The organism is Vreelandella alkaliphila, from assembly GCF_016107625.1.
Taxonomy (GTDB): Bacteria; Pseudomonadota; Gammaproteobacteria; order Pseudomonadales; family Halomonadaceae; genus Vreelandella; species Vreelandella alkaliphila.
In genome coordinates, this window is sequence record NZ_JABASV010000001.1 from 115344 (window position 1) to 173014 (window position 57671).

Annotated in this window: 57 protein-coding genes and 1 pseudogene (2 of these 58 cut by a window edge); 25 read left to right on the top strand and 33 right to left on the bottom strand. The window is 53.1% G+C overall.

Going from position 1 to position 57671, the window contains the following annotated elements:
• The 4 genes from JFC11_RS00485 to JFC11_RS00500 form a co-directional block, all read right to left on the bottom strand.
• On the bottom strand, positions 1–536 hold the 5' portion of the coding sequence (locus JFC11_RS00485) for an efflux RND transporter periplasmic adaptor subunit (protein ID WP_038482361.1). The gene continues 733 nt to the left of window position 1, outside the view; the window shows 536 of its 1269 coding nt (coding positions 1–536); the start codon lies at positions 534–536; its stop codon lies beyond the left edge, outside the window.
• Positions 537–628: 92 nt separating this feature from the next.
• Complete coding sequence (locus JFC11_RS00490) at positions 629–2104, bottom strand: TolC family outer membrane protein (protein WP_198348462.1); 1476 nt, start codon at positions 2102–2104, stop codon at positions 629–631.
• A gap of 381 nt (positions 2105–2485) precedes the next feature.
• A complete protein-coding gene (locus JFC11_RS00495; RefSeq protein WP_038482355.1) occupies positions 2486–3331 on the bottom strand; it encodes a fructosamine kinase family protein in 846 nt (281 codons plus the stop codon).
• Between the two features lie 12 nt (positions 3332–3343).
• Entirely contained in the window at positions 3344–3496 is a 153-nt protein-coding gene (locus JFC11_RS00500) for a hypothetical protein (protein ID WP_176472049.1), read from the bottom strand.
• 96 nt (positions 3497–3592) lie between these two features.
• Between JFC11_RS00500 and JFC11_RS00505 the strand changes: the two genes are divergently transcribed.
• Positions 3593–3904: a YqfO family protein gene (locus JFC11_RS00505; RefSeq protein WP_038482352.1), complete on the top strand. Its 312-nt coding sequence runs from the start codon at positions 3593–3595 to the stop codon at positions 3902–3904.
• A 60-nt stretch (positions 3905–3964) separates the two neighbouring features.
• Here the strand turns inward: JFC11_RS00505 and JFC11_RS00510 are convergent, their stop codons facing one another.
• Positions 3965–4522, bottom strand: coding sequence for an NUDIX hydrolase (locus JFC11_RS00510; protein ID WP_038482349.1), 558 nt, complete (start codon positions 4520–4522; stop codon positions 3965–3967).
• A gap of 94 nt (positions 4523–4616) precedes the next feature.
• Between JFC11_RS00510 and JFC11_RS00515 the strand changes: the two genes are divergently transcribed.
• From JFC11_RS00515 to JFC11_RS00530, 4 genes are read left to right on the top strand one after another with little or no spacing between them, the layout of a single operon-like run.
• Positions 4617–5276, top strand: a complete 660-nt coding sequence (locus JFC11_RS00515; RefSeq protein WP_198348463.1) for a CoA pyrophosphatase — start codon at positions 4617–4619, stop codon at positions 5274–5276.
• A complete protein-coding gene (locus JFC11_RS00520) occupies positions 5273–5962 on the top strand; it encodes a 2OG-Fe(II) oxygenase (RefSeq protein WP_198348464.1) in 690 nt (229 codons plus the stop codon). Before JFC11_RS00515 ends, JFC11_RS00520 begins: the two co-directional genes overlap by 4 nt.
• A gap of 6 nt (positions 5963–5968) precedes the next feature.
• Positions 5969–7501: a PAS domain-containing sensor histidine kinase gene (locus JFC11_RS00525; RefSeq protein ID WP_120385535.1), complete on the top strand. Its 1533-nt coding sequence runs from the start codon at positions 5969–5971 to the stop codon at positions 7499–7501.
• Between the two features lie 32 nt (positions 7502–7533).
• Complete coding sequence (locus JFC11_RS00530) at positions 7534–8202, top strand: response regulator transcription factor (protein ID WP_038482337.1); 669 nt, start codon at positions 7534–7536, stop codon at positions 8200–8202.
• Here JFC11_RS00530 and JFC11_RS00535 read toward each other — a convergent pair.
• Positions 8195–9160, bottom strand: a complete 966-nt coding sequence (locus JFC11_RS00535; RefSeq protein WP_038482333.1) for a L,D-transpeptidase family protein — start codon at positions 9158–9160, stop codon at positions 8195–8197. The genes JFC11_RS00530 and JFC11_RS00535 overlap by 8 nt on opposite strands.
• A 482-nt stretch (positions 9161–9642) precedes the next feature.
• Here JFC11_RS00535 and JFC11_RS00540 point away from each other — a divergent pair, with 482 nt between their 5' ends.
• Entirely contained in the window at positions 9643–10104 is a 462-nt protein-coding gene (locus JFC11_RS00540; RefSeq protein ID WP_095602451.1) for a PRC-barrel domain-containing protein, read from the top strand.
• 212 nt (positions 10105–10316) lie between these two features.
• Here JFC11_RS00540 and JFC11_RS00545 read toward each other — a convergent pair whose 3' ends face one another.
• The 3 genes from JFC11_RS00545 to JFC11_RS00555 form a co-directional block, all read right to left on the bottom strand.
• Positions 10317–10739 carry an OsmC family protein gene (locus tag JFC11_RS00545; RefSeq protein WP_038482328.1) on the bottom strand — a complete coding sequence of 141 codons (423 nt, stop codon included), beginning with the start codon at positions 10737–10739 and terminating at the stop codon, positions 10317–10319.
• Between the two features lie 105 nt (positions 10740–10844).
• A complete protein-coding gene (locus JFC11_RS00550) occupies positions 10845–11732 on the bottom strand; it encodes a flagellar motor protein MotB (protein WP_038482325.1) in 888 nt (295 codons plus the stop codon).
• Positions 11733–11735: 3 nt separating this feature from the next.
• Entirely contained in the window at positions 11736–12524 is a 789-nt protein-coding gene (locus JFC11_RS00555) for a MotA/TolQ/ExbB proton channel family protein (RefSeq protein WP_009722471.1), read from the bottom strand.
• A 247-nt stretch (positions 12525–12771) separates the two neighbouring features.
• Between JFC11_RS00555 and JFC11_RS00560 the strand changes: the two genes are divergently transcribed.
• Positions 12772–13677: a DMT family transporter gene (locus JFC11_RS00560; RefSeq protein WP_038482321.1), complete on the top strand. Its 906-nt coding sequence runs from the start codon at positions 12772–12774 to the stop codon at positions 13675–13677.
• Here JFC11_RS00560 and JFC11_RS00565 read toward each other — a convergent pair.
• The 6 genes from JFC11_RS00565 to JFC11_RS00590 all read right to left on the bottom strand — a co-directional run bounded on the left by JFC11_RS00565 (position 13631) and on the right by JFC11_RS00590 (position 19303).
• Positions 13631–14476: an MOSC domain-containing protein gene (locus JFC11_RS00565; RefSeq protein ID WP_038482318.1), complete on the bottom strand. Its 846-nt coding sequence runs from the start codon at positions 14474–14476 to the stop codon at positions 13631–13633. The two genes, JFC11_RS00560 and JFC11_RS00565, sit on opposite strands and share 47 nt — an antisense overlap.
• 106 nt (positions 14477–14582) lie before the next feature.
• Complete coding sequence (gene gntR, locus JFC11_RS00570; protein WP_038486559.1) at positions 14583–15578, bottom strand: gluconate operon transcriptional repressor GntR; 996 nt, start codon at positions 15576–15578, stop codon at positions 14583–14585.
• A gap of 132 nt (positions 15579–15710) precedes the next feature.
• The gene (locus tag JFC11_RS00575; protein ID WP_084183663.1) at positions 15711–16235 is read right to left on the bottom strand and encodes a gluconokinase; all 525 of its coding nucleotides are present in this window, start codon (positions 16233–16235) and stop codon (positions 15711–15713) included.
• Between the two features lie 12 nt (positions 16236–16247).
• Positions 16248–17528 (bottom strand): TRAP transporter large permease, encoded by a 1281-nt coding sequence (locus JFC11_RS00580; protein ID WP_009722466.1) that lies wholly within the window; start codon positions 17526–17528, stop codon positions 16248–16250.
• 2 nt (positions 17529–17530) lie between these two features.
• Complete coding sequence (locus JFC11_RS00585) at positions 17531–18157, bottom strand: TRAP transporter small permease (protein ID WP_038482315.1); 627 nt, start codon at positions 18155–18157, stop codon at positions 17531–17533.
• Between the two features lie 72 nt (positions 18158–18229).
• The gene (locus JFC11_RS00590) at positions 18230–19303 is read right to left on the bottom strand and encodes a TRAP transporter substrate-binding protein (protein ID WP_038482312.1); all 1074 of its coding nucleotides are present in this window, start codon (positions 19301–19303) and stop codon (positions 18230–18232) included.
• A 249-nt stretch (positions 19304–19552) separates the two neighbouring features.
• Here JFC11_RS00590 and JFC11_RS00595 point away from each other — a divergent pair, with 249 nt between their 5' ends.
• Positions 19553–20002: a MarR family winged helix-turn-helix transcriptional regulator gene (locus JFC11_RS00595; protein ID WP_038482309.1), complete on the top strand. Its 450-nt coding sequence runs from the start codon at positions 19553–19555 to the stop codon at positions 20000–20002.
• Between the two features lie 158 nt (positions 20003–20160).
• Entirely contained in the window at positions 20161–20586 is a 426-nt protein-coding gene (locus tag JFC11_RS00600; RefSeq protein WP_038482306.1) for an organic hydroperoxide resistance protein, read from the top strand.
• On the opposite strand, the gene JFC11_RS00605 is transcribed toward JFC11_RS00600, so the two are convergent.
• A complete protein-coding gene (locus JFC11_RS00605; RefSeq protein WP_038482302.1) occupies positions 20583–21278 on the bottom strand; it encodes an aspartate/glutamate racemase family protein in 696 nt (231 codons plus the stop codon). The two genes, JFC11_RS00600 and JFC11_RS00605, sit on opposite strands and share 4 nt — an antisense overlap.
• Before the next feature lie 154 nt (positions 21279–21432).
• Here JFC11_RS00605 and yghU point away from each other — a divergent pair, with 154 nt between their 5' ends.
• From yghU to JFC11_RS00620, 3 genes are all read left to right on the top strand, one after another.
• Complete coding sequence (yghU, locus tag JFC11_RS00610) at positions 21433–22296, top strand: glutathione-dependent disulfide-bond oxidoreductase (protein WP_038482299.1); 864 nt, start codon at positions 21433–21435, stop codon at positions 22294–22296.
• A 161-nt stretch (positions 22297–22457) separates the two neighbouring features.
• The gene (locus tag JFC11_RS00615) at positions 22458–22688 is read left to right on the top strand and encodes a DUF2798 domain-containing protein (RefSeq protein WP_038482296.1); all 231 of its coding nucleotides are present in this window, start codon (positions 22458–22460) and stop codon (positions 22686–22688) included.
• A 167-nt stretch (positions 22689–22855) separates the two neighbouring features.
• Positions 22856–23920, top strand: coding sequence for a linear amide C-N hydrolase (locus JFC11_RS00620; protein WP_038482292.1), 1065 nt, complete (start codon positions 22856–22858; stop codon positions 23918–23920).
• Between the two features lie 247 nt (positions 23921–24167).
• Here JFC11_RS00620 and JFC11_RS00625 read toward each other — a convergent pair whose 3' ends face one another.
• From JFC11_RS00625 to JFC11_RS00670, 10 genes are all read right to left on the bottom strand, one after another.
• The gene (locus tag JFC11_RS00625; protein WP_038482290.1) at positions 24168–24485 is read right to left on the bottom strand and encodes a DUF6693 family protein; all 318 of its coding nucleotides are present in this window, start codon (positions 24483–24485) and stop codon (positions 24168–24170) included.
• A 152-nt stretch (positions 24486–24637) separates the two neighbouring features.
• On the bottom strand, positions 24638–24958 hold the full coding sequence (locus JFC11_RS00630; RefSeq protein WP_038482287.1) for a hypothetical protein: 321 nt from the start codon (positions 24956–24958) through the stop codon (positions 24638–24640).
• Positions 24959–24984: 26 nt separating this feature from the next.
• Positions 24985–25974 carry a lipid A deacylase LpxR family protein gene (locus tag JFC11_RS00635; RefSeq protein WP_198348465.1) on the bottom strand — a complete coding sequence of 330 codons (990 nt, stop codon included), beginning with the start codon at positions 25972–25974 and terminating at the stop codon, positions 24985–24987.
• A 196-nt stretch (positions 25975–26170) separates the two neighbouring features.
• Positions 26171–26710 carry a YaeQ family protein gene (locus JFC11_RS00640; protein ID WP_038482281.1) on the bottom strand — a complete coding sequence of 180 codons (540 nt, stop codon included), beginning with the start codon at positions 26708–26710 and terminating at the stop codon, positions 26171–26173.
• A gap of 124 nt (positions 26711–26834) precedes the next feature.
• Positions 26835–27452, bottom strand: coding sequence for a LysE family translocator (locus JFC11_RS00645; RefSeq protein ID WP_095602467.1), 618 nt, complete (start codon positions 27450–27452; stop codon positions 26835–26837).
• A 100-nt stretch (positions 27453–27552) separates the two neighbouring features.
• A complete protein-coding gene (locus tag JFC11_RS00650; RefSeq protein WP_038482272.1) occupies positions 27553–28326 on the bottom strand; it encodes an enoyl-CoA hydratase-related protein in 774 nt (257 codons plus the stop codon).
• A 121-nt stretch (positions 28327–28447) separates the two neighbouring features.
• Positions 28448–29296: a 3-hydroxybutyryl-CoA dehydrogenase gene (locus JFC11_RS00655; RefSeq protein WP_038482269.1), complete on the bottom strand. Its 849-nt coding sequence runs from the start codon at positions 29294–29296 to the stop codon at positions 28448–28450.
• Between the two features lie 18 nt (positions 29297–29314).
• A complete protein-coding gene (locus JFC11_RS00660) occupies positions 29315–30946 on the bottom strand; it encodes an acyl-CoA synthetase (RefSeq protein WP_038482262.1) in 1632 nt (543 codons plus the stop codon).
• Positions 30947–31070: 124 nt separating this feature from the next.
• A complete protein-coding gene (locus JFC11_RS00665) occupies positions 31071–32861 on the bottom strand; it encodes an acyl-CoA dehydrogenase (protein ID WP_198348466.1) in 1791 nt (596 codons plus the stop codon).
• Between the two features lie 180 nt (positions 32862–33041).
• Positions 33042–34412, bottom strand: a complete 1371-nt coding sequence (locus tag JFC11_RS00670; protein WP_038482256.1) for an MFS transporter — start codon at positions 34410–34412, stop codon at positions 33042–33044.
• A gap of 348 nt (positions 34413–34760) precedes the next feature.
• Here JFC11_RS00670 and JFC11_RS00675 point away from each other — a divergent pair, with 348 nt between their 5' ends.
• The 4 genes from JFC11_RS00675 to JFC11_RS00690 are packed head-to-tail and all read left to right on the top strand — an operon-like array spanning position 34761 to position 41233.
• Entirely contained in the window at positions 34761–36263 is a 1503-nt protein-coding gene (locus JFC11_RS00675) for an efflux transporter outer membrane subunit (RefSeq protein WP_198348467.1), read from the top strand.
• A 17-nt stretch (positions 36264–36280) separates the two neighbouring features.
• Positions 36281–37351, top strand: coding sequence for an HlyD family secretion protein (locus JFC11_RS00680; RefSeq protein ID WP_038486553.1), 1071 nt, complete (start codon positions 36281–36283; stop codon positions 37349–37351).
• Positions 37348–40107, top strand: a complete 2760-nt coding sequence (rbbA, locus tag JFC11_RS00685; RefSeq protein ID WP_198348469.1) for a ribosome-associated ATPase/putative transporter RbbA — start codon at positions 37348–37350, stop codon at positions 40105–40107. The genes JFC11_RS00680 and rbbA overlap by 4 nt, the downstream gene beginning before the upstream one ends.
• Position 40108: 1 nt before the next feature.
• Positions 40109–41233 (top strand): ABC transporter permease, encoded by a 1125-nt coding sequence (locus tag JFC11_RS00690; RefSeq protein WP_095602474.1) that lies wholly within the window; start codon positions 40109–40111, stop codon positions 41231–41233.
• Positions 41234–41269: 36 nt separating this feature from the next.
• Here JFC11_RS00690 and JFC11_RS00695 read toward each other — a convergent pair whose 3' ends face one another.
• Entirely contained in the window at positions 41270–41905 is a 636-nt protein-coding gene (locus JFC11_RS00695) for a class I SAM-dependent methyltransferase (RefSeq protein WP_038482247.1), read from the bottom strand.
• Positions 41906–41944: 39 nt separating this feature from the next.
• On the opposite strand from JFC11_RS00695, the gene JFC11_RS00700 reads away from it, so the two are divergent.
• The 4 genes from JFC11_RS00700 to JFC11_RS00715 all read left to right on the top strand — a co-directional run bounded on the left by JFC11_RS00700 (position 41945) and on the right by JFC11_RS00715 (position 44113).
• Positions 41945–42328: a VOC family protein gene (locus tag JFC11_RS00700; RefSeq protein ID WP_038482244.1), complete on the top strand. Its 384-nt coding sequence runs from the start codon at positions 41945–41947 to the stop codon at positions 42326–42328.
• Positions 42329–42415: 87 nt separating this feature from the next.
• Entirely contained in the window at positions 42416–42808 is a 393-nt protein-coding gene (locus tag JFC11_RS00705) for a DUF4870 family protein (RefSeq protein WP_038482241.1), read from the top strand.
• 3 nt (positions 42809–42811) lie between these two features.
• The gene (locus JFC11_RS00710; RefSeq protein WP_198348470.1) at positions 42812–43744 is read left to right on the top strand and encodes a lysophospholipid acyltransferase family protein; all 933 of its coding nucleotides are present in this window, start codon (positions 42812–42814) and stop codon (positions 43742–43744) included.
• A gap of 18 nt (positions 43745–43762) precedes the next feature.
• Complete coding sequence (locus JFC11_RS00715) at positions 43763–44113, top strand: DUF4870 family protein (RefSeq protein ID WP_038482235.1); 351 nt, start codon at positions 43763–43765, stop codon at positions 44111–44113.
• Positions 44114–44126: 13 nt separating this feature from the next.
• Here the strand turns inward: JFC11_RS00715 and JFC11_RS00720 are convergent, their stop codons facing one another.
• Both JFC11_RS00720 and JFC11_RS00725 read right to left on the bottom strand, forming a co-directional pair.
• Positions 44127–45536, bottom strand: a complete 1410-nt coding sequence (locus JFC11_RS00720; protein WP_198348471.1) for a mannose-1-phosphate guanylyltransferase/mannose-6-phosphate isomerase — start codon at positions 45534–45536, stop codon at positions 44127–44129.
• Complete coding sequence (locus JFC11_RS00725; RefSeq protein ID WP_198348472.1) at positions 45533–47146, bottom strand: alkaline phosphatase family protein; 1614 nt, start codon at positions 47144–47146, stop codon at positions 45533–45535. The genes JFC11_RS00720 and JFC11_RS00725 overlap by 4 nt, the downstream gene beginning before the upstream one ends.
• Positions 47147–47322: 176 nt before the next feature.
• Between JFC11_RS00725 and JFC11_RS00730 the strand changes: the two genes are divergently transcribed.
• Genes JFC11_RS00730 through JFC11_RS00745 form a run of 4 tightly spaced genes read left to right on the top strand, consistent with a single transcriptional unit; the run spans position 47323 to position 52432 of the window.
• On the top strand, positions 47323–48852 hold the full coding sequence (locus JFC11_RS00730; RefSeq protein ID WP_198348473.1) for an OpgD/OpgG family glucan biosynthesis protein: 1530 nt from the start codon (positions 47323–47325) through the stop codon (positions 48850–48852).
• Entirely contained in the window at positions 48845–50824 is a 1980-nt protein-coding gene (mdoH, locus tag JFC11_RS00735; protein WP_198348474.1) for a glucans biosynthesis glucosyltransferase MdoH, read from the top strand. Before JFC11_RS00730 ends, mdoH begins: the two co-directional genes overlap by 8 nt.
• Positions 50824–51606 carry an FkbM family methyltransferase gene (locus JFC11_RS00740; RefSeq protein WP_198348475.1) on the top strand — a complete coding sequence of 261 codons (783 nt, stop codon included), beginning with the start codon at positions 50824–50826 and terminating at the stop codon, positions 51604–51606. The genes mdoH and JFC11_RS00740 overlap by 1 nt, the downstream gene beginning before the upstream one ends.
• Before the next feature lie 37 nt (positions 51607–51643).
• Positions 51644–52432, top strand: coding sequence for a creatininase family protein (locus JFC11_RS00745; RefSeq protein WP_198348476.1), 789 nt, complete (start codon positions 51644–51646; stop codon positions 52430–52432).
• On the opposite strand, the gene ribA is transcribed toward JFC11_RS00745, so the two are convergent.
• Positions 52429–53532, bottom strand: a complete 1104-nt coding sequence (ribA, locus tag JFC11_RS00750) for a GTP cyclohydrolase II RibA (RefSeq protein ID WP_038482211.1) — start codon at positions 53530–53532, stop codon at positions 52429–52431. The two genes, JFC11_RS00745 and ribA, sit on opposite strands and share 4 nt — an antisense overlap.
• 187 nt (positions 53533–53719) lie before the next feature.
• Here ribA and JFC11_RS18920 point away from each other — a divergent pair, with 187 nt between their 5' ends.
• A complete protein-coding gene (locus tag JFC11_RS18920; protein ID WP_232482737.1) occupies positions 53720–54451 on the top strand; it encodes a RibD family protein in 732 nt (243 codons plus the stop codon).
• A 93-nt stretch (positions 54452–54544) separates the two neighbouring features.
• Here the strand turns inward: JFC11_RS18920 and JFC11_RS18925 are convergent.
• The 3 genes and pseudogenes from JFC11_RS18925 to JFC11_RS00765 form a co-directional block, all read right to left on the bottom strand.
• A pseudogene (locus JFC11_RS18925) lies at positions 54545–55411 on the bottom strand (lysylphosphatidylglycerol synthase transmembrane domain-containing protein); the annotation flags it as partial.
• Between the two features lie 4 nt (positions 55412–55415).
• A complete protein-coding gene (locus tag JFC11_RS00760; RefSeq protein ID WP_198348478.1) occupies positions 55416–57398 on the bottom strand; it encodes a glycosyltransferase in 1983 nt (660 codons plus the stop codon).
• Positions 57395–57671: the 3' portion of a 6-pyruvoyl trahydropterin synthase family protein gene (locus tag JFC11_RS00765; protein WP_198348479.1), read on the bottom strand. It continues 122 nt past the right edge of the window; 277 of the gene's 399 nt are visible here — the last part of the coding sequence; its start codon lies beyond the right edge, outside the window — the gene reads right to left on this strand; the stop codon is at positions 57395–57397. The genes JFC11_RS00760 and JFC11_RS00765 overlap by 4 nt, the downstream gene beginning before the upstream one ends.

Genomic DNA, 57671 nt, shown 5'->3' on the forward strand with positions numbered 1-57671 from the left:
TTTGAGTAGCCTAAATCCAGGTTAGCGCTAGTTAAGGCCGCTTCTGCTTGGGCTACACTGGCTTGGGCAACCCGCTGGTCAGCCAGTGCTTGGTCATACTGCTGACGACTCACCGAGTTTTGGCTTAACAACTGCTCAAAACGCTGCGCATCGCGCTGGGCTCGGGACAGTTCAGCGCGCGCACTTTGCAAGTCAGCCTCACGCTGATTGACCGTTGCTTGGTAGAGATCTGGCTCGATGGTGTAGAGGCGATCGCCCTGCTCTACCAGTTGACCTGGCTCAAAATGGCGCTCTTCAAGAAACCCGTTTACCCTTGCCACAAGCGTAACTTCGCTGTCGCTGCGCAGCAGTGATGGGTAGGATTTATCCAGAGGAATATCCTGGCGGGCTATTTCAGCTACTTCTACCGCATGGGGCGGAGCTTCCTGCTGCCCGGCCTGCTGTTGCTGAGGCTGCTCCTGGCCACATGCGGCTAGCGCCAATGCAGCTATCAGCGTCACTAGACTCGCTCGACCTGAGTGAATCATTTTCTTCATACGTCGGTTTCCCATTAATCTTTTCAACATTGACGGATAGCAGCACAGCGCGTGTTTTGTTTAATATGTTAGAAAACTAACAACTCGCTAGCTTATGCGCCCGGCGTGGGTGGAGCGCCAATATCCATAGCCCGCTGGTAGGCGTCGGGGTCGCCGCTTTCGGGCAGCGTGAAGTTCACCTCATCCCCCGTTAGCCACGCATTGACTTCTTCAATCGCCTCAACGTCTAACAGGCCCGCCTGCTGACGCAGAGAGAGCAAGTTCACCACATAGTCATAACGCGCTTCAGCATAGTTGGCGATAGCGTTATAGAGGTTTTGTTCAGCGTTCAACACGTCCACGATATTACGTGTGCCTACTTCATAACCGGCACGGGTAGCTTCTAAAGCACTGCGGTTAGAGACGATTGCCTGCTGACGAGCCTCAACGGTATCAACGTTGTTGCTGACCTGGGTATAGAGTGAACGCACTTGCTGGATAGTCGTACGGCGTTGGGACTCGAAATCGTATTGGCTACTTTCTAACTGGAAGGTACCTTGGCGGATACGAGCGCTGGTGCTGCCACCGGTATAAATAGGCAAGTTCGCTGAGACACCCACTTGGCTTGATGTGTTGTAGCCACTCACCAAATCACTATCGCTGTCCGAGTACTGGTAGTTAGCAAATGCTTGAACCGTCGGCATACGTCCGGCACGCGCCAGCTCGACGCCCACGCGAGAAAGCTCAATACCCGCCTGCTGCGCTAATACCTGCGGATTACGCTCTATTGCTTGCTCTACCCAATAGTTACGATCCGTGGGGCTCGGCAGGGCGATAGGCATGCTGTCGCCAAGTGCATCGATATTGGCATAACGTTGCCCAGTTAGTTGTTCAAGTACCTCAAATGCCACCTGAAGATTGCTTTCTCCAGCAATGCGGTCAGCGCGGGATTGATCAAAACTCGCCCGCGCTTCCTCTACTTCAGTGATGGCAATGAGGCCAACTTCAAACTGTTCCTGGGCCTGTTCTAACTGGCGGCCAATCGCACGCTCTTGAGCTAAGCGCGCTTCGAGCACTTCGTGGGCACGTAAAATATCAAAATAAGCGGTAGCAACATCAATCAACAATTGCTGTTCAGTAGCGGCCAATAGGTACACTTGTTGATCAATCTGACGCTCAGCCTGATTCACTTCCTCACGCGTGACGGCATTAAATAGTGCCTGGGTCGCTTCAAGCTTTAACGACGCCGTATTATAACGATCATCGCCAACACCCCCACCATCTACATTAGAAGCAGCACCAGCACTCTGCTCCCCTCTTGAGGAGGACTGGCTTTCATACTTCTGGTTATGAATGACATTGCCAGAGGCATTTACCTGAGGCAACAGAGCACCACTTGCCACATCGCTTGCCGCTTCAACACTTGAAAACTCAGCGCGTGCTGAGGCCAAGGCAGCGTTATTGTTAAGCGCATCGCGGGTGATATTGACTAAATCTGCCGCTTGAGCAGGCAGGATGAAAGAAGATGTCAGCACTGCTAATAGCAGGGGACGAAAAGGGGCATTGACTGCCCAGTGTGCCAGTCGCATGGGATTGCCTCTAGGTGTCAACGTAGGGTGGCGATAATGATAGCCATTCTGAAAGGTGGCATTATAGTTACATTCATGTATGTATGCTAGGCTTGAACTTAGCCTAAATATATGAACAGCGTCACGTATAGATAACCGCACAACACAAGACTCTTTATTACCTTAGTCCAAAGCCCCATGAGCTTGCAGCTTTTTAGCACTCCTTTTGCTCACTCGAATATTAAGTGAACTGTGTTACAGCTAATGTAAATAACACGCTAACTCAAGTGAGCGTTTGAGTCTCTCAACAACATGCGAGAGTAATTGGCAATCCAAACAGATAGCTAATAAAGCGAGAAAAACAGCACCATCACCACTATTGCTCCGTCAAACGCTGACCCATTAACTCTCAACAGCTTCCAACACTGCTACACAGCGTTCAACGGCACTGCGATACTCTGAACCAAATAACAGTAGATGGTTAAGCAATGGATAAAGCTGAAACAGCGCTTCGCGTCTTGGCCAGTCGGTTGGCTTATCGCCGTTCCAGTAAGCATCAAAAAAAGGTGCACCAGGCGACCCAAACAGGGTCAGCATGGCCAAATCAACGTCGGGATAATGGCGATAAACAGCAGGATCAATCAGTGCTGGCCCTCTAGTGGTCGTCAGCACATTACCCGACCATAGGTCACCGTGAATAAGGCTGGCAGGCGAATCTGGCAGCCATGTTTCTAGTTGCTCTGCTTGGTGTTCAACACGGCGGCACAACGCGCCATTCAGTAGGCCCTGCTGATAACAAGCTTGAGTAAGAGGCAGTAGACGCCGTTCGCGCTGAAACGCACGACCATCTGCCAGTGGGGAGTTGGGTTGGGGCGTACGCCCACACGCATTGTCCTGATGCCAGCCATGGGCATCACCTATCACACCATGCAACTCACGCAGCCCTTCGCCTAAAGCGACGCTACTTTGGGTATTTGCGGGTTGGGTATCGAGTGACTCTATCACCAGCCACCCCATCGTCTCTCCCAGCACCTCAGGTATCACTAATGAAGTGCCCGCCCCCTTGAGCGCGCGGAGCCCTTCTGCTTCACCAAGCAATCGCGCGGAATCGTCGTGTTTGATAACGACTTGCCCTTGGCGGGTAGTTAAGGCGTAAACAGCGGCTATGTCACCACCACTGAGTGGCTGAAGCTTATCAGTGGGGATTAATCCCAGCGTATCTAGTAAATCGCGCAAAGTGGCATCCATGACTCTCTCCGCTCAAGGTGCATGTACTCTTGCTCCTCTCATTGAGGCCAAGTCCACATCGAAATCTAGCAGCGCTTGGTTATAGATCAAATAGGCTAGATTAATGGTCGCAAGTCCCCAGCGGTATGCTGGCCCAACCATTCGCATCACCGCAAGTTTATCCATCGACACACTCACTTGCCCTATAATTTGAAATATTGCCTTACAACGCCTCCACTAGGGCTCTTACGCAATCGTTTATTAATTAGGATACTGGTGACTATGTACAAGCTTGCTTTTTTTGTTCCCGTTGAAGATGCCGAGAGTGTTAAAGAAGCGGTCTTTGAGACAGGAGCTGGCCGACTTGGTGATTATGAGGCCTGCTGTTTTCAAACCCACGGTACCGGCCAGTTCCGCCCGCTAGAGGGCGCACACCCCCATATTGGACACGTAGGGTCACTTGAAACTGTCGAAGAAGTGAAGGTTGAACTTGTTTGCCGCGATGAGTATATACGGGCAGCGATTGCGGCATTGAAGTTAGCCCACCCCTATGAAGAGGTGGCCTATGATGTTTGGCAATTGGCCGAGCTGTAATTCAGTAATACAAGGCTTTAATAGATGATGTTGCTAGCAACGCCTAAACAGCAATAAAGCTTAGGCACTGCCAAAATATCGCTCCCTATCTTCAGGGGTAATCGAGCTGATGTGCAGCGGGTAGTGCGCATTTTTACGGTCTTCATAGAAGTGCTTTAACGTGCGCTCAATCGTTGGAAAAGCAAGCTCATCCCAAGGAATTTCATGCTCTTCGAACAGCGCTACTTCCAAGCTTTCAGGGCCTGCGCTAAAGCCACCGAGAAGCTCTGCACGGAAAATCATATACACTTGATTGATATGAGGCAGATCAATGAGCGTGTATAACCCCTCCAGTTTGACCTCTGCAACGGCCTCCTCCCAGGTCTCGCGTGCGGCGGCCTGCTGAGTGGTTTCGGCGTTTTCCATATAGCCCGCGGGGAGTGTCCAATACCCTTTACGCGGAGAAATCGCCCGTTTACACAGCAATATTTTATCGTCAATCACCGGCAGCGTACCCGCCACAATACGCGGATTCTGGTAATGAATAGTGCCACAGGCATCGCATAAATAGCGCGAACGGTCATCGCCTTCAGGAACAGCAAAACGGACTTTTTCACCACACTGACTACAAAAATTCATCGCGTTTTCTCTACGGCTGATGGGGCAAGGCTTTAACGTACTTGACGTCAATAACCGCTGCTGGGTAAAAGAGAACAAAGTAAATGGAAGCCCTATGTTAGAGAAACTGCGCAAACAACTGCAACAGCACTCCCCCCAACGGCTAGACCACGTTGTAATGCCCGAGGCTGCCGTGCTAATGCCTATTGTTGAGCGTCCATCGCCCACGCTGCTGTTTACACGGCGAGCGAGCCATCTCAGCACTCACAGTGGCCAAGTGGCATTTCCCGGCGGCAAACGCGAGGCCTGCGATGCCGATCTCTATGCGACGGCTCTTCGCGAGGCACAAGAAGAGATTGCGCTAGCGCCTTCCTTTGTACAACCCTTGGGAAGGTTATCAGACGTTATTTCACTACATGGCATCCGAGTTACGCCCTGGGTCGGCATTATTCCGCCAGATTTACCATTGGTAGCAGATCCCTCAGAACTAGACACCATTTTTGAAGTGCCACTCAGCCATTTTCTAGACGACAGGCGCACCCACACCGATGTAATAACGGTAGATGGCGTTGCTCACTACGTACCTAGCTACCATGTCGACGGCCACGTGATTTGGGGGCTTTCTGCCATGATGCTGGTAGAACTACTGGCGGAAGGGTTTGGCATGCCAATTGACCTTTACCAGCGCCCACCAGGGGCGTTACATCACTACCCTGAGAGAAGCAGTCGCCTACCAAAAGCAGCTCGCATGCCGACTAAGAGAACCATGAAATGATTGCCTCTTCAGCGCCAAACTCTTTACCCAATGGCAATAGCCCCCCAGCGATCAACCCTATCGCCCATATTGCACTGGTCGATGCGCTCGTTGAGCAAGGCTGGTACGTGGGTAACAACGTGATAGACCTTGATCTTTGCCAAACGCTGCACCGAGAGCTGAACCATATGGCCGAACACGATGTGCTTGATGAGGCTGGCATTGGCCGCGGTAAAGAACATCACCTTCGCAAAGATATTCGCGGCGATGCCATTCACTGGTTGGATAGAGAAAGCGCAGCCCAGCGCCGCTACCTTGACGCCATGGCAGAACTCCAGCTATCCCTCAATCAAGCGCTTTTCCTGGGGTTGTTTGAGTATGAGGCCCACTTTGCCCACTACCCGCCCGGCGCGTTTTATCAACGCCACTTAGACAGTTTTCGAGGGCGAGCTAACCGGGTTATTTCAACCGTCGGTTACTTAAACCCTCAGTGGCCCTTAGATGGCGGTGGCGAAATGGTCATTTATCACCCCGACAACCCTTCTCTGGAAGTCGCCCGCGTAATGCCTGAAGCAGGTACGTTCGCCTGCTTTTTATCCGAAACCATTCCCCACGAGGTGCTGCCAACCCAGCATCCGCGTGCCAGCATCGCTGGCTGGTTTAGGCGCAACGCCTCGCTGGGTGGCGTGCTCGACCCGGCGCGCTGAAACACTATGGACACCAGTAACGAAGCCACATTAATCGCCAGAATCAAAGCCCTAGAAGCGCAAAATGCAGTGCTAGAAGAAGAGAAACGTCATTATCAGTGGCTGGCAGAAAGCACCACTGATTTGATATCTCGCCATGCCCGCGACGGTACTTTTTTATATGCCTCTCAAGCGGCGAGAGACTTATTAGGGTACGAACCGGAAGAGCTGATTGGCGTGTCTGCCTATCAGCTGTTTCATCCCGCCGACCTAAGTGATCTGCTGAACAAATCACCCCGGGTCTACTATCACGACGGTTTTTATCAGCAAACGTATCGGTTTCGGGCTAAAGCAGGTCACTACATCTGGTTTGAAACCACCAGCCGAACCCGCCGAGATGATGCCACAGGCGAGCTAATTGATATTTTATGCGTCTCTCGGGACGTGAGCCGCCGAGTTCATGCCGAAGCCACAAGAGAGCGTTTAGCACAGGTGGTCGAATCCACTACCGACTACGTACTTTTTTTAGGGCCTAATCAGCATATTTTTAGTGCCAACGAAGCGGCACGGCGCTGTTTTTCACTCCCACGAGATGCCATGCAAGTTGCCCTGTCAGCGCTTTACCCTAGTGACTCGTTGGCACTATTGGAGCAGGTGGTATTCCCCGCCGTTGAACGCTATGGCTCCTGGAGCGGCGAGCTGGAAATGCTCAGCACGCACGGCTTAGTTCCCGTGCTTAGTGTCGTGCTTACCCACCGCAGCCGAGGGGCAGAACCAGGGCACTTTGCATTAATTAATCGCGATATTAGCGTGCGTAAAGCTGCCGAAGCCCAGGCACGTCGGCACCAAGAACAAATTGCCCATGCCAATCGGTTAGCTGCCGCCGGAGAGCTTGCGTCTAATATTGCTCATGAACTCAATCAGCCCCTTGGTGCAATCGCCAACTACACCAGTGGCGCCCTTTTGAAAACAACGCACACGCCCAACTTACCCGCCAGTGAGCTACGACTGCCACTGGCCCGCATTGATGAGCAAGTACAGCGTCTTGCCGAACGACTCCGCCATATGCGCAGCTTTGTGCGTAAACGCAGCCACTGTGTCAGGCCCCTGGTGCTTGAACAGGTCATTGCCGCCGCCTTTCAACTGTGCGACTGGCAGTATAAACAGGCCTCAGTTCAACTTACCCAACAATTGCCCCACGGGTTGCCACGTATTTATGCGGACCCTATTGCCCTTGAGCAAGTAATCGTTAACCTATTGCTCAACGCGCTAACCGCGAGCCGTGATACCCCTGGTGCCGATCAGGTCATCGTTTCAGCGCTAAAAAGCGGCAATCGACAGCTGACTCTTAGCGTTGAAGACCAGGGCCCAGGTGTAGCGCCAGCACATCAAGACACCATTTTTGATGCCTTCTTCACCACCCGCGATGAAGGGTTGGGAATGGGCTTGGCAATTAGCCGTTCGCTAATTGAGAGCATGGGCGGGGCGCTTACTCTGCGCCCCCAACAAAGCGCGAAAGGCGCCTGCTTTGACATCACACTTCGCACAGAAACAATATGAATGCGCAATCAGTGCATTAACAGGGGCCAGTAATGACCAGCAGTGTTGAACGACAGTCTACCGCCACTATCGCGGTTGTTGATGATGATCAAGCATTGCGTGAATCGCTGGTTTGGCTGCTTGAATCCGTCGGATTAACCGCTCAAGCGTTTCATGACGGCGAGCAATTCTTAGCGAGTCAGCACGATAAGTTGGGCGCGCTGCTGCTTGATGTTCGCATGCCAGGAATGAGTGGACTGCAAGTGCAGCAGCAGTTGGTTGATCAAGGCAATACCCTGCCGGTCATTATGATGACAGGGCATGGTGATGTCCCCATGGCAGTGGCTGCACTAAAGAACGGCGCATTTGATTTTATTGAAAAGCCGTTTAATCACCAGCAGTTGATTGACAGCGTGCAACAGGCGTTGGGCGATGCTCATCAACAGCAACGCGCTAAGCAGCAGTTGGCAATGCTGCGAACACGTTACCAATCGCTACGCCCGAAAGAGCAGCGCATTGTGATTCATGTAGCAGAAGGAATGACCAGTCGTGAAATTGCCGAGCACATGGAGATTAGCGGTAAAACCGTCGAGGTCTATCGGTTAAGAGCCATGAAGGCCATGCACGCTGCAAATTTGGCAGAGCTGGTGCGACAAGCGGTGGCGCTGGAGCTCGTTTCCTCGCTCAGCGCCCCCCATGTTCATAGCGAACGGCCTAGCTAAGTGGAACAACCTGGCCATTGGCTTTTTCCAGCACATTACGCACCTGCTCGTAATCAATGCCGTGCTCATTACCTTCATGAGCCTCAATTAGGCTAACCACTTCTAACAGCGTTTCCATACCAAAACTCTGTTCATCCGTGGGCGTAAAAGCTTGAACATAGGCATTTCCGTTACTTTCCCAGCCCACCTTAACGGGGCTGTCGATAATGTTTACCTGCGTACCTACTGGAACACGCCAGAATACAGACTCAATGTCTTCTGGATGCATCCGAATACAGCCCCGGCTAGCACGCATGCCAATACCGTCTGGCTGATTAGTGCCATGAATTAAGTAGCCTGGGATATCCAGCAAAATAGCGTATTGCCCTAACGGATTATCTTCACCTGGTGGAACAACCGCGGGCGCAGGATCACCGCGCTCAGCAGCTTCTTGGCGAATAGACTCAGGTGGATACCATGCAGGGTTCTCAAGACGCATAGTGGTCTTAGTAATGCCCAGCGGCGTATTGTACGCATCGCGACCAATGCCAATAGGATACGTCTCTACTCGCGGCGCCTTGCCCTCTTCCACCTCTGGATAATAATAGAGTCTAAGCTCAGCAACATTAATCACAATGCCAGTACGCGGCTCATCTGGCAGAATATATTGGCCGGGTATTTTCACCTCAGTACCTTCGCCAGGTATCCAAATACTGGTATCTGGATTGGCCATACGAATCTCTTCGTAACCCACATTATGCTCACGGGCAATGTCGAGCAGGGTATCCTCTTTTTTCGCCGTAACGGTATACACCTCGCCCACCATATTCCCTTCATCAGGGAGCAAAAAGTGGCCTTTGGGTAATTCACTTTCACTAGCAACGGCACTGGATGCAAACAACCAAGCTCCCAGAGCTACGCTGCTAGCCCACAATTTTTTAACCTGTCGAAGCGTTTGATACCGCGCGGCAACTGTCATGGGGTCTCCTTTATTATATGGTCCCAAGGCGCTACCTGCTGTTGAGCAGGCTGCAGTGGGGACAATTTGCGTACGAATATGAACAAGCGGTCTGAATGGGTCAATTCGATAGACTGTCGCAGCAATCTCAACGGCCAACGTGGGTGAGACGTCTCATTGAGAGTGATTTTAACGTTTATTAATAAATCTAACACGTCCTGGTTTAACGCTGATGTGCATTTGAAGTGATCTTAGTTAAGAGTTCTTCATTAGCGTTGCAATACAGCTCATAGCACCTACCTTTAGAAGTGCCTGTGCACAGCAACGTGTCGGGCTTCACTCATCACCAACAGGAACAGTAGCGCCACCCATCAAAAGGAACCGACTGGGTAGCGTTGGCTAGCAAGGAGCCCGAAAAACGCCAACCAGTTTATCGCTACTACGTTACTTAGGGATTAACAGACAGTTGTTAACCCCTTCATAAAAATGCAAGGAGCAAAACGATGAAAACGACTTTTCTCAGCACGCTGGTTATTCCTACCTTAATTGCCGTCGCCGGCATTGCCTACGCAAGTGATGACAATCAGACCGGCATGGAAGCTTCTTACTTGACCCAAACGCCGCAAGGAACTTTCCACTCAGACTCTCTGACGGGCAATCAAGTAAAAAGCAGCGTTGAAGATGATGAAGACATCGGCACCATCAATGATTTAATCATTGATGAGGATGGGCAAATTAATGCTGTTGTTGTCGGCGTTGGTGGTTTCCTTGGTATGGGCGAAAAAGATGTCGCTATCGAATGGGATTCGCTTGAACTTACCAAGGATGAAGATGGCGAAGATTACATTATATCGGTAAACGCCTCTCAAGAAGCGTTGGAAAGTGCCGAAGAGTATGAGCGTGGCAATGACCTTCATACAGAACGCGATACTGAGATGAATAACAGCGAAAATGACGACGAGTAACGCGTGTTTTAACAAGCGGCTTTCGCAAACATAAATCCTGTTAAACTCGACTGCTATAGGGCCTTGCTTAGATGCAAAGCCCTCTTCACAAGTGACTTTTCATAAGCGCTTTTTCATAAGTGCTTGAAGCGGCTATTGTGCTTCCCCGAAAAAGAGATCATAAAAAAGCGCTGCATGTCTGCAGCGCTTTTCGGCGTTATCTGGCGTTCGAATCACCCCTTTAAGGTTGCGTCCATAGTAATGTCAGCATTTAATACTTTGGAAACAGGGCAGTTCGCTTTAGCTGTTTCAGCAGCTTCTTGAAAGGCTGCGTCATCGGCACCGCTTACGCTGGCTACAACGTCCAAATGAATACTGGAAATATCGAAACCATCTGCACTTTGTGAAAGCGTTACACGCGCATTGGTATCAATAGCATCAGCGGTAAAGCCTTTCTCTCCAAGAATCATGGAAAGCGCCATTGAGAAACAGCTTGCATGGGCAGCGCCAATTAACTCTTCCGGTGTGGTGCCGGGTGCTCCTTCAAAGCGCTGTTTGAACGAATAGCCAGCATCCAATGCTCCACTTTCCGTCGCCACATTGCCTTGACCATCTTTGAGTCCACCTTCCCAACGTGCGCTTGCTTTACTATCCATTCCGTTCTCCTTTCCTTTGATAGTTAGCGTAAACTCGTTTTAAGGACGCAAACACTACGTCCGCCAACTCAATCAGCGTAGCTGATTCTATCGCCGCTGCCGAATTTACTCGGCAGACAGACTGTCTAATTGTGCAGCTACATCACGTTCTGTACTGCTTTGCTCTGTAATGCCCTGCAGTGATCGAATGGAACGCTCTCCACGCTCTTCAAAAGAGTCGTTAAGATCGATCCTTAACTCAACGCGGCGATTGTCCGCCCGCCCTTCAGGCGTGTCATTGGAAGCCAACGGCCTAGTATCAGCGAAGCCTTGTATCATCAGTCGCTCTGCCGTTAGCTCTTCAGTGGCAACAAGCACGTTTGCAACAGAAGACGCACGCAACGCGGACAAATCCCAGTTACTTCGAAAACGGGACGTGCGGATAGGCACGTTGTCCGTATGCCCCTCAATTGAAACCGTTCCGGTGACAGCAGCTAATACCGTTGCCAGCTCTTCCAGCAGATCAGCAAACGCGGGCATGACATCGGCGTTACCAGAGCCAAATGTGCCCTGCTCAGAAATCCTGACGACCACTCGAAACTGATCGACCTCAATGTCGGCAACACCTTCTAACGACGATGCTTTAAGCAAATCTTCGAGACTAGCGGCCACTTGAAGGGTTCGCTGCTGTCGTTGTACATCCAGCATGCTACGCATGGATTCCAACTGTGGTTGCTGCTGGGTAGTTCGTTGTCGCACTTCGTCTAACAAGGTGCGGTCAGGTACTGCTGGAGAAAACTGCTGGAATACCGCACTGGTCCCCATAGGGATTTGGGTAGCCTCAACATCGCGCTGCACGCCGAAGGCTTTTGATAGCTCCTCCGCCACACGGCGAAACTTTTCAGCATCAATTTCTGCAAACGACAATAGCAACACAAAAAAGCATAACAATAGCGACATTAAATCTGCGTATGTCACCATCCAAGCAGGAATATTGGTCTGTTTTTGCGCCATGGATTACGTTCGCTCGCCAGCAGGGCCGGTTTCACCTGAACCTGGCAAGCCACGGTGCTCAGGGGGCAAATAGATGGTCAGCATTTGCTCAAGCACTCGTGGATTTTTATCGCTCTTAATGGCAATCAGCGCGTCGATCCACAGCTCCTGCATTTTGGCTTCCTGGTTCATCCGCACCCATAGTTTTTGAGCGATCGGGTTGGCGATCATCGTTGCAATCATTGCACCATATAAGGTGGTTAACAGAGCAACCGCCATAGCAGGCCCAATTAAAGAAGGGTCGCCCATATTGGAAAGCATTTGTACCAAACCTACCAGGGTGCCAATCATTCCCATCGCGGGAGACACTTCACCTAACGCCGAAAATACTTGGCCGCCTGCTTCGTTTCGTTCCAGCGTCAACAGGCGCTCTTTTTCCATCATATCTTTAATCATTTCGGCGCTGTAGCCGTCGGCCAACATTTGTAGGCCTTTCTTAAGAAACGGAGAATTCACCTCTCGGCTTTCTAACGCAATCATCCCCTCACGGCGGGCAACTTTCGCCAGCTCGACTAATTCATCGATACTTGCTTGAACGCTAGGCAACTGGAATTTAAACGCCCGCGCCGCCGCTTTTAAGGCAAATTTAAATTGGGTGATACTAAACTTTGCCAACACAACAAACAGGCTTCCCCCGACCACTAGCAGCAACCCCGTCGGGTTCATAAACACCTCAGGCGAAGTGCCCATGATTACAGAGGCCCCCACTAACACAGCAGCCCCTACCAAACCTATTAGCGTTGCGAGATCCACGGCCTTCCCTCAAGAATGTAAAAAAATGCTAACTAGCGATTTGCCGAGACAGTAGAGTTTCCTTGCAACAGCGTCAACGCCAAATCGATAACGTTACACAGGTTGACAAACGCACTAACTCTTTTTTAGCAAACGCTGATGCACGGGCAGTCTTGGGTATTCGCTTTCCAACGCTTTATCGTTAAGCTGAGCAGCACTATGGCACTCACCACACCTATGGTCGCCGCAATGAACCTAAGGACACATCATGTCATCGGCTGATGCGCTGCGTTTGGTTTTGCTCTCCTCCCTATGGGGACTGTCGTTTATTTTTATGCGCGTCGCAGTACCGGAGTTTGGCCCAGTCCCGCTCGTGCTAATAAGGATGGGCATAGGCGCACTGCTTTTAGTGCCATTGCTAATGAGCCTGCGCTATCTAACGCTCATTTGGCAGCATAAAGGGGCGTTATTGATTTTAGGCATCATTAACCATGTGCTGCCTTTTTCATTACTGGCCTTAGCAACGACGCGCTTAGAAGCAGGTTTTACATCGCTTATTAACGCCACTACGCCAATCTTTACCGCGTTATTGGGCGCTGCTTTTTTTGCCACACCCATTCAGCGCCAACAATATCTAGGGTTAGCGTTGGCGTTGTTTGGTGTGTATGTGCTTTCTGCTGATCGGCTAGACTTCGCCCTAGGCGGCGACGGCTGGTTTATTGTTGCCGTACTCGGCGCGACGTTTTGTTATGGGCTTGCCGGTAACTACTCGAAAACGCGCTTGAGTCATCTACCCAGCCGCGTGCTGGCGGCCGGTAGCAGCGCGATGTCAGCATTGATATTACTCGTACCTGGTCTGCTGCTCTGGCCAAGCGAGCCAGTCAGCGTGCTCGCCTGGGGTAACGCCCTGGCGCTGGCGATGCTAAGCACCACACTCGCGTTCCTGCTTTACTTCGGTCTATTAGCCAGTGCAGGCGCTACCGCCACGTCAACCGTCACTTTTTTGATTCCCGTCAGCGCGCTGCTGTGGGGATATTTACTGCTTGATGAAACGCTTAGCCTTCAAGTGGTGACTGGCATGGTGATTACCCTGTTAGGCACCGCCATTGCCACCCGGCTATTAAAGTTTAGGTCTCGCGGTGCGTTGACACCACCTCGTCCCCCACACGAATAGTGCCTCCTTGCCCTGTGGTCAGCGTGGCATTTTGGCCAAAGTGAGCACCCTTCAGGTGAGGCTGAGTGTTCAGAGAAAGCAGTGTTTTCAGTGGTTCTGCCTGCGCCGGTATGGTGCCAGTATGCTGATCAACCGTGGTGATTTTGCAGCGCTGACAGGGCTTACGAAGCGTCAGCTCATAGCCGCCTTCACCCGCGAGTGTTGCCCACTGGTCTTCCGCCCAGGCATCATCACAGTCGACCACAATATTCGGCCGAAAACGGTTCATCGGTACAGGGGATTGTCCATTGGCAACAAGTGCTTGATTCAAAGCATCCAGAGAGCCGGTGGTGGTTATCAGGAAAGGGTAGCCATCAGAAAAGTAGGTATGGGCCTCGCCTCCCGCCAGAAAATCCTCTTCAACAGAACGCGTAAACTCTGTAGCAAAGCGCACCAAACTGATGCCTTGTGCTTGCTCCCCCAGCGCCGCCACAAGCCAGCGGGATACGTCGTCGCTTTCTGGCAGTGCTTTGCAGTGGTCGTTCCACACTTTTACAAGACGCAAATTGCCTTGGGGGTCTTCAAGGGGAATCGCGATCGGATCTACCTTGGGGTGAGAGAGCACCAGTGCTTGATCGGTTAATTCAACAGCGATGGTCGCAAGCTCTGGTAGCTGGCGCTGGGTGACAAAACGCTGCTGAGCATCCACTAACATCCACCGGCGATCCCAGGCCAACCCATGGTCATGGAGTTCACTTTGGGTAACGTTAATTCCCTTTAAGGATTTAACCGGATAGACAATGAGTTGGGTAATATTCACGGCGGTCTCATGCTCTCTATAGCGATTTTTTTAATGGCTTTTTTAATGACCAATCTTTAATTAACAGCCTATCGAGTTTACTGGCTCGCCGCTAGCTATCTAGAAACTAAAGTGTTTTACCCGTCTCAATTCGATACCCCAAATCCATTACTTGGTGTTCAGGTGCTTCGCCACGAATGCGCGACAATAGCGCTTTCGCAGCGACTTCCCCAATGGCTTGCCGAGGTGTAATGACACTGGCAAGGCGCGGGCTCATCGCCTGGCCGACATCGTGGCCATGAAACCCAGCAATCGCCATCTGTTCGGGGACATTAATGCCATGGCGCAAACACTCAAAGTAAGCCCCCACCGCAACATCGTCGTTGGTGCAGAAAACACCATCGGCACTAGGGTGATCTCGTTGAATTTCCTGCATAAGCGCCGCCCCGACGCTATAGGAAGAACGCTGACTGCTCTGCAGCGTTATCGGCTTTAAGCCATGCTCTTCCATAGCTTGGCGATAGCCTTGCTCGCGCTGGCGTGTCCGCTCATCCAGACGCACAGCTAGATAAATCACCTGACGCCTGCCACGGCGAATCATCTCACTGACCATATCGTAAGCGGCCTGCACGTTATCGTAACCCACCGCCTGCTGTAGTGGCGGGCGACGGGTATCCATAATTTCCACAATAGGAATACCAGCTGTCTCCAACATTCGCAGGCTACGCGGCGTGTGATCGCGGTCAGACAAGATGACGCCATCCACATTATAAGAGAGCAGCGAGGCCAAACTGCGCTCTTCAAGCTCAGGGCTGTAACCGTAGTGAGAGAGCATCAAGTGATAGCCAGCAGGCTCGGTGTACGCTTCGATACCGACAATGACATCAGCAAATACCTGGTTGGTCAGCGATGGTACCAACACGCCGATAGAGTGGCTGGTAGCCCGAGAAAGCAGGTCTGGTGCCCGATTGGGAATATAGCCAATCTGTTCAGCAACGCTGAAAATACGTTCGCGAAGTCCTTCTGATACCGTATCAGGGTCCCGCAAGCAGCGACTGACGGTCATTTTTGTCACGTCAACGCGATCAGCAATATCTTGTAATGTCGGGCGTTTTTTCTTCAATGGCGTCACTGACTGTTCTGTTAAGTGCGTAAGTCTGTTAAGTACGTAAGCCTACTAAATACAGGTCTGTTAAATGCGCAGGGGCCATACCATAGCGAATAGTACGGCCCCTCGCCTATCCCATCCTTTAGCCTAATGAACGCGTAGCGTAGGCGCTAGCGCCGCCGTAAAGTGCTCGACAATCTCGCTAGGCGATAGCGCAATGGAGACCGTCATCGCTTCATCACTGCTTGGCGGCTCTAAATCGGCGAGCTGGCTTGCCAGCATATTATCACCTTTAAAGAAGTGCCCTGCCCTGGTTGCTAACCGTTCACGCAGAAGCGCATGGCTTCCTTCTAGATATAAAACATGCAGCGCAGGGTCACCTTCGCGCAGGCGATCCCGATAGCGTTTTTTAAGGCCGGAACAGGCGATGACCACGGATGCATTGCGCGCTTTGTGAGCCGCGAACAAGTCAGCAAGCGTTGCCAGCCAGTCACGACGATCGTTGTCATTGAGTGGCGTGCCGCTGGCCATTTTCGCCACATTAGCCGGTGAATGATGGTCGTCACCGTCAATAAACGTTGCGCCCAGCTCTGCTGCTAACTGTTGTCCGATATGCGACTTCCCTGATCCAGAAACACCCATGACAAGAATACGATGTGATGGCTTATTCACTCGATGCTCCTATCAATTGCCGCGCACGGCGGTGAGGTCAGGCAGCCAAGTAACGATGCCAGGGAACGCAATCAGCACCACCAGAACAACGATCAAGGCGGCGTAGTAAGGCAGCATGGCTTTTACCAGAGACTCCATAGACACCTTGCCGACACCACACCCAACGTACAGACAGGTACCAACTGGCGGGGTTAACAACCCAATGCCTAAAATAAAGGCCATTAGAACGCCAAAGTAAGCGGCATCAACACCCACCGATGTCACGATCGGTGCAAGCATTGGCGCCATAATCACCATGGCTGGCGTTAGATCCATTACAAACCCCACCAACAGCAGTAGCCCCGCCACAATCAGCAGCAGCAAAAACGGCTCCTGGGTAATCGCCTGTACTTGGCGCACTAAGGTTTGTGGAACCATGTTAATGGTTAAAAACCAGGCAATAACGGTGGCAAAAGCCAACAACATCATCACCATGCCAGTAAGCCTTGCGGTGCGAATTAACATACCGCCCAACTCGCTGAGCTTAAATTCACGGTATACCAGCAGGGAAATCGCCAACGAATAGAGCAGCGCAGCAACGGCGGCTTCTGTGGCGGTAAACACGCCGCCAATAATGCCGCCAATAACGATCACAGGAAGTACCAGGGCTAGCCAGGCATCCTTAAACGCTTTCCACAAGCGATCCCAGCGGAATTGGCGAACGCCGCCACCCTGCTTGCTCGCTAGAATAAAGGTGGTCACCATTAGCGCCGCGCCAATTAACAGGCCAGGCACAATCCCCGCGATAAACAGACGACTGATCGACGTCTCGGTAACAATGCCATATAAAATAAGCGGTATAGACGGTGGAATAATAATGCCGATCACCGACGATACGGTGTTAATCGCCGTGGCATTTGCGGCGGTGTAACCTTGCTGTTTCATTGAGGGGATCATCATCGCGCCGGTCGCTGCGGTATCCGCAACCGCCGAACCGCTGATCCCGCCAAAAAACATCGAACCGGTAATGGCTACCTGGCCAAGCCCGCCGCGCATAAAGCCAACTAACGCGCCAGCAAGCTCCATCAAGCGTCGTGCAATGCCACCATTACTCATCACTTCGCCGACGAGAATAAAGAAGGGAATCGCCAGTAGCGGGAAGCTATTCACGCCACGAATTGACTGCTCAATCATAATCGATAGCGGGATATCAGACAGCACCGCCATGACTAAGGCTGCTACCCCTAGGCCAAACGCAATCGGCAAACCAATCACAATAGACGCCAATAATATGGCTAGAAAAATCCACAGCATGATTAACGCTCCCCTGGCAAGTCAGCCGATTGGCGATGTGGTTGACGAATAACTCCCACGCTGATCCACATACGCCAGAGCGATACCGCCGCGATAAAAATGACGCACAACACCAACGAAAGGCTGACCAAACTTAGCGGTACGCCCATGATCGCGGAGCGTCCGCTTGAGCGCGTGAGCACTTGATAACCACCCCAAATCATCACTAGCATCAATCCAGTAATAGTCAGGTGTTGTAAGAAATAGAGCATGTGCGCAACACGCAATGGCAAACGTCTCACCAGCGCATCGACAGCAATATGCTCATAGCGTGCAAACGCCGCCGCTGCGCCGATAAAGACCAGCCAAATAAACAGCATGCGCGCTAGCTCATCGACCCAAGGCAGTGAATGATTGAACACAGAGCGGCCAACGACATTACTGGAAACCGCGACAATCAGCGCCGCCAAAATAGCGCCAATCAAATACTCCATAGCGAGTGTTAACCAGCGGAACAGCGCAGGACCCTGACGCGTCTCAGTATCAATTTCAAGCAGCTTGCGATTAGGGTCGTTCAAATAAACCGACGGATCTTCCAACGTTGGTGCTGTAGAGGTCACCACGTTTGGGGGAGTAGAGGAGGTAGTCATAAGAACTCCGAGGGGCACTGACAAGTCGGGCAGGCGTGTGGGCCTGCCCGATGGTGCGCTATACGCAGCAGATTAGTGGCTGCTGTCTTCGACGATTTGTTGAATTTCAGCGATCAGATCTTCACCGATACGCGGCGCCCACTCTTCATAAACAGGCTGCACGGCGTCTTGGAAAGCGGCTAACTGCTCATCATCTAAGCGGGTAATTTGCATACCGCGTGCTTCTAACTGATCACGCGACCAGTCGTCATACTCGGCAGAAAGTTGGATTTCGTACTCAGCCGACTGTCGGGCGGCTTCCTGCACCAGCGCTTGATACTCAGGCGCCATGCGGTTCCAGGTACGCTCGGAAAGCATCATGATAAATGGCGTATAAACGTGACGCGTTTCAGTGCCGTAATCCTGCACTTCATTGAAGTTAGAAGTAAGGATGGTGCTCCACGGGTTTTCCTGGCCGTCTACAACGCCTTGCTCAAGCGCCGAAAATAGCTCGCCGAAGGCCATTGGTGTTGGGTTGGCACCTAACGCTTCCCAAATTGCCAGGTGAACCGGGTTTTGCATCGTACGAACACTGAGGCCGCGAACGTCCAGGCCCGCCACATCTTCTGGTGATTCGACAGGGCGTGCACTGTTAGACAACTGACGATAGCCGTTTTCAGAGAACGTCAGCGCTTTTAAGCCTGTACCCTCGAACGCATCCAGCATTCCCTGAGCCACGTCACTCTGCATAACAGCCACTGCGGCTTCTCGGCTCGGTAGTAGGAACGGCAAATCAAATGCTGACAGTGCCTCCACGTACCCAGTCGTTGCAGAGCTTGAAGGATAGGTCATATCCAACGTGCCGGTTTGCAGCATTTCCATCATTTGGACATCGTCGCCCAATTGGCTGTTGGGAAAAACATTGACCGTAATACGACCATCGGTACGCTGCTCAAGAATTTCACCGAAGTACTGGCTAGAGAGAAACTGCGGCGATGTTTCGGACAGGCCAATGCCCATACGCAGAGTGTGGCTTCCGTGGTCAGCCACTACGTCGCCTTCAATCGCGGGCGGATCAGAAAGTTCAGGGCCTTGCGCATGTGCCATGCCAAAAGTCAGAGTGGTCGCGCCGACCAGAGTAAGCGTGCTGCGCCAAATCGTTGTCATGACGTTATCTCCAGAATAGTCGTTGTTGTTGGTTGGCTATTTACCGAAAGGCTATCGAATCGTATCGGCCATTAGGTTTGCGGTTTATGTTCCAACAAATTGTTACCGGTAACATTCGATACGTGAAGGCTAGCCATCGCAGCACTCGGTGTCAAAACAAAACGTCCAACTTACGACCAACGTCTAGGGATAGCTACTCACTTCCCCGCGCGCTACATTACGCGTTATGCACCCTGTCCTGGAGTCGAGATGCCAGCGCTAGACCCTTGTAGCGAATTAGAGCTAGATCACCAGCTCTGCTTTGCGCTGTATTCAACATCACTGATGATGACCAAAGTTTATAAACCTCTGCTCAAAGAGCTGGGGCTCACTTACCCGCAATACCTCGCCATGCTGGTACTGTGGCAAGAAGATGGCCTAACAGTAGGTGCCCTAAGCAAACGCTTACTTACAGATCCTGGCTCATTAACGCCACTACTAAAACGGCTTGAAAGTGACCAGCTACTTATCCGGCAACGTAGCCTGCAAGATGAACGTGTCGTCGAGTTATTCCTGACCGATAAAGGCCGCTCGCTTCGTGAACAGGCGCGCCATATCCCTGGCTGTGTCGTCAACGCCAGCAAAACGTCGGTTGAAGCACTCAACCAACTGAAAGAGGATTTAGTCCAACTGCGCGAAAACTTACTTAAGGTCAAGTAACCCGCTGAACGTTGTGACCGGGTAGGTAATTTCTTCAGCTATTTACTTGCGCGCAAAATAAAGCTGCACTAAATTAAAATCCCAAACGCACGCCATGGCTCATAATAACTATGTCCATAACAACCATGTCCATAACAACCAAGTTTAGGAAATAATCTATGTCTATTGAAACTGTTGCTTACCGCGCACATGCTCACGCCACTGGCGGCCGCGAGGGCCATGCTAAGTCCTCTGACGGCGCGCTGGATGTTCAGCTCAGCACACCCAAAGAGCTAGGTGGCGCCGGCGGTGAAGGCACCAACCCCGAACAGCTGTTTGCTGCGGGCTACTCTGCTTGCTTTTTAGGTGCTCTTAAGCACGTCGCCAGCCAGGAAAAAGTTAAACTGTCCGACGATACTCAGATCGATGGCAGTGTGGGTATTGGTGCCATTCCTACTGGCTTCGGCATTGAGGTTGAGCTGAAAATTAGCTTGCCTGGTTTGGAAAAAGACGTTGCCCAAGCACTGGTCGACAAAGCCCATATTGTTTGCCCCTACTCCAACGCTACCCGCGGAAATATCGATGTCACACTGACGCTGGTTTAATTACCTAGCGCCCACTCCACCGCTTTGCTTGCGTGCAGAGCGGTGGTGTCATAAAGCAGTATCTGGGTGTGTTTCTGCTCGACCAATAGCGCTATCTCAGTACAACCTAGAATGATCGCCTCAGCACCTTGCTGGTGTAGCGACGTCATAATATCCAGATAACGCTCACGCGATGAAGCGCGGATATGACCATGGCATAGCTCGTCGAAAATGATTTGATGAATCTCAGCACGCTCTTGTTCATTCGGAATGACGACATCAATCCCAAAGCGCTCTTTTAAGCGCGCCTTATAAAACTCCTGCTCCATCGTAAAACGGGTGCCTATCAATCCAACCCGAGCCACGCCATCAATCTGACATTTTTCCCCGGTAGCATCGGCGATGTGCAAAAAGGGAATCTGAATAGCGGACTCAATCGCAGGCGCGACGTTGTGCATGGTATTGGTGGCCAACAGCAAACATTCTGCTCCAGCCTTTTCAATGCGTTTGGAGGCGCTTGCGAGTAACTGGCCAGCAGTCTGCCAATCGCCCTGTTTTTGCAGAGTTTCTATTTCAGCAAAATCGACACTTACCATCACAATCTGCGCCGAGTGGAAACCGCCGAGTGCCTGATTAACGCCTTGGTTCAGCGCCTGATAATAGCTTTGTGTCGACTCCCAGCTCATACCGCCTAATACGCCAATAGTCCGCATAACATTTCTCCATGGTAAATAACTATTTATTATCAGGCTAACAACACACTATCCTTGTACCCACGTTTTAAGGCCCCATAACGCCTTAGTAGCCGCAACATTTCGGGTGAGTCGCTGCACCGCCCTTTTTTATTGTAGGAATAGCGAGGACATCATGAGCGACAACACGACCTATACGCCACCGCGAGTTTGGAAATGGGAACCTGGTAACGGTGGAAAATTCGCTAACATCAATCGCCCCGTTGCTGGTGCGACCCACGAGAAAGTATTACCCGTGGGTAAGCATCCACTGCAGCTTTACTCTCTTGCAACCCCAAACGGCGTAAAAGTCACCGTAATGCTTGAAGAGCTGCTGGAACAGGGTATTAAACAAGCGGAATACGATGCTCACCTGATACAAATTGGCGAAGGTGATCAGTTTGGCAGTGGCTTTGTTGAGGTAAACCCCAACTCTAAGATTCCAGCGCTAATGGATTACAGCACCACCCCGCCCCAGCGGGTCTTTGAGTCAGGTGCGATTCTGCTTTATTTGGCTGAGAAATTTGGTGCGTTCTTACCCAATGACCCGGCGAAGCGGACCGAGTGCCTATCCTGGTTATTTTGGCAAATGGGCAGCGCGCCCATGCTTGGTGGCGGCTTTGGTCACTTTTATGCTTACGCACCAGAAAAATACCAGTACCCGATTGATCGCTATACCATGGAAGTGAAACGTCAGTTGGATGTACTGGATCGCCACTTAGCGGATAACCGCTTTATGGCGGGTGATGAGTACACCATCGCGGATATGGCAATTCACCCATGGTACGGCGCACTGGTAAAAAACCGCGTGTATGAAGCCGCTGAGTTTTTAGAAGCTCATACCTATCAGAACGTCTTACGCTGGACCGATGAGATTGACGCACGCCCTGCCGTTCAACGTGGCCGAATGGTTAACCGCACCTGGGGAGAGCCTGGCGAACAGCTCCACGAGCGCCACGATGCCAGTGATTTTGATCACAAGACCGAAGATAAACGTTAAACCCAAGACAACTGTGAACCGGTAAGGCGGCCACATTGGCTAGCAATCGCTAAGGATGGCGATTTACCGTGTTCCACTATCGCTCTTTACTGCATTATCGATCCTGATTTAGTTAGCAATTTTTACTTCATTATTCATAGTGTGTCTGACAGAGGCAGTCCATGTTTGATCCAAAATACGCCCAGCTGATATTTTCTTTCTTAATGGCACTGTTTATGTCGTGCATTATGTCGCTGGTGATTACGCTCTACAATGTCGGCTTCATCGAGGGCATTGCCTTTGTTTGGTTGAAGGCATGGCTATTTGCTTTTGCGGTTGCTCTACCGGTCATTAACCTAGTATCTCCTATTGTACGGCGATTGGTTAAGGTGCTTATTAAGCACCCACACTGACCGCCTAAACTAACCGTTCACACTAATCTTCTATACTAAACACCTAAGCTGAGCACCTGCTTGTTTTTGACTTGACCAACAGCATTGGTGGAGCCGACAATTTTACGAGTGGTGCCGCACCACCAGTCGCGTGGACTGGTCGTCATATTTGATGGGAGATCAATGTTTTGAAAAGACACAATTCAGTTTGGCGCAGCCTGGCCTATGCGGCGTTGCTGTCGGTTGCAATCGCTTCAATCGCCGAAGCTTGTACACGCGTCGTCTATCACGGTCCAGAGGAGCGCATTCTGACCGCACGCTCGATGGATTGGAGCATGCCGATGCTCTCCAATCTGTGGGTGTTCCCGCGAGGCATGGCTCGGAATGGCGAAGCGGGACCGCGTTCTTTAGAATGGACATCAAAATACGGTAGCATGATCGTATCGGGCTATGACTTCTCGACCGTGGATGGCATGAATGAAGCCGGCCTGGTCGCCAACATGCTGTGGTTGGTCGCATCAGAATACCCCGAAGATGACGGCACCACCCCGCAAATGTCTCTTTCAATTTGGGCGCAGTATTTTCTTGATAGCTACGGCAGCGTCGCCGAGGCGGTGGCCGATATGGAAAATAATCCCTTCAACGTGGTGACGGCGGATGTGCCCGATCAGCCAGGCCGCCTGGCCAAGGTGCACCTGTCTCTGTCGGATGCCACCGGCGACAGCGCCATCCTGGAATGGCTGGACGGCAAGCTGGTCATCCACCACGGCCCCGAATACCGCACCATGACCAACGATCCGCCCTATGATCAACAACTGGCGCTTGTCAGCTATTGGCAGGATGTCAACCCGCGCGAGGTTCTGCCCGGCACGACACGTTCGCCCGACCGTTTTGTGCGCGCCGACACATATATCAACATGGTAGAGCAATCGGCCGATCCACGGATCGCCGTAGCCGCCGCGATGAGTGTAATCCGCAACGCCTCGGTCCCCTTTGGAATCAGCACTCCTGATGCTCCGAACCTGTCTACGACGCGGTGGCGGGTGGTGGCCGATCACAAAGATCAGGTGTTCTACGTCGAATCCGCGATTTCACCGAACCTTTTCTGGGTGGAACTGAAAAATCTGGACTTCTCGCCCGAAGCCGGCGTGCGGATGCTTGATCTCGGCGTGGACATGACGTCCCTGCAAGAGGGCGAAGTTTCAGGAAGTTTTACCCCCGCCGCCCCCTTCCAGTTCGAACCAGTCAACTGATCTCTCTCCGACTGCGGCATCACCATGTGGCGCAGTCGGATCAATTTCTTCCATTTGTACAACTCAACAATCGATATCTTCCTTGACTTGGCTAAACGTGAGCCAAGACGTAGTAACTCGGCTGCCAAGAAAGGCAGACCACATGAGGCGGTCGGAAAATGACCGCCGATACGGTGATTGAGTCACTCTGAGCCCCTAAGCCGCTCAGAACCGAATTGATCAGTGGTTCCTTAAAAACACCTTCTACTTACTGAATACGAGAGTTATTCAGTGCGTAATTCCAAACACGATAGAAGTAAAAAATATATCCAAGACCAAACGTTAAAATTGAGATAATCATCCACAAAATAATATGACCAATATTGCTAAAAATATTGATATCACACACCATCTTACGCTCTGCGCCTGTTGTAATATCCACGACTGAAGTACGGTTAATCACAAAGCGTGAAAACGAATAGGGAAAGAAAAACAGTGCAATCCCGAAGGTAATAATCGTTAGCACCACCCAAATCAACAAGTGGCCAATAATATCTAGAATAGAGAGATTCGCTTTAATATTCATGGTGCGCCCTTAAGTGTTAAGAAATAAAGTGGCGCAGATTACCATCCACTTGTGTAAGCGTGAATGGAAAATTTCCGTTATAGCTATAAATTTATGATTTTTAATCATTTAGTAAGAGACACTAACACCGTTCAAGCTTGAACCCGTGCCATTTAGGAGTGCGACGCCCACCACTCTGCATAAGAACTATTGTGAGGGGCAAGACCACCTTCATCGGGGGCGCCGTCTTGCCACCATACCGGACCGCGCTCCCCCAGCAGTTCCTTGGCAGACTGCACCGCCTCGCGTGCTTGGCGTAGCGCTATTTCATCGTTTTGTTGCTGAGCATTGCGCACCGCTCGACGGGCTTTCATCAGTGTCTTTATGTGGGTACGTTTCTCGTCATCGCTCAATCGGGGGTCGGTACAGCGCCATAGCTGGTTTTTAGCTATAAAATAGCGGCCATCCGGCGTATGTGGATACTTATTGGCCATACCGCTCCCCTTCGCTTGTAGTTTTCTTAAAAGCGTTTCGTTAACGTAATCGCCCCGAATTTGTCCTGCTCATTTTGTCCGTCAAATTCACGAGTACGCTGAACAGCAGCATACGTTACTTGCCAGTCCTCCCAGGCCATGGCAAGCCCTGCGGAGGCTTCTGCTACCCATTCTTCACGGTCAACGGAGTGGCTATCTCTGAATGTATTACCATCCAGCGTTAGGTTCTGCGCCATGTAATAGCCTTCTACATTTGCAAACAGATACCACTGCCACCCACGATGGCCACTCATTAGGTGACGACTACCTGGGTTGGGTGTCAGCGAAGGAATACCTTCGGCATCGTCCCCCCAACGTACGCTATAGCCAGCACTGGCATAGGTATACAAGTTGCCTAACGCTGCCCCCACACTGGGGCCGTGGGAAAACTGTTTACCGGCTAGCGGTATGTCATTCCACCATTGGCGACGAACGGTTACATTCACCAGCACCTCATCGCCCAGCTGATTTTTCCAGCCTCGAGGACGATCGCTATCGGTGACACGGTGTACTTCACGCTGAATACTGTCAGCAAGGGAGGATGGTCCCACGAGCCCAATATCGAGATGTAAATCAGTAGCTTGCGTCCATTGCCCCATCGGCACGTCTTCATAGAGCGACACTCCGCCGTAGACAAGACCTGCATAGGGGCGATCATCCTCGATCAACGCGCGGCGCTCGATATTGTTCGGCGTATAAATCTGGTGAATCAAACGATAAGACGCTCTATCCGCTCTGCCGATAAGGCTATCGGGCAGCGCTGTCGCAAGGCGCTGTAGCCAATTTGTTTCTTGCGGCGTAAAGGTCCAGTTAAGCTCGAAACCACTGGTAAAGTGGCCGTCATCGCTACTGGCAAAACCATCATTTTCAAACTTTACCGACAGAGAGCTGTCGCTAGCCACGGTCAATGTGGGTATTAGGCTTAACGGTAAAATAAGCAGCAGCACCTTTCTGCCTAGAGCAGAGGTATTATTCATGGCTCAATCCTTGAGTATTGGGGAAAGCAAGAGCGATCAATTATTAACAAACATGAATGATTGTATGTAATGGCACGAATAGATAGCAAGCGTACTTTCTTGCTATCTACATCGCTAACTCAATGCCTATCACGACATCCTGTCGTGAAAAAAACGTCGCCCCACCATGCATGACTACTCGCTAGCTTTGAACTTTCTAACGATCCCGGAGAAGCCACTGAGGAGTTACTTCATGCTGGCCATTTTCATCGGTAATGAACAGCGAGCCGTCGCTGATCATGACTGCCCAGTTAATGGACCGTGGCAGACCCTCTGCGATAGTAGCAAGTGCCTCTTGCGGTAGACCCGCTACATGTACATTCTTAAGCGACGCCACCGCCGATAGCACTTTATTTTCCCAAAGATCTACTCGCCCATAAGCTAATAGTGACACCCGCTCCGCACGGCGTGAACACCAAGTAAGACGCTCGGCATCCGGCAAACCTACTTCTATCCAATGCAGCACGCGGCCATCCAAGCTTTTTTCCCACAAGGCGGGTTCGTCCACATCGGAAAGGCCACGACCAAAAGCGAGCGCTTCGTTGTACCACAATAGGTAGGCGATTAAACGTGCGCACATCCGCTCTTCGGTTTCAGAAGGGTGCCGAGCCACGGTAAAACGCAGCGTCTCATAGACATTGCGATCAAGGTCGGTCAGGTTGACATCAACTTTGTAAGGGGTAGCACTCAACGCCATTGGAAATATCCATCTAAAATTTGCGCCAGTGTAGCGGATTTATCGAAACACAGGGCATATCCGAAGCGCTGCAAATAAGTAAAGCACAGGATGGGAAATTAAATCTGTCGATATAAAGCCATCCTTAATGCGCCGCCTGAGCTAGGGTATTGCCTCCTAATCCCATTAATACGCCGCCGCCAATGCGTTGAATCAATCTGGAGGAGCCATGGGACTTTTGTAGCCACTCCCGCAGCGGGCTAGCCAGCAGCACCACCATGACATCTGCAGAAGAGAACAACACATTGGTGGCGATACCCAGCCAAAGCAGTTGCCATGCCACCGGTATGGCGCTGTCGGGCTGAACAAATTGAGGTAGAAACGCTACGAAGAAGAGCGCCGTCTTAGGGTTGAGCACTTCCACCAGAAAGCTGTCACGCAGTACGCGCTTAGTGGTTGCCAGTGGAACTTCATCGCCATGGGAGCGGATGCCCTGCTTCCAAAGGCGCAGCCCCATCCAGAGCAGGTAAAGCCCACCGATGACCTTCATCGCAATGTAAGCTGGCGGAATAGCTGCAAACAGTAGCGCCAAGCCTAGCGCGGCAGCAATAACGTGGACATAACAACCGATATGCACACCGATAACCGCTAACCATCCTGCCCGTCGGCCTCGCCCCAGCGTTTGCGCTGCGGTGTACAACATCGCAGGTCCGGGTAGGTAAGCAAAACCAAGCGCGGCGAGGATAAACGCGGCCCATTGCATCGTGGCAACTCCAAAGAGAGCTAAGGTAGTAAGCCTGAGAATAAAACGGGGGTAGCGCAAGCGCTACCCCCTAAAGAAGTAAAATTGAATGAGTGAACGCTTAGAAGTTGGGTTTACGCTTCTCAACGAAAGCGCCCATACCCTCTTTCTGCTCTTCGCCAGCAAAACAGAGCGCAAACAGGCTGGTTTCCAGCGCCAAGGCGCTATCAAGATCTTGATCTAACCCATCGTGAACGGCTTGCTTCGCGCCGCGCACTGACAGCGGGCCGTTGCCTTTAAGTTGCTTGGTGAGCTCTTCTACATAGCTTTCAAGCTCAGCCTGGGGCATGACACGGTTGACTAGCCCAATGCGCAGCGCTTCCTGAGCATCGATTTTGCGGCCAGTGGTTACTAAATCAATCGCCATGGCAGGGCCAACACGACGCGGCAACCGCTGAGTGCCGCCAAAGCCGGGAATCACACCTAGCAACACTTCAGGCTGGCCGAAGACAGCGTTGTCGCTAGCTACCGCCCAGTCGCAGGCCAACGCCAATTCGCAGCCGCCGCCAAGGCAAAACCCGTTCACTAGCGCGACCACCGGCACGGGCAACGTTTCTAAGCGCTTAATAGTACGCAGTGCCTGGGTAGCAAAAGCACGCGCCTCTTCTGGCGTTTTATCGCGCATTTCGGTGATATCAGCACCAGCAACAAACGACTTTTCACCAGCACCGGTAATGATGACAGCGCGTAAACGTGGATGCGTTTCAAGCTCCACAAGATAAGCTTCTAAGGCACTCAGCACATCACTGTTCAGTGCATTCAATGCCTTAGGGCGATTAATCGTTAGGCGTACCACACCGTCGTTATCAACTTTTTCAATCACTGCATCGCTCATACAGGCTCCTTAATTGTTATTACGCATTTAAAGTGAACACCTACCAACCCTAGCGAACGCTTGGTTGGTAGGCAATCACTTCTTTTGTCGCGCTTGACTGACCTGATACGCTTACGCGTGCTCACTCGTATATATGGAAACCGCGACCGCTCTTACGCCCCAGATACCCCGCATCCACCATGCGCTTTAGCAGCGGGCAGGGGCGATATTTAGGATCGCCAAAGCCTTCCTGCAACACGTTCATGATCGCCAGACAAACATCAAGGCCAATCAAATCCGCCAGCGCCAACGGTCCCATTGGATGGGCAGCACCAAGCTTCATCGCGTCATCGATGGCCTCTGGCGTTGCGGTTCCTTCCTGAACAATAAAGGCGGCTTCGTTAATCATCGGCACCAACAAGCGATTAACCGCAAAGCCTGGCGAATCACCAATCGGTACCGCCGTTTTACCCAGCGCTTTTGCCAACGCTTCTATGCGCTCAACGGTGGTATCAGAGGTCTGCTCGGCACGAATCACTTCCACTAGCTTGAGCACTGGCACGGGGTTGAAAAAGTGCATACCCACTACCCGCTCGGGTCGCTCACACACAGCAGCCAGCCGAGTTAGCGAGAGTGACGAGGTGTTAGAGGCAAGAATAGCATCGCTGCTTAAATGACTCAGATCACGAAACAGCTTTTCTTTCAGCGCGGGTTGTTCTGGTGCAGCTTCAATAATAATACCGCAGTCACTCAATGCTTCGAGATCAGTGGTCGTGGAAAGCCGCGCCAGCGCTTCCTGCTTAGCTGGCTCACTCATTTTTTGTTTTGCGACCAGCTTGCCAAGGCCTTTATCAATATTGGCTTGGGCGCGGGTAAGCTGCTCATCGGCGACATCAAAGAGACGAACCGTAAAACCACTGGCAGCGACGACCTGAGCGATCCCCTGCCCCATGGTGCCTGCTCCCACTACACCGATTGGTTGTTCACTCATCGTTATTTATCCCCTGAATCAGTGCTGTTTCGCTTCTTCGCGCAAAACAAATTTTTGAATTTTGCCCGTTGACGTTTTTGGCAATTCGCTAAAAATGATTGTCTTCGGTACTTTGAAGCTCGCTAAATGCTCTCGACAATGAGCAATAATGTCGGCTTCGGTAATTTCACCATAACCGATTTTTAATTTAACAAACGCGCATGGAGTCTCGCCCCACTTTTCATCAGGCTTGGCCACAACGGCGGCTTCCTCTACCGCTGGGTGGCTATAAATGGCATCTTCTACTTCAATAGTGGAGATATTCTCACCGCCAGAAATGATGATGTCTTTAGAGCGGTCTTTAATTTCGATGTAGCCATCCGCGTGCCAAACTGCGAGATCGCCGGTGTGATACCACCCCCCTTCCAAGGCTTCCTCAGTAGCTTCGGCATTCTTCAGATAGCCCTTCATTACGTTGTTGCCGCGCATCAAAATTTCACCAATGGTCTCGCCATCTTTCGCGACGGGTTCAAGGGTCAACGGGTCGGCGACACAAAGCGCTTCAAGCATGTGGTAACGCACCCCTTGGCGCGCCTTGATTTTGGCACGGGCTTCCAGCGGCAACTCATTCCACGATTCACGCCAAGCGCAAACCGTCACTGGGCCATAAACCTCGGTTAACCCGTACACATGGGTCACTTCAATACCAAGTTTCTCTACACCAGCAATCACTGATGCAGGCGGCGCGGCACCGGCAGTGGTCACTTTAACGGGATGATCAAATTCACGCTTCTGATCAGCAGGCAGGTTGACAAGGCCATTCAGTATAATCGGCGCACCACTGAAGTGCGTGACCTTCTCATCCACAATCAGGTCGTTAATCCGCTTTGGATCAACTTTGCGCAGGCACACGCTAACACCGGCGTTGGCGGCAATTGTCCAGGGGAAACACCAGCCGTTGCAGTGGAACATCGGTAAGGTCCAGAGGTAGACCGGATGATGCGGCATGGCCCACTCTAAGATATTGCTGACCGCGTTTAGGTAGGCGCCACGGTGATGGTAAACCACCCCTTTGGGCTTACCCGTGGTGCCCGAGGTGTAGTTCAGTGAAATAGCTTGCCACTCATTTTCAGGCAGTTTGTAGGCATAGTCAGCATCACCTTCAGCGAGCAATGCTTCGTACTCAACCTCACCGATGCCTTGAGTTTCGCCTAAAAACTCTAGATCGAAAACGTCAATAATCAGCGGCTTATCGTCTAATAAGGCAACGGCTTCGTTGATGACCTGTGCAAATTCAGGGTCAACAAGAACAGCTTTCGCTTCACCATGGGCCAACATGTAGCTGATTGCTTCGGCATCCAGGCGAATATTCAAGGTATTGAGCACGCAGCCAGCCAGAGGCACCCCAAAATGGGCTTCAAACATTGCCGGAATGTTAGGCAACATCGCCGCTACCGTTTGGCCGGGCTGAAGGCCGCGTTTTTCAAGCGCCGACGCCAATTGCCGGCAGCGGGTCCAGGTTTCTGCCCAGGTGCGGCGTGTTGTGCCATGCACAACCGCCGGGTAATCAGGATACACCGCCGCCGAACGCTCAATAAACGTCAACGGAGAGAGCGGTACATGATTAGCAACGGTGGGCGGCATGCCCTGCTCAAAAATGGATGCGTTCATAAATCACCTTTGTTTTATTGGTTAGCACTCACATTAAAACGGTCGTTTTACTGCGTATTAACGTAAGCCGCCGACCCAATGGCCGGCGGAAATGAGTGGTTAATGCACTTGGCATTACAGTGTTTTATGGCGTTAACTCAAATTCACTCAGGCACTGCATACCCGCTTCGATAACCGCGCGTTGCGCGCGGCCAGCAGGCAGCCACTGGGTGATAACAAAGTTGGCGCTGGACAACTTGACGCGATAAAACGGCTCATCGCTGCCTTTTTGCAGCGCTCTGGTCGCGTGAAGTGCGGCGTTGCCCATTTGCCAGGCACATAGCACATGGCCAGCTAGATTGAGCAACGGCGTTGCATAGGCCTGCACTGCATCTTGGCCAGTTTCCGGGTCACTGCCTTGCTCAAGCACAAGCTGCATGGCAGCACGCAGATCATCGGCACCGACCGCTAGCGCACTGCCCATACCCGCAAGGCTAGGCTCTGAACGCATTGTCTCAGCGGTTTTTTGCACTTCATCAATTAACGCAGATAACGCGCCTCCACCATCACGCTGTAACTTACGCCCCGCCAAATCGAGGGCCTGAATGCCATTCGTGCCTTCATAAATAGGCGCGATGCGTGCATCCCTAAGTAGCTGGGCAGCACCCGTTTCTTCCACATAGCCCATACCGCCATGTACCTGAATCCCCATTGAAGCGATATCCACGGCTTGGTCGGTCGAAAAGCTTTTGACGATAGGAATCAGTACATCGGCGCATGCCTGAGCAGTTTGGCGCTCGCTGTCGCTTTCACTGTGTCGGGCAAGGTCAAGCTGGCCAGCGCAGTAAAGCGCCAGAGCACGAAGGGCATCGGTGCGGGCGCGCATTGAGAGCAGCATCCGGCGCACATCTAAGTGGTCGCTGATCGTACATTCGTTACCACCACGAGATTTAGGCGCTCGCCCCTGAGTGCGATCCAAGGCGTAAGCAAACGCATGCTGGCAGGCTCGCTCAGCCACCCCAATACCTTGAATACCCACTTTGTGACGCGCTTCGTTCATCATGGTGAACATGTGGTTAAGACCACGCCCCTCTTCACCCACCAGATACCCAATAGCGCCGTCGTTTTCGCCAAAGCTTAAGGTGCAGGTAGGCGAACCATGAATGCCCAGTTTATGCTCGATAGAGGCACAGGTGACGTCGTTGCGCTCGCCCAACGAGCCGTCTGCGTTAACCATGAACTTCGGCACTAGGAACAGCGAAATGCCCTTGTTGCCTTCGGGCGCATCGGGTTTTCGCGCCAACACAAGGTGAATGATATTTTCGGCGGCGTCGTGTTCGCCCCAGGTGATATAGATTTTTTGGCCGCTAATGCGGTAATGGTCGCCTTCAGGGATGGCTTTGGTCCGTACTTTAGAAAGGTCGGAGCCTGCCTGAGGCTCTGTCAGGTTCATGGTACCTGTCCAGGTGCCTTCAACGAGCTTGGGGAGATAGGTCGTTTTTAGCGTTTCACTGCCATGATGCGCCAGTGCTTCGATTGCACCTGCCGTCAACATGGGGCAAAGACCCAAGGCCATATTGGCACCGTGAAGCATTTCTTGAACAGCGCTGGCGACCACCTCAGGTAGGTTTTGTCCGCCTAACGCTTCAGAAACACCAATGCCGTTCCAGCCGCCTTCTACATATGCCTGATAGGCCGCTGCGAAACCCTCTGAGGTGGTGACACTGCCATCGGTGTGGCGCTTAGCACCTTGTCGATCACCGACACTATTTAGCGGCCCCCACACATCGCCTGCAAGCTTTGCTGCCTCTTCCAGCACCGCCTCGACCAAGTCGGGCGTGGCTTCTTCGAAGCCAGGCAGTGCAAGCGAGCGGTGCGCGAGTAGCTCTTCGAGTACAAAACGTAAATCGCGTACCGGCGCGGCATAATAATTCATGGCGAAACCTCAGAGAAAATCGGTGATAAATAGCAATTAGTAAAAACACTATCACGAATAGTAGTTTCACTACTTTCATCACACCATTAGCCCAAGGTCTCACCTGCTGAATTAACGTCAGTCCGCTAGCTGCGTTTTTGGCTACGTTTTTAGCTACGTTTCACTCACTCCCAGCACTGGCTATCGACGCGCCTCAGTTTCCACATCATCGTAATAAACAATATGGGTTTGATCTTCTGAGGGTGGGCCAACGATGGGTTCGACAGCATCCACGTCAGGTACAACATCAGAAAGGTCTTCAAGGTGCTCGTGCTCGAGCGCGCCTTGCATCAGTTCCTCAGTAACCACTAGCTCGGCACCTGCTGCGGTCATCGGCGTTGTCGGTGTAAAGGGAGCCACAGGAACTGGCGCTGGCCGCACACTGCGTCTCCAACTGAAAAATACAACAAAAAACAGGCTCAGCGAGCCAAACGCCCAGAACAACCCAGCATCGCCCATCGCGGTCATTACTGGAGAAATCATTAGCGGGCTGATGGTAGCCCCAATAGAGTTGATCAATAGTAGGCCCTGGCTCATACGTACCAGCGCTCCCGCCGGAGCACGGTCGGCGGCATGGCTAACCGCCACCGGGTAAAGCGCAAAGACACCGCCGCCGAGTAAAAACAGCAGCGCCGCCAGTAAGGGGGTAGACATCGGAAGCCATATCATGGCTGCAGAAATCACCACACAGAAAGTGCTGATGGCGATCAATACGATTTGGCGGTCGTGACGGTCAGACCAGCGTCCAATCGGATACTGAAGCAGCATGGCGCCAAGAATCACGACGGCCATCATTTGCCCCACCTGGTTGACGCTCATACCAATGCGCTGCAAATACAATGGCAGCAAGGTGTAGGCGGCAGCCACCACCATGCCAGACCCTAAACTCCCCATTACCCCTGTTGGCGTCATCGTAATCAAGCGGTGCGGCGGTAGCGGCTCAGCGTGCTCCATAATGGGTGACACCCGCGGAATCATGGCCATAGGCAACACCGATAACGATGCCAATAGGCCAATCACCATAAAGGGCGCTGTCACCCCCATGGCACTGGTGACACCTAACAGCAACTGCCCAATCACGCCCGCGGCATATAGCGAGATCATATACATCGCTAGCAATCGGCCACGTACTTTCTGCTCGCCTGATGTCAGCAACCAACTCTCAATCACTAAATAAACGCCCACGGTGGCCCAGCCGCCAATTAAACGCAGCACAAACCACGCCCAAGGATCGAAAAACAGCCCTTGCAATAGCACCGTGACAGCGACCAACGAGGCGAAGCTACCGTATGCACGAATGTGCCCTATGCGCAGCAGCAGGCGGTCATTGAATAGCGCGCCAAGTGCTAAGCCAATAAAGTAAGCCGAGGAGACAATACCTATCACCGTTGCCGACTCACCCGCAGCGTCTAGCCGCACAGAGATCAGCGTGGCGAGAAAGCCATTGCCAATCCCAAGAATAAACAGCCCTAATAAGGGCGCTAACGCCATGGCTAGCAGTTGCCGCGACATATCGCTATCTTGCCTCGCAGAATAAAAGCCCCCTACAGGGCTAACACATGGCTGGAGAAAACTCCAACCGCAGAATCGGGCGGCGAATCTACACTCGTTCCGTGGGTTTCACCAGTTTTTTTCGCTATCCATTGCCAGTGTAATCGGCAATAGTGAGAAGCGCATTTGCAACTCACCAGAAAGCATCCGATATTGAAAGCGGTGGCTCTGTCATGAGCCCTCTTGCCCTACATCAACAAATGCTAGAACAAACAGTGCCATACTTACGCTTCCCAGGCTGAGACACACGCATTGTATCGACACACTTGACACGGAGAGGTCTCCTTTCTATTTGCTATGGCCAATCAGATGCCCAATATGTTCGCCCCCTTACCTGCGGTCATTCGCATGAAATATCGGCTCGCCCCTAAGAAAAAAGACAAGGTGGCATATTTAGCGATAATGCTGCTAGTCCTGGGTCTATCTGGCTGTACCTCGCTGGCACCACCTCACTCGGTGCCAGAAGCAACATTACCCGATGTTTACCCAGATGAGGGCATGCCAACAACGGCTGCTGATGCTGATATTGCTTGGCGCAGCTACTTTACCGACACCAAGCTACAAGCGCTGATAGAACAGGCACTCGCCACCAATTATGACTTGCGTGGTGCTTTATTGCGTGTTGAGCAGGCACGTGCTGCCTACGGCATTCAACGTGCTGAGTTGCTACCTACCCTTGGTGTGGAAGCCGCTGGTGAGCGTTCACGCACCCCTTCTGACCTGAGCCCTAGCGGCCATACGCTGATTGGCAATCGGTTCCAGGCGGGTATTGGTTTTAGCACCTGGGAACTAGATTTCTGGGGGAGAGTACGCAGCCTTAATGAGGCTGCCCTCGAGCAGTATCTAGCCACCGACGAGGCGCGGCGTGCCACCGAAATCAGCCTAATCGCTCAGGTTGCCGATAGCTATTTCCGCCTTCAGGAGCTAGATGAACGCTTGGATCTAGCCCGCCGCACCATCGACAGTCGGCAGGAATCACTGCGGATATTTACCCGGCGCGTAGAAGTGGGCGCCACTTCACCACTGGAACTCACCCAGGTTGAAATGTTGCTGCAGCAGGCCAAGGCACTAGGCGCTCAGCTGGAACAAGCCCATGCTCAGCAGGCAAATGCCCTGGCACTACTGGTTGGCTCACCCATCGAAACAGTAACAAGTGATGAGCATAAAATAGCGGAGGATACTCTAGCCCCTCTCGCGCCGGGGCTGCCATCAGATTTACTGATCCGCCGACCTGATATTCGCGCAGCCGAGCACCTGCTGCGCTCTGCCAACGCCAATATTGGCGCAGCGCGGGCAGCTTTCTTCCCGCGTATCGCGCTGACCGGGAGCTTGGGCACGGCAAGTGCCGACTTGAACGGCCTGCTAGGAGCCGATAGCCAAGCATGGAATTTCTCGCCCACCCTGTCACTGCCCATTTTTGATAGCGGTCGCCGACGGGCCAACCTGACTCTGACAGAGTTGCGCCGAGAACAAGCGGTAGTCGAATACGAACAAGCCATCCAGCAAGCTTTCCGTGATGTTGCTGACGCGCTGGCCGCAAACCGCTGGCTAGCTGAACAAGTGGAAACTGCCAATGACATGTTAGCAGTGCAGCGTGAACGCGCTCGCTTAGCCATGCTGCGCTATGAAAGCGGTGCGGTGCCCTACCTAGAAGTTTTGGATGCCCAGCGCGACCTGCTATCGGCGGAACAACAGCGGGTAGAGGTTCGCCGCCAACTGCTGTCAGCCAGAGTGGCTTTATATACCGCCCTGGGCGGCGGATCAGTTGCTGTGGTAAGCAACTCTGCCCTTATTCCACCTCATGCTGAATGACACAGGGGCCTCGTAATATGCATTTTCCACTTAAGAAGCTGATCCTTGCCGCTGGGGTAGCCCTTATTGCTGCCGGAGGCTACTACTATTGGACTGAGTTACGCGACGAAGGCCTAGGGGAAGACTTCGCTAGCGGCAATGGGCGTATCGAGGCCACTGAAATAGATATCGCCACCAAGCTTCCTGGACGTGTTGACGCAGTACTGGTCGATGAAGGCGAGTTTGTCACCGTTGGCCAACCCCTGGCGCGCATGCAGATCCAGGTACTGGAAGCTCAGCGCGACGAGGCAATAGCTCAGCATCAACAGGCACTCAATGCTGTACTCAGCGCAGAAGCGCAAGTTGCTCTGCGCCAAAGCGACCATCTCGCCGCCCAGGCCGTAGTGACTCAGCGTGAAAGTGAACTTGATGCGGCCCAGCGCCGCTTGGCTCGCTCAGAAACCTTATCGCGGGAAGGAGCCGCTTCAGCACAAGAACTCGATGATGATCGCGCTCGGGTCAATAGTGCACGAGCAGCTGTTGCCGCCGCTAACGCCCAGGTTGATGCCGCACAGTCAGCCATCACGGCGGCTCGCGCCCAGGTGACAGGAGCCCGCTCTGCAGTCACTGCCGCCGAAGCCACTATCACGCGTATCGACGCAGATATCACCGATAGTCAATTGGTTGCGCCTCGTGCAGGGCGTGTGCAATTTCGCATTGCCCAACCCGGCGAGGTGCTTCCAAGCGGGGGGCGAGTGCTGAACCTAGTCGATCTTAGCGACGTACACATGACGTTTTTCCTTCCTGCCGAGCAAGCAGGTCGTGTGGCCCTGGGCAGCGAGGCACGTATTATTCTAGATGCGGCACCTGAGCTAGTCATACCGGCACGTATCTCGTTTGTTGCCAGCACTGCACAATTTACGCCTAAGACGGTAGAGACAGCTTCGGAACGACAAAAATTGATGTTCCGAGTGAAAGCACAGATTGATCGAGACCTTCTACAACGTCATCTTGAGCAAGTTAAGACCGGTGTCCCTGGAGAAACCTGGGTCAAGCTCGACCCCGACGCAGAGTGGCCTGCTGAGCTGGCTATTCGGGTACCGCAATGATAGTGACACCGCCCTCATCGCCAGCGGTAGTAACACTAGCTGGCATTCAACTGCGCTACGGTAAGCAGGTTGCCCTGGCGGGCATTGACCTGGAAATTCCTGCGGGCAGTATGATTGGGCTGATAGGGCCTGATGGCGTTGGAAAATCTAGCCTGTTAGCGCTTATTGCTGGAGCGCGCGCTGTCCAAGAAGGGCAAGTTGAAGTGCTCGGTGGCGATATGTCCAGTAAGCGTCATCGCGATAGCATTTGCCCACGCATTGCCTATATGCCCCAGGGATTAGGCAAGAACCTCTACCCAACTCTTTCAGTAGAAGAAAACCTGCAGTTCTTCGCTCGCCTTTTTGGCCATGGGAATATCGAACGACGTCGCCGAATCGACGACTTGACCCGTAGTACAGGGCTGTACGGATTCCTAAACCGTCCAGCAGGCAAACTTTCCGGCGGTATGAAACAGAAGCTGGGGCTGTGCTGTGCGCTGATACATGACCCCGACTTATTGATCCTCGACGAACCAACCACTGGCGTCGATCCACTGGCCCGCGCCCAGTTTTGGGAATTGATCGCGCGTATTCGTCGCCAACGACCACAGATGAGTGTAGTGGTAGCAACCGCTTACATGGATGAAGCCCAGCGCTTCGACTGGCTAGTGGCCATGGATGACGGCAAAATTCTTGCTACCGGAACGCCGGCGGCGTTGCTAGAGCGAACTGACAGCAGTTCCCTGGAAGCTGCCTTTATCGCCTTGCTACCGGAAGAGAAAAAACGCGACTATGCACCAGTGCATATTCCGCCGTTGGCGCAAGATGACGATGAAATCGCCATCGAGGCTAAGGACCTCACCATGCGCTTTGGCGATTTTGTCGCCGTCGACCACGTCAGCTTTCGGATCCGGCGTGGCGAGATTTTCGGCTTTCTTGGCTCCAATGGTTGTGGCAAATCAACCACCATGAAGATGCTTACTGGTTTGTTGCCGGCCAGTGAAGGCCAGGCGTGGCTGTTCGGCAAACAGGTGGATACCCGCGATATCGACACCCGCCGCCGCGTGGGCTACATGTCCCAGGCGTTCTCACTGTATGGCGAACTAACCGTTGAGCAGAACCTAATCTTGCACGCCCGCCTTTTCCAGGTCCCTGAAGCGGAGATAGCCACCTGCGTGGATGAGATGGTGAAACGCTTCGGCCTACAAGAGGTACGCGGCAGCCTGCCGGAAAGTTTGCCACTAGGCATCCGTCAGCGTCTGTCCCTGGCGGTGGCAATGGTCCACAAGCCCGAGCTACTCATCCTGGATGAACCGACCTCCGGGGTTGATCCCATTGCCCGCGACAACTTCTGGCGACTCATGATTGAGCTAGCTCGCCGTGACCGGGTGACCATTTTCATTTCTACCCACTTCATGAATGAAGCCGAGCGCTGTGATCGCATGTCGATGATGCACGCCGGTCAAGTACTCGATAGCGACACGCCAGCAGCACTGGTGGAAAAACGTGGGGCAGCGACTCTGGAAGAGGCGTTCATCGGCTACTTGACCGAAGCTGGCGCCGGCGAGCAGGACCAAGCCCCCCCCGAGACAACGTCCACTCCAGAGGCCGCATTACCGCCCTCCATGCCTCATAACGCGGTAAAACACAGCGCTTTTAGTCTCCAGCGTCTACTTAGCTACACTTGGCGAGAATCGTTGGAGCTTCGCCGCGACCCGGTCCGCGGCACCCTCGCCCTGCTTGGCTCGCTAATTCTGATGTTGGTCATTGGCTATGGCATCAGCCTGGACGTGGAGGATCTCAGCTATGCCATCCTCGACCGCGACCAGACGACCTTGAGCAATAGCTATGCTCTGAATCTATCCGGCTCCCGCTACTTTATCGAACAGCCGCCATTGATTGATTACGCAGATATGGACAAGCGCATGCGCAGTGGCAAACTCACCCTAGCCATTGAAATCCCTCCCGGCTTTGGCCGTGATGTGAAGCGAGGAAGCCAGGTTGAAATCGGCGCCTGGATTGACGGTGCGATGCCCCAGCGTGCTGAAACCGCACGCGGCTACGTGCAGGGTATCCATCGACAGTGGCTACTCGAGCAAGCAGGGCAAGCCGCGACTAATTTCAGTGCCCCCGCTGCTAATGTCGAAACCCGTTTTCGCTACAACCCTGATGTTCAAAGCCTGCCAGCCATGGTGCCAGCAGTCATCCCACTACTGTTAATGATGCTACCGGCGATGCTGACCGCTCTGGCCGTCGTGCGGGAAAAAGAGCTGGGATCGATCATCAACCTCTATGTCACACCCGTCACCCGTAGCGAATTTCTAGTCGGCAAGCAGTTGCCTTATATCGCTCTCGCTATCATCAATTTTCTACTGATGGCATTACTCGCGGTCACGCTATTTGGTGTGCCCATCAAAGGCAGCTTCCTGACGCTGCTGCTAGCAGTAGTGATCTACAGCATTATCGCTACGGGTATGGGGCTGCTCGCCTCGACCTTAACGCGCAGCCAGATCGCAGCGATGTTCTTCGCCATCATCGGGACGTTGATTCCCGCCGTGCAGTTCTCAGGGATGATCGACCCGGTCAGTTCACTAGAAGGCGTGGGGCGTTTCATTGGCACCATCTACCCCACCTCCTACATGTTAACCATCACTCGCGGTGTATTTAGCAAAGCGCTGGGGCTTAGTGACCTCTATACCCTGTTTGTACCACTGTTGATCGCAGTTCCAACAATCATGGGGCTTTCTATTTTCCTGTTAAAAAACCAGGAGCGCTGAGATGCATAGTGTCTTGACTATCTACCGGCTGGGCGTCAAGGAACTATGGAGCCTTATCCGCGACCCGATTATGCTAATACTGATCGCCTACGTGTGCAGCATCTCGGTCTACACCAAAGCGACCGCCTTGCCCGAAAGTCTGCACATGGCTCCCATCGCTATCGTCGATGAAGATAACTCGCCGCTGTCATCTCGTATTGTCACGGCGTTCTATCCCCCCCAATTCGCCACCCCAGACAAGATATCACTTCATGAGGTTGACCCTGGACTCGATGCAGGCCACTACACTTTCGTCCTCAATATACCTCCCGATTTTCAGCGCAACGTGCTGGCTGGCCACGCTCCTCAGATTCAACTCAATATTGATGCCACACGCATGAGCCAAGCCTTTACTGGCAATGGCTATATACAGCAAATCGTCATGGACGAGATCAACGAGTTTACTCAACGTTACCGCAATCATAGTGCCCCACCCGTCGACCTAGTACTGCGAGCGCGCTTTAATCCAGGGCTCGAAAAAGCTTGGTTCGGGTCGCTGATGTCAATCATTGATAACATTACCATGCTCTCTATCATTCTCACGGGCGCAGCGTTGATACGCGAACGCGAGCACGGCACCATTGAGCATCTATTAGCAATGCCAGTCACCCCGACAGAAATTATGCTGGCCAAGGTCTGGTCAATGGGTCTAGTGGTTCTAATCTCTGCGCTGCTTTCGCTCTATTTAGTCGTTAGTTGGGCCTTACAGGTACCGATAGCAGGCTCGGTGGCACTGTTCACCGTGGGGGCAGCACTTCACCTCTTCGCTACCACGTCTATGGGTATCTTTCTCGCCACCCTAGCACGCAACATGCCACAGTTTGGCATGTTGATGGTACTGGTACTGTTACCGCTGCAGCTGCTATCCGGGGGTACGACACCACGCGAAAGCATGCCGGAAATTGTCCAGCACATCATGCTGCTCGCCCCAACCACTCACTTCGTCGAACTGGGTCAGGCAATCCTCTATCGCGGTGCGGGAATAAACGTAGTGTGGCCGCAGTTTCTGCTTCTACTGTTGATCGGTAGCGCTCTATTCGCTTTTTCTTTGTCTCGTTTTCGCAAGGCCATCGGCCAGATGGCATAAGTGATGTGTTATGGCACCTGGTCATCAAGATAATGGTCAGCGGCGAAGCAACACCACATCCGCCGCTGGAAACTCCACCGCCATATCCCAACGTTCGGCTATCCAACAAAACGTCGCTTCGCTGAAAAAGCACACATGCGTCGGGTCGTTTATATAGTGCCAGCGGGCAAATGCCTCTGGAGTACTGACACGCTTTGTCATTACCCCAAGATAGCCCCCAGGGACTAATTTCTCGACCAATTGACTAAGCTCTTCGCCTGGCCTTGCAAGATGCTCTAACACCTCGGTGGCAGTAATAAAGTCATACTGGCGGTTGAGTACTTCAACGTCAGGGGCGTAAAAAATATCGTAAACCGCCATCGCGAACCCCGCCTCCTCAAACATCACCGACAGCGTAGGCCCTGGGCCGCAGCCAAAGTCCAGCCCATGGGAATCTTGTGGCAGCTTAGCCACTAGCGGGGCAAATAAACGCCCCAAAAAACGCCGATATCCCGTATCATGCGGCGAATTCTGGTGCTGGTCGTACTCTGCTTTTTCTTGACGTGCATCTAAGTGCTGTTCGGCAGGCACAAACACCAAGGCGCACGTGGCACACTGGTAGTAATCGCGGCGACGGTCTTGGTGATAAAGGGCCGGTTTAGGCGTATTGCATAGCGGACAGCGTCGCATCATCGTATTCTCATGTTTTACGTTTGTTTTAAGGAAAGTGGCATGCTCTCAGGTTTTGACCATCTTGTTGTTACGGTGACTGATATGGGTCGCGCCGTGGATTTTTATTCCCGTGTGCTGGGGTTAGACGTGCGCTACCGAGACGCGCAGCGGGTGGATCTTATGCTAGGCGACACGGCACTACGCCTGCATCAAACCGACACTGATATTGCGCCTGTTTCTGCCACCCCTACCCCAGGCAGCCTGGATTTATGCCTGCGCTGCCAATTGCCACTGGATGAGTTCAAACAGCACTTGGATGCACTTGCTATTGACGTAGAACTTGGCCCGGTTGCTCGCCAAGGCGCTAATGGTCCAATTGAGTCGATTTACTTACGCGACCCAGACGGTAATTTGCTGGAAATCTGCCGACCTGCTACCCGCTAATGATAAGCCGCGCCAGCCGCGCTATCATAGTGAGCTTTAACGGCGTCCTCGGGGACGCCTCATAGCGAATAGCAAAAAGGATCGGTTATGCACGACGATGCCAACAAAGCACCTTTAGAAGGTGAAGTAATTAACGAAAGTACGTCTTCAGAACAGCCGGATACCACCATGGCGATGGTGATTTACGCGCTTTATTTGGCAAGCTTCTTGGTAGGGTTCACCTCGTTGGTCGGCATCGTTATCGCCTATGTCTATCGTGGTAAAGGCCCTGAATGGCTAGATGAGCACTACCGTTACCAGATCCGTACGTTTTGGATTGGGCTGCTCTACGGCAGCATCGCCACGTTGCTAACGTTTATTCTGATTGGCATCCCCATGCTATTGGCGTTGGCAGTATGGTTTATCGTTCGCTGTGTGAAAGGCTTTAAGGGGCTGCAGGAGAAGCGTGCGCCAACCAACGTTGATAGCTGGTTCCTGTAACTTATGACAGAGCAGTCACCTTCTAAAAAATCACGTTTCCAAGCACGTGCCATCACATCAATTTGGAAACTACTGGCGCGCTGGCCGCTTGGCGCGCTTTGGCGTATCGCCGTGCTTTTGGGTCCGCTGGTCTATCGCTTTAGCAAACGAGAGCGCCAGGTGACGGAAATCAATTTGGAAGTGGTCAACCCAGAAGCCACTGCCAGTCAGCGCAAAGCCCTTGCCATACAAAGCCTGCGCCACTCGGCAGCGACTATGCTGGAACTTGGCCATGCCTGGATGGCTGCGCCCGAAAAAGTAGAGGCCAGCATTTTATCGGTTCATGGCCGAGATAAACTAGACAGCGCCCGCGCCGATGGCCGCGGCGTCATTGTGCTTGCTCCGCACTTTGGTAACTGGGAGGTGCTTAATTTTTGGCTCTCCAGCCACTTCCCTTTTACCGCCATGTACGAACCACCCAAAATTGTCGACCTTGAGCCTATTATTCGCCATGGCCGCGAGCGCATGGGAGCCAGCTTGGTACCCACCAACGCCAGAGGCGTCGCTGCCCTTCTCAAAGCACTTAAGCGCAGCGAAGCTATTGGCATCTTACCGGATCAAGAACCGAACTGGGGCAGCGGTGTATTTGCCCCTTTTTATGGGCGCGATGCCTACACGGCAACGCTGCTACCGAAACTGGTCGCCCGCACTCAGGCAAGAGTAGTCACTGGCGTTGCCTTACGAGTGCCTGGAAAGGGATTTGAAATTCATTTCCTTGACGCCGATGAGCAGGTTTACAGCGCCGATGATGTGGTTTCAGCCACCGGTGTTAATGCCAGCGTCGAAGCGTCAATTGCGCTTGATCCAACGCAGTATCAGTGGGAGTACAAGCGCTATCGCAAAGTCATAGAGCAACAGCAAGGGCTGGCAAACGCCAAAGAATTTCGGATTTACTAACGGGTAACGAGGTAATTTATGACCCAGCGTTATAGTCCCACTGAGGAAACGCGCCCACCCCAGATCATTTACGCGCTCTACTTAGCGGGTCTAGTAACAGCCAATATTACACTGTTGATTGGCGTTATAGTCGCTTACGTGTATCGCAAAGAGGCAGCGCCGTGGTTGCAAGCGCACTACCGCTATTTGATCCGGACTTTTTGGATAGGCTGCCTCTACTTTATCGCCACCTTTACCCTTAGCTTAATGTTAGTAGGCACGCTGCTATGGCCACTATTAGCCGTGTGGCTTGGTGTCCGCTGTATTATTGGCTGGATCGCAGTGCGCAAGGGAGAGCCACCGGCTCGTCCTGGCAGTTGGCTCTGGTAACAACTAAGCTCCCCTACTCATCAATGTGTCGAGCGTATACATCATCTAATCGCTCGATATCATCTTCTCCTAAATAGCTGCCCGACTGGACTTCGATCAACTCCAAAGGGATTTTTCCAGGGTTCTCCAGCCGGTGTAGTGCGCCAATTGGGATATAGGTGGACTGGTTCTCACTGACAAGATAGGTCCGCTCGTCGACAGTGACTTGGGCGGTGCCACTCACGACGACCCAGTGTTCAGCACGGTGGTGATGACGCTGCAGCGAAAGCCGCCCTCCAGGTTTCACCGTGATGTGCTTCACTTGATAGCGCTCGCCACTATCCATAGCCTGAAAGCTTCCCCAAGGGCGATGAACTAACGGCGCAGCGTGGGGTTCACGTCGCCCCGCTTGAGTGAGTGATGCCACCAGTTGTTTAACCTGCTGAGCCTGATCGCGGTGGGCAACCAGCACGCTATCTGATGTTTCCACCACGATCAGATCTTCAACACCGAGCGTTGCCACCAGGCGGTGCTTAGCAATAACAAGCGAGCGTTGTGTATTGGTCAGGATCCCGTCACCGTTAACCACATTGCCTGCTTTGTCGGGCGTTTGCGCTGCCCATAATGCATCAAAGCTACCAATATCGCTCCATTGGGCATCCAACGGGACGACTGCCGCTCGGTCGCAGTGCTCCATGACAGCGTACTCGATCGACTCCGCCGGAGATGAGCAAAATGCATTTTCACCCAAGCGTAAAAAATCCAAGTCACGCTGAGCGTCGTTAACAGCTTGTTGGCAGGCAGCCAGCATGGCTGGCTGCAGCCGTTCAAGTTGAGACAGGTAAGTGGAGGCTTGCAGTAAAAACATACCGCTATTCCACAGGGTATTGCCTGCCTCTAACAGATGCTGGGCACGCTCTGCGCTAGGTTTCTCGATAAATGATGAGATCTGGTGGCCATCGCCCAAAGGGCGGCCACAAGCAATGTAGCCATAGCCTGTTTCTGGATAGGTAGGCACTACGCCAAACGTAACGAGATACCCTTGGGCAGCAAGCGGTTCCGCGCAAGCGACGCTGTGAGTAAACGCTGCTAAATTGCCAATAACGTGATCTGCTGGAAGCACCAGCAGCAGTGGATCGTCACCCGCTTGGCGGGCTAGTAGCGCAGCGCAGGCAATTGCCGGTGCCGTGTTACGCCCTTCTGGCTCTAACACCAACGTTCCCGGTAGACCGCTCTCCCGTAACTGCTCCGCCATTAAGAACCGATGAGCATGGTGCCCGATCAATATAGGCGGCTGAGCATCTAACCCTGCCAAACGCGCAAGCGTTTGCTGCAGCAGGCTTTGGGAAGACGTTAACTTCAAGAACTGCTTTGGCATCTGCTCTCGTGAAAGTGGCCAAAGCCGCGTACCACTACCACCGCTAAGGATGACGGGCTGGATCATGGTGTCGCCCCTGTCGTTGACCAAGAAGAGGTTAATGCTGGCGTGCCAAAGTCTTGCTGTAGCCAATGACGCAGCTGGCTCATTTTCGCGGCTTCCTCAGGGCTTTCCAGTGACGGCAGCATGCCATCAATAAAACCACGTGCCTTAAAAGGTGCTAAGAGCTGGGGGTCACCGCTAATCACATGGACAGGCACCGCTGCACTGGCGTTGTCGCCGGTAATCAGCGGTGCCGCCTGATGATCTCCCAGTACAATCAATAGAGTATTGTCATCAACCACTCGCTCGGCCCAGCGCCCAGTGACCTTCACAGCGTAGTCTATCGACCAAGCGTAATGATCGCGAATGCGTTCAATATCCTGCCAGAGCACTTCTGGCGGATCGCCGGCCTCCTCCCAAGGGGCGAAAATACGCCCATCGCCAATCATCGACCAGTCTTCGAAAACGGGTAAAATTGGCGTCCATGGTGCGTGGCTAGAGATAAGTGCGAGTTGCGCGAATACCGGCGCCTCACCTAATAAGTGTCGTTGGGTGTAATCCAGCGTGAACTGATCGGGCATCGTGACCCAGTTCAGCGGTGGGCCTGCATAGGGTAAGTCTTTCGCTGCTGCAATCTCATCAAATCCGTAGGCCAGCCCTTCTGGCCAAGCCAATGTAATGGCAGGCATGACACTGAGCGTCCGCTGCCCAGTGCTACTAAAATCACTAATAAGCGTTGAATGATCGCTTTCCAGCATCAGCCGATACCATAGCTGATTATCAATCCAGCGTCCGCTTAGTGCCGTGGCATGGGCAAGCCAAGACTGACCTCCTCGAATAGGCGCTTCTAGCAACCCCGAAACAGCGTGTAGATCGCGCTGTCCCAAACGTTGCTGTATGTCATCTAGCGTAGGCAGTACGACATTGCTGTAGCGAGCATCATTAATGGCCGACACACCATAAGATTCAATAAACGTTAATAAGACGTTGCGCCCTAACAAACCAGGCAATGGTCTAGGCTCCAACGGTGTATCCTGTAACTGCTCGGTAAACGCCACTCTTGCCTGATGAGTCGCCACTACCTGTTCCCACTGAAAACGCGTGGTGTTAACAGCAGGCAGCGTTGATTTAGCAACTAAGCGCTTGCCATTAGCCTCGGAAACCGCGAAACCTGCTGCAGTGATCATGACGAAGATGGCTAAAGCACCTGGAGCACTCCTCACCGATAAAGGCTTAGCAGGCAGCAGCAACCGCAGCATCACCCATAAACTACCTAGCAGAGCCACAGTGCCCAGCAACATCAGGAAAGTTGCGGCGAGTTGACCTACATTACCTACTAGCAAATGGTAGATAGAGCGCACCAAGGGCACGTCCAGATAGAGGTTAAGTGATCGCCCAAACGCAGTGTGTGTCGCGGCATCACCTAGGTTGGCTGCCGATACCAAAGCAAGCCAGCCCACCAACAAAATAGCCAACCAGCGACGTAAGCTACCAGGGCGAATAAACAGCATTACGGGGGCTACAAGCCATGCTTCCCAAGCAATTAGAGGAGAGCCAACCTCACCGAAACGCCACCAAAGCGGCAATACCAGTAGAAAGTTGAGCGTTATACATGTGAGTAGAAGACGAATCATCAGCGCTTCAACAGCATAGCAATCACCTAAACATTACACGCTTAATGGAGTTTAAAGCTTGCACACGACCATAAAAATCATATACCAATAGGCTTAATGGTATAACTTTTGTTGAAATATTTCATATACTGATTTTATGGTTACCACGTTGGCATGCAATCGAAAGGAACTCGCCCATGAGTGTTCGTACTGCAGCAAAATGGATGTTGTCATTTAACTGCCTGATCGCCTTTTCTGCGATTGCCAACGATGATGGTGTTTTTGACCACGTTATTGAGCGTGCCCAAACCCTGGCCGATGCGCCTTATCAACCCCCAAATGAGACGCTTCCCAGCGCTTTGAAGTCGTTAGATTACGACCTGTATCGACAAATCCGCTTTAATCCCGAACGCGCATACTGGCGCGATGAAAGCCCTTTTAGTATGCAGCTATTTCATAGCGGATTTATATTTCAAACCCCCGTCACAATTAATGTGGTCGAAAATGGTGACGTTGAACCACTCTCTTTCTCGGCAGATGACTTTCAGTACGATGGTGATTCCAACCGCTTGTTGGAGAATGACTTAACGGGCAGCGGACATGCAGGTTTTAGGCTGCACTACCCTATCAATAATGAGGATTATGCCGATGAATTTGCTGTTTTTCTTGGCGCAAGCTACTTCCGTCTAGTAGGACGCGACCAAGCCTACGGCCTTTCTACCCGCGGTCTTGCCATTGATACCGCACTAGCCAGTGGTGAAGAGTTCCCTGAATTTCGTGAATTCTGGCTTTATAAGCCTGATGAAGATTCTGACAGCATTACGCTACTCGCCCTCATGGATAGCCCATCACTAAGCGGTGCCTACCGCATTACGCTAACGCCGGGCGAGAGCACTGAGGCAGCTGTAGAAGCAACACTGTTTGCACGTTCTGATATAGCAAAGCTAGGGGTTGCCCCGCTCACCAGCATGTTCACCTTTGGGGAAGCCAGCACCGAACGAGCTGACGACTTTCGTCCTCAGGTACATGATTCTGATGGCTTGCTAATACACACGGGGTCCGACGAGTGGATTTGGCGGCCGTTGCAAAATCCCTCATCCGTACGCGTATCAACGTTTATAGATGATGCGCCCAATGGGTTTGGTTTAATGCAACGGGAGCGGGACTTTAGCCGCTACCTGGACCTTGAAGCCCACTACCATCGCCGCCCTAGCCAATGGGTCGAACCCCTTGCTGACTGGGGGCCAGGGCATGTAGAGCTCATCGAAATCCCCACGCCAGATGAGACTCACGACAATATAGTGGCTTATTGGGTGGCAGAGGAGGCGCTCACTGCTGGCGAATCACGCCATCTTCACTATCGAACGTTTACGCTCAATGAACAGCCCGAGGCTAATTCACTGGGCAAGGTTGTGCGCACCCGCCATGGCAGCGCAGCGGTTCCAGGTGAGGCCGACTCCCCCTCTGCTGATCAGCGCCAATTCATCGTCGATTTCCAGGGCGGCAAACTGGATGATCTGACCTCAAGCGAGCCAATCGAGCTGGACATCAGCGTGCTAAATGGCGAGGTATTACTACCTCAAGTCAAAACACTGCCCAACAACGGACAACGGGCCACTTTCCGATTGCCCCCCAGCAGCGAGCCCAGTGATATCCGGCTACGGCTGACGGTTGAAGGAGAGCCGATTACTGAAACTTGGAATTACGTGTGGTATCCCGATGCCTGATCTCCACGCGTTGCGACCTTCGATGCCCTGGCTTAACGGTCGCCGAGTCTTCCTTGCTTTCACGGTGTTAGCCACAACCATCGGTGGCTGTATCGCAATGGCGAAAGTCGTTGCCAACCTTGCCATTGGTTGGCAGCTCACCATGTTGATCCTATTTGCATTAACGTTTACTTGGATAGTGCTGGCTTTCTGGGGAGCACTGTGTGGCTTTGTGCTTTGTGCGCTACGTCGCGATCCACTCAGCTTACGTCGCCAAGCCATTGTGAACCCCAATGCCAGCCTGCTAGTCAGCCGCACCGCACTCGTAATGCCTATTTATGCAGAACCTCCTATCCCTACCATTGCGGGGCTAGAAGCAACGTGTCGTTCACTTCTCCAGCAAGCAGAAGCGTATGGTGCAGGAACACCCAGTGCTATCAACAAGCACTTTGAAGTGTTTGTATTGAGCGACACCCAAGATTCGGCCATGGCAGACATCGAAGAGGCCCATGTGGCTGCCTTGCAACAGCGCCTTGCCGGACAGATAGCCGTGCATTATCGGCGACGCCCTAATAATGACGGCCGAAAAGCTGGCAATATTGCAGAGTTTTGCCGCCGCTGGGGCCGCCGCTATGACTACTTGGTGGTGCTAGATGCCGACAGCCTAATCAGTGGCGCTACACTGCTGCACTTAGTCCACCGGATGCAGCGCCAACCCAGCGTAGGACTTATTCAAACGGTGCCTATTCCCGTTGGCCAACGCACGCTATTTGGCCATTTTACCCAGCTAGCCTCAGCACTTTACAGCCCGATGTTGGCAGCGGGCCAAAGCTTCTGGCAGGGTGATGCGGCAAATTACTGGGGCCACAATGCAATTATTCGCACACGCGCCTTTATGGCCCATGCAGGGTTACCTATCCTTTCAGGTAAGCCACCGCTGGGAGGGGAGCTATTAAGTCACGATTTCGTCGAAGCAGCTCTCCTGAAACGGGGCGGCTGGCAGGTGTTACTGGATACCTCTGCGACCACCGCCGTATCTCGCCATAACCCTTACGCTAGCGCGTCACACAACAGCTTTGAAGCCATGCCAAGCAACATGCTCGACTTTGCCAAGCGTGATCGCCGCTGGCTACAGGGCAATCTGCAGCACTTACGCTTACTCACCGGCGCAGGGTTTCACCCGATTAGTCGGCTCCACTTTTTATTTGGCGCGTTTGCCTACCTTTCTTCGCTTGTTTGGCTTGGGCTTCTACTCTGCACCAGCCTGATGGTGGGTTATCAAGCCATTGAGACCACCTCAAACCCGCCTCTGCCTGAAGCCCTCTCTTTGGGGCTGTTAAGCGTAACGCTGGGTATGTTGATTGCGCCCAAGCTGCTGGGTCTATTATTGACGTTCTGGCAATGTCCCCATGCGTATGGTGGGCGACTCAAGCTTGTCACCAGCACGCTATTGGAAATTCTGTTTGCTGCATTGATTGCACCACTGATGATGGCGTGGCACAGCTTATTTATCGTTAACGTGCTGATTGGCCGGGCCATTGACTGGCAAACTCAACACCGGGGAGAGCGTTCGCTAAGCTGGCGAGAGACATGGCACCACACTGGGTGGATGACGCTGTGTGGTATTGCTTGGGCAGGCACGATGATGCTTTTTTCACCCTCTGCGTTTGGTTGGTTAACCCCCGCATGGCTGGGGCTGATTGGAGCCGCTCCACTGGTGAAATATTCCAGCAGTGCCACTTGGGGAGGCCTCGTTAGCCGCAAGTTCGGCTTACTGCAAACGCCGAGTTCAGCACAACAACCACCTCTTTTGGAGGACTTTGCCGCGTTAGAAAGCCGTAGCCATCAATCCAGTGCCACCTTATCTCGCCCGTCGCTAACACTTTCTCTAGCGCTTCCCCAGGAACAGCCAGGCGATATGCCCTGCCAATCGTTTCGCTATCACATTCAAACAGCAACCAAACATGCCCCACCCGTTAAGGAGCCTTACTAATGCCTTCTGCTTTTTTCCATCGGCTCCGCAGTACCAGCGGTATGGCGCGTTCACTGTTTATTTACTGGCGGCCAGGAAGGCAAAGGGGTCTGAAGCAGTTATATCGTCCGTTTATTCAACCGGGCGATATCGCTTTTGATATTGGCGCTCACTTAGGCGACCGTAGTGCCGCCTTCCACGCGCTAGGTGCTAAGGTAGTGGCATTAGAGCCACAGCCAGCACTGGCCAAATGGTTTAAACGGATACTTAATCAGCCTAACATCACGCTCTTACCACTGGCCGCTGGACCGCAGCCCGGCTATGCGGATATCGCTATCAGTGTTAGCAACCCGACCCTCTCTACCCTAGCGACCGAATGGCGACATCAGGTGGGCGAACGCAACCCTGGCTTTCAGCACGTGCAGTGGGAACAGCAGTTAAGAGTGGAAGTCACTACACTGGATCAACTGATCGCCACTTACGGCGAACCAAGCTTTATAAAAATTGATGTTGAAGGGTTTGAAGCAGAAGTACTGATGGGGCTTAACCACCCGGTAGCAGCGCTTTCGGTAGAGTTTGTTGCGGGCGTGTTAGAGGTCAGCCATTCCTGCGTTGACCAGCTGTGCCGCCTTGGTGACTACCGTTTCAATGCAATTGCCGGTGAGCAGCGCCACTTCCGCTGGTCAACCTGGCAATCCCCTGAAACCATTACCCAGTGGCTCAACGATGGCGTTGACGGCTTAGCCTCTGGGGATCTCTACGCCTGCCGCGCCGACCATCCGCTGTTAAACGCATCCGCATAAGTCTTTAAAACACGGGCTTTAAAACAAGAGAACCTACATGATTTATCACTGGCAAACCCTCACCGCTCCCCAGCTCGCCTCGATTGCCGAAGGTGATCCAGTCGCAGTGATCACCTTGGGGGCCATTGAGCAGCACGGTACGCACCTGCCATTGGGCACCGACCTGATCATTGGAGAAGGGTTACAAGCCGCCATGTTAGACATGATTGACCCAGCACTCGACGTGCTGTGTCTGCCAGCAATTGCCGTCGGTGCGAGCGACGAACACGCCAGCTTTGCTGGAACGCTTAGCCTACCCGCTCCACTAGCCATCGCGACATTAGAGGCTTACGGCGAAAGCATTGCCCAGGCAGGTATAAAAAAGCTGGTGTTGATTAATAGCCACGGCGGCAATAAAGCCGTGATGGACCTTGCCGCGCTGACACTACGCAAGCAATTTGCAATGCGCGTAGTGAAAGCCACTTATACACGCCTTCCGCCACTGGAAGGTGCTATCAATGCCGATGAGCTGCGCTACGGGTTGCATGGCGGGCTGCTGGAAACCGCCATCATGCTGCATTTAGCACCTGAATTTGTGCAGCTCGACAGCTATCAGCCCACACCACCGGCAATGCCTAAAGGTGGCGCACTAGTGAGCCCAGAGGGTAGCGCAGCATTTGCCTGGCTTGCCGAGGACTTAAGTAGGTTCGGCGTTGCCGGTGATGCAACGGAGGCTAATCAAGCATTAGGTGAACGGTTAGTCAGGCACTACGCCTCTCAGCTAGCGCAGGTGGTGGCCGAAACCGCCCACCTGCCACCGCTTATCACTGGTAAAACGCCAGATTAACGCCCACGACCTTCAAGCACTTCGTCTAAGAAATGCCCTGCTCGGTTGGCTTTGGCGCTTAGGTAGCGGTGATTGTGATCAGTCACACTGCCGTAGAGCGCCTGACGTGAGACGACCTCAATCCCCCCTTCACGCAGCGCTGCCATTTTTAGCGGGTTGTTGGTCAACAGCTGAACTTTATCGATCCCTAGCGCATTGAGCATATCCACCGCGACCGCGTACTGCCGCTCGTCGTCGCCAAACCCTAGCACTTGGTCGGCATCGACGGTGTCTAAACCGCCATCTTGCAAGGTGTAGGCACGCAGTTTATTGGCTAAGCCAATTCCCCGCCCCTCTTGTGCCAAATAAAGCAGCACGCCGCCACCCATCGCTTGAATATCGGCCACTGCATTACGCAACTGTTCGCCACAGTCACAGCGCAGGCTGCCGAACAGGTCACCGGTGAGGCAAGCCGAGTGCATACGCAAAGGAACCGCCCCAGGGATAGAAGCCAAATCGCCAATCATCACGGCCACATGCTCTCGCAGGCCATCAGGTTCACGAAACAGCACGAAGCGACTCTCAGGCGCATCTTCAAGAGGAATACGCGCTTCACTGACACGCTTTAGCATCCCCGGCGCACCGGCTAAACACTTCTCTGCATCGCGGGCATTAACTTCTAACAGCTCGCCTTTTGATAACTGCTGAGCAATATGCTCGGCTGATGTCGCACTTACCTCTGCGCACAGCGCCGCCGGTATCAATAGCGCACGACGCATAAGTGCCACAGCGCCTCTCTCTCCCACGCCAGCAGGCTTCAGGCCGCTTAACAGCGAATGAGCCTTCGACGCTTCATTGGACACAGCAAGGTGATGCAAATCACGCTCACTGATTTGCTCGGTGAGCGGTAAGCAAGCCGCATCCGCCTTAAGCGACATGCCCATTGCCTGCAAGCGATGACGCGTTAATACTAGTGCTGGCCGAGAGCCGGAGAGTTTCGCCAGTGAATCGACTGACACACTGCCTTCAAGAGCCTGTACCAACAGACGTTGCTCTCCGGTATTAATTACCACGGGCAGTCCACGGCGAATATCGAAAATAGCGCGTTCAATGTGATACATGTAGGCCTCCAAGTTGCCGGTTGGGGCGGACAACGTTTGCTTGCGTCGGGCAACATGGCCCCGCATGATGAGTTGCTGTTTTTTGAGTGGAGATACCATGCCTAGCACCAATGAAGTGACGATCGATACCGACCAAGCGTGGGCATGGTTGTTGGACACTAAGCAGGGCATCAGAAGTGACGTCACAATGACGCTTGATACCCATGGTTGGCACTCTTCTGCCCCTGTTACAAGCGCCGCGCAGGAGCTGTTGACGTGTTTGCTGCCACTGGTGCGTCATTCGAGCTGGGTGGTTGCCCAACTGGGGCAAAGCCTGGATGGGCGCATCGCTACGGAAAGCGGTCACTCCCACTACATCAATGGCGTTGAAAGCTTGGTGCACCTGCACCGACTGCGTGCGCTGGCCGATGCCGTGGTGATCGGCGCAGGCACGGCGAGTGCTGATAATCCTCAGCTCACCGTGCGCCGCGTAACGGGGAAGCACCCTACCCGAGTGGTGATTGACCCACGAGGACGCGTGCCCGTTGATTTGGCACTGTTTACCACGCCTACCGCACCCACTCTGCACCTCACCGGGCCAGAGGTAACGGTGGCGCCAACGGCCGCCGAACACTGCGTGCTGCCGCTGGATATCAACGGTCAGTTCCGCCCTGCCGACGTTATTACCTGGCTGGCAGATCGTGGACTTACGCGGGTATTGGTAGAAGGCGGCGGCGTCACTGTTTCGCAGTTCATTGAAGCGAACGCGGTTGACCGCCTGCATTTGCTGGTTGCGCCACTGATTATCGGTTCCGGTAGACCTGGGCTGCAGATGACGCCCATCGACACCCTTGAGAGTGCGTTGCGCCCGACGATGCGCTCTTTCCGGTGCGGGGACGACACGCTGTTCGACGTAGTGCTGAGCGGGCGCACTGCCTGACGCAGCACTGGATGGCGGAGAACTGGATGGCATAGCACGTGTTCGCGAGGCCAGCGCTACCCAAATGCCTGGCAGGCTAGAAATCAGCACTAACACACCATAAGCCAGAGATATCGCCACACCTTGCGCCGAAGGCAAGCCAACAAACATCCAAATGCCTGCGGCGGCGCCTTCCCGCAACCCCCATCCGGCAATCGAAAGGGGCACCAGCATGGCAAGCAGCAACACTGGAGCCAACGCTAAAATATCTAAGGTCGCCAGCTCGACGCCGATTGCCCGAGCCGCGCAGACCATCACCAGGCCATAGCTAAGCACGATAGCAAGAGAAGAGACCAGTTGCCGTGGCCATACACCACGCTGCAGTAGCCCGCGACGCATATCCTGCCCTAATGCAGCGCACCAAGCGGGTAGCGTTACCGCCGAACGCCGCAACCAGATCATCAGCGTCACACCGGCCACCATCACGATAACTGCTACGCTCGCCACTACCATCAAGCCACTGAAGCCCAGTGCCATAAGCCAGAGTGGTGACGTGAACAAGGCGATTAGTGTGTAAAGTGCAATCGCCAGTTGCCCAGAGGCACGCTCAATCACCACCGCACGCCAAGCACTTCCCTTCGAAGAAGACTGACGGGCATGGCGATGGGCACGCCCCGCATCACCCAACACACCGCCAGGCAACAACTGGTTAACCAACAACGCTAAGTAGTACTCCCGCAGTGCATAACGGTAGCACAGCGGCACGTCGATTAAGCCTGCCGTCAATTGCCATCGCCACGCGCTCAGCATCACTTGCAGCACACTGATAAGTAGTGCGAGGGCCATCCAGCCCGGCGCAAAACGCTGCACTTCTGCCATTACCGCGCCTGGCTCTACCCACAGGGCAACAGCGGCCAGCAGCCCTAAGCTCACTAACCCTTTTTGCACCCACGGGGTTCTCAGCCAGCGCCAGCGTCGCATGGGGTTAGCCCTCGTCCGCTGGCAGCGCCAGCAAGTCGCGGTGGCCCACCCAAATACCGATCTCGCCTTTGGCTACCTGACGTAAGCGTTCATCGCTCCAATGGGCAATCCGTGACGCCGCTTCTGGAGCCTGTTCGATAGCAGCGCTCGCCCATCCTTCAATCAACGCGCACATTAAGGGGTACTGCGCTGGCTTACCCGCCGCCAATCGCCACGGCGTTTCAGCCTCGTTAACACGATAACCGTAGTCAGCCATCGCTTTAACTAGCGCGCTGTGAGCATCGCCGCCTAATGCATCGCCTAAGCCCTTATCCCGACGCTGGTGCGCGTTGAACAGCTCACTGATCCAGCGATCATCAAGGCCGTTCAGAGGTTGCTGCTGGGCATTGGTAAAGTACCATTCGCCAGTAATGCTTAGAGTGATAAGAAGCGCTTGCTGATGTTTAGCACACTGTGCAGCCAAGGCATCAATCCACTCTTGAGATACTAAATCGATCAGCGCAGATGCCGTCACTACGTCGCAGTGCGTAAGTGCTGGGTGATCAAGCTGCTTAAGGGAAACACAGTGGGTTTCGACCTGGAGCGGCTCACCTTTACCCGTGTTCAATTGCCCGGTTCGCGAGTAGGATTGATTAAGTAAGGCAGAATCATGGTCAATCAGCATCCAGCGCTGGGCATGGTGCAAACGAGGCGCAAGAAACTGGCTATTACTTCCCCGTCCACAGCCTAAATCCGCCAGTATCACTGGCGAGGAAGCTTCTACTCGCGGCGCGAGTTCTTCTGACTTAGATAGCTCGGCTCTCCGCTGATGTTCTGATAACCAGCTCGCTAACGCCTCCACCAACGCTTGGCTGCGCGAACTGGCATCGACGCTTTCACGCAGCGATAGCCAATCCGCGGTAAATTGGCTTCCTGCCAACAATGTCGAAGGTTGCTGCAGCGCATTGGCAAACGCCTCCCCTGCAGCCTGCCAGTCACCCAAGCGGGCACGTGCAGCGGCGGCGCCTGCACGTAGTTCAGTACGTAGTGCCTCATCCTGGCAGAAAGCCGCCAGCGCACTCGACAGCGCCTCAACATCCCCCGGTGCTACGCTGATGCCAGCCCCTTTGGGTAAGGTATCCTGCAGCGCACCGCCGGTGGTGGTGATAACCGGTAAGCCATGGGCTAGCGCTTCAGTTACCACCATGCCATAGCCTTCATACCAAGAAGGCAACACCAGTGCATGGGCATTCTGATACGCGGCTTCCAGGGTCACTGCATCACATTCGCCGTGAAGCGTTACCCAATCGCCAAGTTGATGGTTGTCGATCAATGTTTGAACGCGATCCGTAAACGCAGCATCACGAGCACCGCCAAAGCAGTCGCATCGCCAGTGTCCACGCTCAACACCTGCCAAGGCTTGAACCAAAATATCCTGCCCTTTACGCGGGGTCAGCGTTGCCACGCATAGCAGGCGGATAGGTTCGTTGGGTTGCGCCGCGGGGCTGACCGGGGCACGTTCAACCCCAGGTTCCACCACGCTGATAGAGGCACTAAATGGCAACGCGTACTGTTCCGCCAATGCCCTTACGCGACGCTCAGTAAAACGGCTGGTCACAATCACTCTATTCACGTGCGCCAGCCCACGTAATTCACTACGGTGAAAACGCTGCTGTTCTGTGTCACTCAAGCCCTGCTCATCGCCCAACGGATGATGCAGCAGCGCTGTGATATCCAGGCGCTCAGCGTGGACAGCCACTACCTCTGGCAGCGCCCCCATGGCCAGGCCGTCGATAATGACCCGCGCATGGTCCTGCAACGCGGAAAGCGTATCGGCGAGCGACTGGGCGGCCTCATCATCGGCATCTGGAAAACGCCCTGCCAACCCCACTACATTGATAGCCAGCCCACGCGCGCGCAGTGCAGCGACAATATGGGCGTCGTAAATATACCCGCCGGTACGCTGGTCTGGATCGCCAGCCACTATCAAGGTCAATGGCTGACTCATAGCGCCCCTTCATAGCTTGCCCACGCCACATGAGATTCATGCAGCTTGATCTCCATGTGCGTCAGCCCCTGAGCGGTGGTGCCCATTTTTCCTGCTTTAATGGCAGCCGCCAGCTGGTCAAAAATCACCTTGGCCATAAATTCCGTGGTGGTGTTTTTACCGCCAAACTCGCTTACCTCATCAAGGTTGCGATAGTTGTAATCCGCCAGCACCTCTTTAACCGTCTCACTAGCCAAACCGATATCAATCACTAGACCATCCTGGTCAAGTTCA

Bases quoted from the DNA above. Each gene is read 5' to 3' on its own strand.
- JFC11_RS18920 (WP_232482737.1), top strand. From the start codon at position 53,720: ATGACGCTTGATACCCATGGTTGGCACTCTTCTGCCCCTGTTACAAGC.
- JFC11_RS00645 (WP_095602467.1), bottom strand. From the start codon at position 27,452: ATGCAATGGGCCGCGTTTATCCTCGCCGCGCTTGGTTTTGCTTACCTA.
- JFC11_RS00660 (WP_038482262.1), bottom strand. From the start codon at position 30,946: ATGAACGCATCCATTTTTGAGCAGGGCATGCCGCCCACCGTTGCTAAT.
- JFC11_RS00590 (WP_038482312.1), bottom strand. From the start codon at position 19,303: ATGACAACGATTTGGCGCAGCACGCTTACTCTGGTCGGCGCGACCACT.
- mdoH (WP_198348474.1), top strand. From the start codon at position 48,845: ATGCCTGATCTCCACGCGTTGCGACCTTCGATGCCCTGGCTTAACGGT.
- JFC11_RS00615 (WP_038482296.1), top strand. From the start codon at position 22,458: ATGTTTGATCCAAAATACGCCCAGCTGATATTTTCTTTCTTAATGGCA.
- rbbA (WP_198348469.1), top strand. From the start codon at position 37,348: ATGATAGTGACACCGCCCTCATCGCCAGCGGTAGTAACACTAGCTGGC.
- JFC11_RS00700 (WP_038482244.1), top strand. From the start codon at position 41,945: ATGCTCTCAGGTTTTGACCATCTTGTTGTTACGGTGACTGATATGGGT.
- JFC11_RS00505 (WP_038482352.1), top strand. From the start codon at position 3,593: ATGTACAAGCTTGCTTTTTTTGTTCCCGTTGAAGATGCCGAGAGTGTT.
- JFC11_RS00720 (WP_198348471.1), bottom strand. From the start codon at position 45,536: ATGATCCAGCCCGTCATCCTTAGCGGTGGTAGTGGTACGCGGCTTTGG.
- JFC11_RS00520 (WP_198348464.1), top strand. From the start codon at position 5,273: ATGATTGCCTCTTCAGCGCCAAACTCTTTACCCAATGGCAATAGCCCC.
- JFC11_RS00730 (WP_198348473.1), top strand. From the start codon at position 47,323: ATGAGTGTTCGTACTGCAGCAAAATGGATGTTGTCATTTAACTGCCTG.
- JFC11_RS00640 (WP_038482281.1), bottom strand. From the start codon at position 26,710: ATGGCGTTGAGTGCTACCCCTTACAAAGTTGATGTCAACCTGACCGAC.
- JFC11_RS00705 (WP_038482241.1), top strand. From the start codon at position 42,416: ATGCACGACGATGCCAACAAAGCACCTTTAGAAGGTGAAGTAATTAAC.
- JFC11_RS00670 (WP_038482256.1), bottom strand. From the start codon at position 34,412: ATGTCGCGGCAACTGCTAGCCATGGCGTTAGCGCCCTTATTAGGGCTG.
- JFC11_RS00690 (WP_095602474.1), top strand. From the start codon at position 40,109: ATGCATAGTGTCTTGACTATCTACCGGCTGGGCGTCAAGGAACTATGG.
- JFC11_RS00540 (WP_095602451.1), top strand. From the start codon at position 9,643: ATGAAAACGACTTTTCTCAGCACGCTGGTTATTCCTACCTTAATTGCC.
- JFC11_RS00530 (WP_038482337.1), top strand. From the start codon at position 7,534: ATGACCAGCAGTGTTGAACGACAGTCTACCGCCACTATCGCGGTTGTT.
- JFC11_RS00605 (WP_038482302.1), bottom strand. From the start codon at position 21,278: ATGCGGACTATTGGCGTATTAGGCGGTATGAGCTGGGAGTCGACACAA.
- JFC11_RS00630 (WP_038482287.1), bottom strand. From the start codon at position 24,958: ATGGCCAATAAGTATCCACATACGCCGGATGGCCGCTATTTTATAGCT.
- ribA (WP_038482211.1), bottom strand. From the start codon at position 53,532: ATGTATCACATTGAACGCGCTATTTTCGATATTCGCCGTGGACTGCCC.
- JFC11_RS00745 (WP_198348476.1), top strand. From the start codon at position 51,644: ATGATTTATCACTGGCAAACCCTCACCGCTCCCCAGCTCGCCTCGATT.
- JFC11_RS00665 (WP_198348466.1), bottom strand. From the start codon at position 32,861: ATGAATTATTATGCCGCGCCGGTACGCGATTTACGTTTTGTACTCGAA.
- JFC11_RS00675 (WP_198348467.1), top strand. From the start codon at position 34,761: ATGCCCAATATGTTCGCCCCCTTACCTGCGGTCATTCGCATGAAATAT.
- JFC11_RS00760 (WP_198348478.1), bottom strand. From the start codon at position 57,398: ATGAGTCAGCCATTGACCTTGATAGTGGCTGGCGATCCAGACCAGCGT.
- JFC11_RS00655 (WP_038482269.1), bottom strand. From the start codon at position 29,296: ATGAGTGAACAACCAATCGGTGTAGTGGGAGCAGGCACCATGGGGCAG.
- JFC11_RS00715 (WP_038482235.1), top strand. From the start codon at position 43,763: ATGACCCAGCGTTATAGTCCCACTGAGGAAACGCGCCCACCCCAGATC.
- JFC11_RS00680 (WP_038486553.1), top strand. From the start codon at position 36,281: ATGCATTTTCCACTTAAGAAGCTGATCCTTGCCGCTGGGGTAGCCCTT.
- JFC11_RS00515 (WP_198348463.1), top strand. From the start codon at position 4,617: ATGTTAGAGAAACTGCGCAAACAACTGCAACAGCACTCCCCCCAACGG.
- JFC11_RS00585 (WP_038482315.1), bottom strand. From the start codon at position 18,157: ATGACTACCTCCTCTACTCCCCCAAACGTGGTGACCTCTACAGCACCA.
- JFC11_RS00695 (WP_038482247.1), bottom strand. From the start codon at position 41,905: ATGATGCGACGCTGTCCGCTATGCAATACGCCTAAACCGGCCCTTTAT.
- JFC11_RS00600 (WP_038482306.1), top strand. From the start codon at position 20,161: ATGTCTATTGAAACTGTTGCTTACCGCGCACATGCTCACGCCACTGGC.
- JFC11_RS00535 (WP_038482333.1), bottom strand. From the start codon at position 9,160: ATGACAGTTGCCGCGCGGTATCAAACGCTTCGACAGGTTAAAAAATTG.
- JFC11_RS00500 (WP_176472049.1), bottom strand. From the start codon at position 3,496: ATGGATAAACTTGCGGTGATGCGAATGGTTGGGCCAGCATACCGCTGG.
- JFC11_RS00635 (WP_198348465.1), bottom strand. From the start codon at position 25,974: ATGAATAATACCTCTGCTCTAGGCAGAAAGGTGCTGCTGCTTATTTTA.
- JFC11_RS00490 (WP_198348462.1), bottom strand. From the start codon at position 2,104: ATGCGACTGGCACACTGGGCAGTCAATGCCCCTTTTCGTCCCCTGCTA.
- JFC11_RS00740 (WP_198348475.1), top strand. From the start codon at position 50,824: ATGCCTTCTGCTTTTTTCCATCGGCTCCGCAGTACCAGCGGTATGGCG.
- JFC11_RS00625 (WP_038482290.1), bottom strand. From the start codon at position 24,485: ATGAATATTAAAGCGAATCTCTCTATTCTAGATATTATTGGCCACTTG.
- JFC11_RS00510 (WP_038482349.1), bottom strand. From the start codon at position 4,522: ATGAATTTTTGTAGTCAGTGTGGTGAAAAAGTCCGTTTTGCTGTTCCT.
- JFC11_RS00580 (WP_009722466.1), bottom strand. From the start codon at position 17,528: ATGCTGTGGATTTTTCTAGCCATATTATTGGCGTCTATTGTGATTGGT.
- JFC11_RS00525 (WP_120385535.1), top strand. From the start codon at position 5,969: ATGGACACCAGTAACGAAGCCACATTAATCGCCAGAATCAAAGCCCTA.
- JFC11_RS00545 (WP_038482328.1), bottom strand. From the start codon at position 10,739: ATGGATAGTAAAGCAAGCGCACGTTGGGAAGGTGGACTCAAAGATGGT.
- JFC11_RS00495 (WP_038482355.1), bottom strand. From the start codon at position 3,331: ATGGATGCCACTTTGCGCGATTTACTAGATACGCTGGGATTAATCCCC.
- JFC11_RS00550 (WP_038482325.1), bottom strand. From the start codon at position 11,732: ATGGCGCAAAAACAGACCAATATTCCTGCTTGGATGGTGACATACGCA.
- JFC11_RS00595 (WP_038482309.1), top strand. From the start codon at position 19,553: ATGCCAGCGCTAGACCCTTGTAGCGAATTAGAGCTAGATCACCAGCTC.
- JFC11_RS00560 (WP_038482321.1), top strand. From the start codon at position 12,772: ATGTCATCGGCTGATGCGCTGCGTTTGGTTTTGCTCTCCTCCCTATGG.
- JFC11_RS00710 (WP_198348470.1), top strand. From the start codon at position 42,812: ATGACAGAGCAGTCACCTTCTAAAAAATCACGTTTCCAAGCACGTGCC.
- JFC11_RS00725 (WP_198348472.1), bottom strand. From the start codon at position 47,146: ATGATTCGTCTTCTACTCACATGTATAACGCTCAACTTTCTACTGGTA.
- yghU (WP_038482299.1), top strand. From the start codon at position 21,433: ATGAGCGACAACACGACCTATACGCCACCGCGAGTTTGGAAATGGGAA.
- JFC11_RS00650 (WP_038482272.1), bottom strand. From the start codon at position 28,326: ATGAGCGATGCAGTGATTGAAAAAGTTGATAACGACGGTGTGGTACGC.